Source organism: Streptomyces cyaneofuscatus (genome assembly GCF_033109485.1).
GTDB lineage: Bacteria > Actinomycetota > Actinomycetes > Streptomycetales > Streptomycetaceae > Streptomyces > Streptomyces cyaneofuscatus.
Map to the genome: position 1 here is coordinate 5,073,179 of NZ_CP137002.1, position 56,722 is coordinate 5,129,900.

At 71.4% G+C, this 56,722-nt stretch carries 52 protein-coding genes (2 of these 52 cut by a window edge); 33 read left to right on the top strand and 19 right to left on the bottom strand.

The window, feature by feature from the left end:
- On the top strand, positions 1–467 hold the final stretch of the coding sequence (hutI, locus tag R2B67_RS22410; RefSeq protein ID WP_317820554.1) for an imidazolonepropionase. 706 nt of this gene lie to the left of the window's left edge; only the last 467 of its 1,173 coding nucleotides appear in the window; its start codon lies off the left edge, out of view; it ends in the stop codon at positions 465–467.
- Positions 468–627: 160 nt separating this feature from the next.
- Here the strand turns inward: hutI and R2B67_RS22415 are convergent, their stop codons facing one another.
- A complete protein-coding gene (locus tag R2B67_RS22415; protein ID WP_018515585.1) occupies positions 628–1,590 on the bottom strand; it encodes an RNA polymerase sigma factor SigF in 963 nt (320 codons plus the stop codon).
- A 287-nt stretch (positions 1,591–1,877) separates the two neighbouring features.
- Between R2B67_RS22415 and R2B67_RS22420 the strand changes: the two genes are divergently transcribed.
- From R2B67_RS22420 to R2B67_RS22445, 6 genes are all read left to right on the top strand, one after another.
- On the top strand, positions 1,878–2,246 hold the full coding sequence (locus tag R2B67_RS22420) for an STAS domain-containing protein (protein ID WP_030568729.1): 369 nt from the start codon (positions 1,878–1,880) through the stop codon (positions 2,244–2,246).
- Between the two features lie 205 nt (positions 2,247–2,451).
- A complete protein-coding gene (locus tag R2B67_RS22425; RefSeq protein ID WP_317820557.1) occupies positions 2,452–2,943 on the top strand; it encodes an ATP-binding protein in 492 nt (163 codons plus the stop codon).
- 168 nt (positions 2,944–3,111) lie between these two features.
- Positions 3,112–3,858, top strand: a complete 747-nt coding sequence (locus R2B67_RS22430) for a peptidase (protein WP_317820558.1) — start codon at positions 3,112–3,114, stop codon at positions 3,856–3,858.
- A gap of 32 nt (positions 3,859–3,890) precedes the next feature.
- Complete coding sequence (locus R2B67_RS22435; protein ID WP_317820559.1) at positions 3,891–4,787, top strand: hypothetical protein; 897 nt, start codon at positions 3,891–3,893, stop codon at positions 4,785–4,787.
- Entirely contained in the window at positions 4,784–5,857 is a 1,074-nt protein-coding gene (locus tag R2B67_RS22440) for a hypothetical protein (RefSeq protein WP_381075229.1), read from the top strand. Before R2B67_RS22435 ends, R2B67_RS22440 begins: the two co-directional genes overlap by 4 nt.
- Positions 5,854–7,269 carry a hypothetical protein gene (locus tag R2B67_RS22445; protein ID WP_317824934.1) on the top strand — a complete coding sequence of 472 codons (1,416 nt, stop codon included), beginning with the start codon at positions 5,854–5,856 and terminating at the stop codon, positions 7,267–7,269. Before R2B67_RS22440 ends, R2B67_RS22445 begins: the two co-directional genes overlap by 4 nt.
- A gap of 109 nt (positions 7,270–7,378) precedes the next feature.
- On the opposite strand, the gene R2B67_RS22450 is transcribed toward R2B67_RS22445, so the two are convergent.
- Complete coding sequence (locus R2B67_RS22450) at positions 7,379–8,863, bottom strand: oligopeptide:H+ symporter (RefSeq protein ID WP_018515578.1); 1,485 nt, start codon at positions 8,861–8,863, stop codon at positions 7,379–7,381.
- A gap of 491 nt (positions 8,864–9,354) precedes the next feature.
- Between R2B67_RS22450 and R2B67_RS22455 the strand changes: the two genes are divergently transcribed.
- Both R2B67_RS22455 and R2B67_RS22460 read left to right on the top strand, forming a co-directional pair.
- Positions 9,355–10,032, top strand: coding sequence for a response regulator transcription factor (locus R2B67_RS22455; protein ID WP_018515577.1), 678 nt, complete (start codon positions 9,355–9,357; stop codon positions 10,030–10,032).
- Between the two features lie 49 nt (positions 10,033–10,081).
- Positions 10,082–11,347 carry a sensor histidine kinase gene (locus tag R2B67_RS22460; RefSeq protein WP_317820560.1) on the top strand — a complete coding sequence of 422 codons (1,266 nt, stop codon included), beginning with the start codon at positions 10,082–10,084 and terminating at the stop codon, positions 11,345–11,347.
- A 21-nt stretch (positions 11,348–11,368) separates the two neighbouring features.
- Here R2B67_RS22460 and R2B67_RS22465 read toward each other — a convergent pair whose 3' ends face one another.
- A complete protein-coding gene (locus R2B67_RS22465; protein ID WP_317820561.1) occupies positions 11,369–11,905 on the bottom strand; it encodes a GtrA family protein in 537 nt (178 codons plus the stop codon).
- Between the two features lie 162 nt (positions 11,906–12,067).
- Here R2B67_RS22465 and R2B67_RS22470 point away from each other — a divergent pair, with 162 nt between their 5' ends.
- From R2B67_RS22470 to R2B67_RS22480, 3 genes are read left to right on the top strand one after another with little or no spacing between them, the layout of a single operon-like run.
- Positions 12,068–13,207 carry a 5-(carboxyamino)imidazole ribonucleotide synthase gene (locus tag R2B67_RS22470; protein WP_237326236.1) on the top strand — a complete coding sequence of 380 codons (1,140 nt, stop codon included), beginning with the start codon at positions 12,068–12,070 and terminating at the stop codon, positions 13,205–13,207.
- Positions 13,204–13,737: a 5-(carboxyamino)imidazole ribonucleotide mutase gene (gene purE / locus R2B67_RS22475; RefSeq protein WP_317820562.1), complete on the top strand. Its 534-nt coding sequence runs from the start codon at positions 13,204–13,206 to the stop codon at positions 13,735–13,737. The genes R2B67_RS22470 and purE overlap by 4 nt, the downstream gene beginning before the upstream one ends.
- Positions 13,738–13,748: 11 nt before the next feature.
- Positions 13,749–14,945 carry a dipeptidase gene (locus tag R2B67_RS22480; protein WP_317820563.1) on the top strand — a complete coding sequence of 399 codons (1,197 nt, stop codon included), beginning with the start codon at positions 13,749–13,751 and terminating at the stop codon, positions 14,943–14,945.
- Between the two features lie 3 nt (positions 14,946–14,948).
- Here R2B67_RS22480 and R2B67_RS22485 read toward each other — a convergent pair whose 3' ends face one another.
- The 3 genes from R2B67_RS22485 to R2B67_RS22495 form a co-directional block, all read right to left on the bottom strand.
- Complete coding sequence (locus R2B67_RS22485; RefSeq protein WP_317820564.1) at positions 14,949–16,124, bottom strand: GDSL-type esterase/lipase family protein; 1,176 nt, start codon at positions 16,122–16,124, stop codon at positions 14,949–14,951.
- A 30-nt stretch (positions 16,125–16,154) separates the two neighbouring features.
- Positions 16,155–16,520, bottom strand: coding sequence for a VOC family protein (locus R2B67_RS22490; protein WP_317820565.1), 366 nt, complete (start codon positions 16,518–16,520; stop codon positions 16,155–16,157).
- A 134-nt stretch (positions 16,521–16,654) separates the two neighbouring features.
- Positions 16,655–17,998: a UDP-glucose dehydrogenase family protein gene (locus tag R2B67_RS22495; protein ID WP_317820567.1), complete on the bottom strand. Its 1,344-nt coding sequence runs from the start codon at positions 17,996–17,998 to the stop codon at positions 16,655–16,657.
- Between the two features lie 207 nt (positions 17,999–18,205).
- Between R2B67_RS22495 and R2B67_RS22500 the strand changes: the two genes are divergently transcribed.
- Both R2B67_RS22500 and R2B67_RS22505 read left to right on the top strand, forming a co-directional pair.
- Positions 18,206–19,363: an acyl-CoA dehydrogenase gene (locus R2B67_RS22500; RefSeq protein ID WP_030568754.1), complete on the top strand. Its 1,158-nt coding sequence runs from the start codon at positions 18,206–18,208 to the stop codon at positions 19,361–19,363.
- 82 nt (positions 19,364–19,445) lie between these two features.
- A complete protein-coding gene (locus R2B67_RS22505) occupies positions 19,446–20,003 on the top strand; it encodes an SMI1/KNR4 family protein (protein ID WP_317820569.1) in 558 nt (185 codons plus the stop codon).
- Positions 20,004–20,027: 24 nt separating this feature from the next.
- Here the strand turns inward: R2B67_RS22505 and R2B67_RS22510 are convergent, their stop codons facing one another.
- On the bottom strand, positions 20,028–20,600 hold the full coding sequence (locus R2B67_RS22510) for a dihydrofolate reductase family protein (protein WP_317820571.1): 573 nt from the start codon (positions 20,598–20,600) through the stop codon (positions 20,028–20,030).
- 143 nt (positions 20,601–20,743) lie between these two features.
- On the opposite strand from R2B67_RS22510, the gene R2B67_RS22515 reads away from it, so the two are divergent.
- The 3 genes from R2B67_RS22515 to R2B67_RS22525 all read left to right on the top strand — a co-directional run bounded on the left by R2B67_RS22515 (position 20,744) and on the right by R2B67_RS22525 (position 22,525).
- A complete protein-coding gene (locus R2B67_RS22515) occupies positions 20,744–21,214 on the top strand; it encodes a hypothetical protein (protein WP_317820573.1) in 471 nt (156 codons plus the stop codon).
- A 173-nt stretch (positions 21,215–21,387) separates the two neighbouring features.
- Complete coding sequence (locus tag R2B67_RS22520; RefSeq protein ID WP_317820577.1) at positions 21,388–21,819, top strand: hypothetical protein; 432 nt, start codon at positions 21,388–21,390, stop codon at positions 21,817–21,819.
- An 82-nt stretch (positions 21,820–21,901) separates the two neighbouring features.
- Entirely contained in the window at positions 21,902–22,525 is a 624-nt protein-coding gene (locus R2B67_RS22525; protein ID WP_317820579.1) for a hypothetical protein, read from the top strand.
- A gap of 133 nt (positions 22,526–22,658) precedes the next feature.
- Here the strand turns inward: R2B67_RS22525 and R2B67_RS22530 are convergent, their stop codons facing one another.
- Complete coding sequence (locus tag R2B67_RS22530; protein WP_317820581.1) at positions 22,659–23,246, bottom strand: Uma2 family endonuclease; 588 nt, start codon at positions 23,244–23,246, stop codon at positions 22,659–22,661.
- A gap of 52 nt (positions 23,247–23,298) precedes the next feature.
- Positions 23,299–24,276 (bottom strand): hypothetical protein, encoded by a 978-nt coding sequence (locus tag R2B67_RS22535; protein ID WP_317820582.1) that lies wholly within the window; start codon positions 24,274–24,276, stop codon positions 23,299–23,301.
- Between the two features lie 384 nt (positions 24,277–24,660).
- Between R2B67_RS22535 and R2B67_RS22540 the strand changes: the two genes are divergently transcribed.
- The 3 genes from R2B67_RS22540 (at position 24,661) to R2B67_RS22550 (ending at position 26,917) form a co-directional block, all read left to right on the top strand.
- A complete protein-coding gene (locus R2B67_RS22540) occupies positions 24,661–25,515 on the top strand; it encodes a helix-turn-helix domain-containing protein (protein ID WP_317820584.1) in 855 nt (284 codons plus the stop codon).
- A complete protein-coding gene (locus R2B67_RS22545; protein ID WP_161264131.1) occupies positions 25,512–25,718 on the top strand; it encodes a DUF397 domain-containing protein in 207 nt (68 codons plus the stop codon). The genes R2B67_RS22540 and R2B67_RS22545 overlap by 4 nt, the downstream gene beginning before the upstream one ends.
- Before the next feature lie 152 nt (positions 25,719–25,870).
- Entirely contained in the window at positions 25,871–26,917 is a 1,047-nt protein-coding gene (locus R2B67_RS22550; protein ID WP_317820587.1) for a DUF5954 family protein, read from the top strand.
- Positions 26,918–27,005: 88 nt separating this feature from the next.
- Here the strand turns inward: R2B67_RS22550 and R2B67_RS22555 are convergent, their stop codons facing one another.
- Entirely contained in the window at positions 27,006–28,310 is a 1,305-nt protein-coding gene (locus tag R2B67_RS22555) for an LCP family protein (RefSeq protein WP_317820589.1), read from the bottom strand.
- Positions 28,311–28,447: 137 nt separating this feature from the next.
- Between R2B67_RS22555 and R2B67_RS22560 the strand changes: the two genes are divergently transcribed.
- Positions 28,448–29,005, top strand: coding sequence for an acyl-CoA thioesterase (locus tag R2B67_RS22560; protein ID WP_031124313.1), 558 nt, complete (start codon positions 28,448–28,450; stop codon positions 29,003–29,005).
- 34 nt (positions 29,006–29,039) lie between these two features.
- Here the strand turns inward: R2B67_RS22560 and R2B67_RS22565 are convergent, their stop codons facing one another.
- Complete coding sequence (locus R2B67_RS22565; protein ID WP_455679978.1) at positions 29,040–30,578, bottom strand: LCP family protein; 1,539 nt, start codon at positions 30,576–30,578, stop codon at positions 29,040–29,042.
- A 226-nt stretch (positions 30,579–30,804) separates the two neighbouring features.
- Between R2B67_RS22565 and R2B67_RS22570 the strand changes: the two genes are divergently transcribed.
- Positions 30,805–31,854: a glycosyltransferase family 2 protein gene (locus R2B67_RS22570; protein WP_317820592.1), complete on the top strand. Its 1,050-nt coding sequence runs from the start codon at positions 30,805–30,807 to the stop codon at positions 31,852–31,854.
- 92 nt (positions 31,855–31,946) lie between these two features.
- On the opposite strand, the gene R2B67_RS22575 is transcribed toward R2B67_RS22570, so the two are convergent.
- The 4 genes from R2B67_RS22575 to R2B67_RS22590 all read right to left on the bottom strand — a co-directional run bounded on the left by R2B67_RS22575 (position 31,947) and on the right by R2B67_RS22590 (position 38,026).
- On the bottom strand, positions 31,947–33,632 hold the full coding sequence (locus R2B67_RS22575; RefSeq protein WP_317820594.1) for an LCP family protein: 1,686 nt from the start codon (positions 33,630–33,632) through the stop codon (positions 31,947–31,949).
- A 37-nt stretch (positions 33,633–33,669) separates the two neighbouring features.
- On the bottom strand, positions 33,670–35,397 hold the full coding sequence (locus R2B67_RS22580; protein WP_317820596.1) for an LCP family protein: 1,728 nt from the start codon (positions 35,395–35,397) through the stop codon (positions 33,670–33,672).
- A 224-nt stretch (positions 35,398–35,621) separates the two neighbouring features.
- The gene (locus R2B67_RS22585) at positions 35,622–37,079 is read right to left on the bottom strand and encodes an LCP family protein (protein WP_317820598.1); all 1,458 of its coding nucleotides are present in this window, start codon (positions 37,077–37,079) and stop codon (positions 35,622–35,624) included.
- A 194-nt stretch (positions 37,080–37,273) separates the two neighbouring features.
- Entirely contained in the window at positions 37,274–38,026 is a 753-nt protein-coding gene (locus tag R2B67_RS22590) for a TIGR03089 family protein (RefSeq protein ID WP_317820600.1), read from the bottom strand.
- 137 nt (positions 38,027–38,163) lie between these two features.
- Between R2B67_RS22590 and R2B67_RS22595 the strand changes: the two genes are divergently transcribed.
- The 3 genes from R2B67_RS22595 to R2B67_RS22605 all read left to right on the top strand — a co-directional run bounded on the left by R2B67_RS22595 (position 38,164) and on the right by R2B67_RS22605 (position 42,018).
- Positions 38,164–39,714 carry an N-acetylmuramoyl-L-alanine amidase gene (locus tag R2B67_RS22595; protein WP_317820602.1) on the top strand — a complete coding sequence of 517 codons (1,551 nt, stop codon included), beginning with the start codon at positions 38,164–38,166 and terminating at the stop codon, positions 39,712–39,714.
- 80 nt (positions 39,715–39,794) lie between these two features.
- A complete protein-coding gene (gene manB / locus R2B67_RS22600; protein ID WP_317820604.1) occupies positions 39,795–40,886 on the top strand; it encodes a mannose-1-phosphate guanylyltransferase in 1,092 nt (363 codons plus the stop codon).
- An 82-nt stretch (positions 40,887–40,968) separates the two neighbouring features.
- Positions 40,969–42,018 (top strand): DNA-3-methyladenine glycosylase family protein, encoded by a 1,050-nt coding sequence (locus tag R2B67_RS22605; protein WP_317820605.1) that lies wholly within the window; start codon positions 40,969–40,971, stop codon positions 42,016–42,018.
- Between the two features lie 287 nt (positions 42,019–42,305).
- On the opposite strand, the gene R2B67_RS22610 is transcribed toward R2B67_RS22605, so the two are convergent.
- The 3 genes from R2B67_RS22610 to R2B67_RS22620 are packed head-to-tail and all read right to left on the bottom strand — an operon-like array spanning position 42,306 to position 45,107.
- Positions 42,306–43,640 (bottom strand): coenzyme F420-0:L-glutamate ligase, encoded by a 1,335-nt coding sequence (locus tag R2B67_RS22610; RefSeq protein WP_317820606.1) that lies wholly within the window; start codon positions 43,638–43,640, stop codon positions 42,306–42,308.
- A complete protein-coding gene (gene cofD, locus R2B67_RS22615) occupies positions 43,637–44,593 on the bottom strand; it encodes a 2-phospho-L-lactate transferase (RefSeq protein WP_317820607.1) in 957 nt (318 codons plus the stop codon). Before cofD ends, R2B67_RS22610 begins: the two co-directional genes overlap by 4 nt.
- A 13-nt stretch (positions 44,594–44,606) precedes the next feature.
- On the bottom strand, positions 44,607–45,107 hold the full coding sequence (locus R2B67_RS22620) for a cysteine dioxygenase (RefSeq protein ID WP_018515543.1): 501 nt from the start codon (positions 45,105–45,107) through the stop codon (positions 44,607–44,609).
- A gap of 692 nt (positions 45,108–45,799) precedes the next feature.
- On the opposite strand from R2B67_RS22620, the gene R2B67_RS22625 reads away from it, so the two are divergent.
- The 3 genes from R2B67_RS22625 (at position 45,800) to R2B67_RS22635 (ending at position 51,953) form a co-directional block, all read left to right on the top strand.
- Positions 45,800–46,063, top strand: coding sequence for a WhiB family transcriptional regulator (locus tag R2B67_RS22625; protein ID WP_014046372.1), 264 nt, complete (start codon positions 45,800–45,802; stop codon positions 46,061–46,063).
- Between the two features lie 431 nt (positions 46,064–46,494).
- Entirely contained in the window at positions 46,495–50,409 is a 3,915-nt protein-coding gene (locus tag R2B67_RS22630) for a glycosyltransferase family 2 protein (protein WP_317820615.1), read from the top strand.
- Entirely contained in the window at positions 50,406–51,953 is a 1,548-nt protein-coding gene (locus tag R2B67_RS22635; protein WP_317820616.1) for a DUF5719 family protein, read from the top strand. The genes R2B67_RS22630 and R2B67_RS22635 overlap by 4 nt, the downstream gene beginning before the upstream one ends.
- Before the next feature lie 40 nt (positions 51,954–51,993).
- Here the strand turns inward: R2B67_RS22635 and R2B67_RS22640 are convergent, their stop codons facing one another.
- A complete protein-coding gene (locus tag R2B67_RS22640; protein ID WP_026242119.1) occupies positions 51,994–52,353 on the bottom strand; it encodes a metallopeptidase family protein in 360 nt (119 codons plus the stop codon).
- A gap of 477 nt (positions 52,354–52,830) precedes the next feature.
- Between R2B67_RS22640 and R2B67_RS22645 the strand changes: the two genes are divergently transcribed.
- The 5 genes from R2B67_RS22645 to manA form a co-directional block, all read left to right on the top strand.
- Positions 52,831–53,208: a DUF3499 domain-containing protein gene (locus R2B67_RS22645; RefSeq protein WP_018515539.1), complete on the top strand. Its 378-nt coding sequence runs from the start codon at positions 52,831–52,833 to the stop codon at positions 53,206–53,208.
- Between the two features lie 67 nt (positions 53,209–53,275).
- Entirely contained in the window at positions 53,276–54,643 is a 1,368-nt protein-coding gene (locus R2B67_RS22650) for a phosphomannomutase/phosphoglucomutase (protein WP_317820618.1), read from the top strand.
- 300 nt (positions 54,644–54,943) lie between these two features.
- Positions 54,944–55,126, top strand: coding sequence for a Trm112 family protein (locus R2B67_RS22655; protein WP_015608932.1), 183 nt, complete (start codon positions 54,944–54,946; stop codon positions 55,124–55,126).
- Between the two features lie 163 nt (positions 55,127–55,289).
- Complete coding sequence (locus R2B67_RS22660) at positions 55,290–56,423, top strand: SIS domain-containing protein (protein ID WP_317820620.1); 1,134 nt, start codon at positions 55,290–55,292, stop codon at positions 56,421–56,423.
- Between the two features lie 107 nt (positions 56,424–56,530).
- Positions 56,531–56,722, top strand: partial view of a mannose-6-phosphate isomerase, class I gene (gene manA, locus R2B67_RS22665; RefSeq protein WP_317824936.1) — the 5' end (the start) only. Its footprint extends 1,020 nt past the window's final position; only the first 192 of its 1,212 coding nucleotides appear in the window; the start codon lies at positions 56,531–56,533; its stop codon lies off the right edge, out of view.

A 56,722-nucleotide genomic window follows, 5' to 3' on the forward strand; every position in this document is an offset into this window, starting at 1 on the left:
CCGGCGTCCAGCTCGCCGTCGAGCTCGGCGCCGCCTCCGCCGACCACTGCACCCACCTCACCGACGCGGACGTGGACGCGCTGGGCCAGGGCGACACGGTCGCCACGCTGCTCCCCGGCGCCGAGTTCTCCACCCGCGCCACCTGGCCCGACGCCCGCCGCCTGCTGGACGCCGGGGCCACCGTCGCGCTCTCCACGGACTGCAACCCCGGCTCGTCGTTCACCTCGTCCATGCCGTTCTGCATCGCCCTGGCCGTACGCGACATGGGGATGACCCCCGACGAGGCCCTCTGGTCCGCCACCGCGGGCGGCGCAGCGGCCCTGCGCCGTACGGACATCGGCCGGATCACCCCGGGCGCCCGCGCCGACCTGGTCCTCCTGGACGCCCCGAGCCACGTCCACCTCGCCTACCGCCCGGGCGTCCCGCTGGTCAGCGCGGTGTGGCGGGGCGGGGAGCGGGTGGAGTAGCCACCGGGAGCCCGGCACGCGGAAGGGCCCGGCACGCGGAAGGGCCCGGCACGCGGAAGGGCCCGGCACGCGGAAGGGCCCGGCACGCGGAAGGGCCCGCCCCGTACGTACGTCACGCGACGACGTACCGGGGCGGGCCCTTCCGCAAGCCCTCGGGCGGCTATTCCTCCAGGGTCAGCCCCTTGCGGAGCTTGACCAGCGTGCGGGAGAGCAGCCGGGAGACGTGCATCTGCGAGATGCCGAGCTCCTCCCCGATCTCCGACTGCGTCATGTTGCTGACGAAGCGGAGCGAGAGGATCATCCGGTCCCGCGAGGGCAGCGCGGCGATCAGCGGCTTCAGGGACTCCACGTACTCGATGCCTTCGAGCCCGTGGTCCTCGTAGCCGAGGCGGTCCGCGAGGGCGCCCTCGCTGTCGTCCTCCTCGGGCTTGGCGTCCAGCGAGCTCGCGGTGTACGCGTTGCTCGCGGACATGCCCTCGACGACCTCGTCCGGCGTGATGCCGAGGCGCTCGGACAGCTCCGCCACGGTGGGCGCGCGGTCCAGCTGCTGGGAGAGCTCGTCCCCCGCCTTGGCCAGGTCGAGCCGGAGCTCCTGGAGCCGGCGCGGGACGCGCACGGACCAGCTGGTGTCGCGGAAGAACCGCTTGATCTCGCCGACGATGGTCGGCATCGCGAACGTCGGGAACTCGACACCGCGGCTCAGCTCGAACCGGTCGATCGCCTTGATCAGGCCGATGGTGCCGACCTGGACGATGTCCTCCATCGGCTCACTGCGCGAGCGGAACCGGGAGGCGGCGAACTTGACGAGCGCGAGGTTGAGCTCGACGAGGGTGTTGCGGACGTACGCGTACTCGTGCGTGCCCTCTTCGAGGGATTCGAGGCGCTCGAAGAGCGTCTTCGACAGGGCCCTGGCGTCCAGAGCCCCTACTTCGGCGTAGGGCGGGATCTCGGGAAGTCCTTCGAGCCCCGTGAAGCCCTCAAGCCCCTCGCCGGAAGATTCGGGGGTGGTGCTGGTGCGCGGGCCGGGGACGGCGCTCGCGGCGGGGGAGTCGGAATTGGTCGGTCCCTGAGGACATGCCGACGACGCGTGGGGGGTACGCGCTTCGTCGAGCCGGGGTGACATGGTTCTCCTCCATCGTTCTCGGCATATGGCTGCCGATGCCCATACGTGTTCCTGCGGTGAAGCGGCGCCTCCAAAGCCGGTCGTGTTTCAGGTGTCCCTCTACCCTTACCCGGTTCCTGCCAGCAGTTACAACCTCCAATTAGCCGCATATGTCCGGTTTGTTGAGGTCTCCGACTACCGCGTGGCGTACGAAACGCGTACTGTTTCAGGCACGTCGGCGGCAGCTCTGCATTCAGCCGCACCAGCAGTGACGCGCACAGTGACGGACGGCGAAGAGGTACATGGGCATGGACCGCGGGACGGTCGGCAGTGCGAACCGGGGTCGGCTTCAGGTCGAGGCCCGGACCGAGGGACACAGCGAGGTCGTGACTCCGGTGGGTGAGCTCGATCACCACACCGCCGATCTGCTGCGGGAACCCCTGGAGAGCGCGGTCGAGCAAGGGCGCTCACGCCTGGTGGTCGACTGCTCACGTCTCGACTTCTGCGACTCCACCGGGCTGAACGTGCTGCTCGGCGCCCGCCTCAAGGCGGAGGCGGTCGGAGGAGGGGTTCATCTGGCCGGAATGCAACCGGTCGTGGCGAGAGTCTTCGAGATCACCGGCGCCGAGGCGGTCTTCACCGTCCACGCCACGCTCGAAGACGCTCTCCGGACCTAGATCCGGTACGGTGCGCTCGCGCGTCGTCCCTGATGGTGGCCGTGTTACGCGATCGGCAGCCCGAAGGGGGTGTCGTAAGGGTGCGGCCGGGCAGGAGACCCCCGTCGGCATCCCGCAAAGATCCGGCGGACTCGGCAACTGATCATTTCTGTTCGATCGCGACATGGTGACATGGCGAATCGGTAATCGGTGAGGTGAAGCGCTGATGAGCACCACCCGGCAGCATCCGCCGGGCGACCTCGGCCGCGAGCCGGAAGGAGCGGGCGTAGCCTCGCCCGTTCCGGCCGAGCGGCAGTGGCGCACGCTCTCGCTCGGGCAGGCCAGCGGCATCGTTCCGATGGCCCGTGATTTCGCCCGGCAGGCCCTGCACGACTGGGGGTGGCTCCCGGCGTCCAGTGCGGACCGCCGGGCCGCGGCCGAGGACGTCCTGCTGGTCGTCTCCGAGCTCGTGACCAATGCCTGCCTGCACGCCGAGGGCCCCGAAGAGCTCCGGATCGGCTGTACGCCCAAGGCGCTGCGCGTCGAGGTCGTCGACCGGGGGGCCGGCCAGCCCGCCCCCCGTACGCCGCACCGCGCCGGCCGCCCCGGCGGACACGGCATGTTCATCGTGCAGCGCCTCTGCCTGGACTGGGGCGTGCAGCGTACGCCGGATGCACCGGGCAAGACCGTCTGGGCGGAGCTCGCCGCTCCCGCGTGACAGCCGCAGTCATCCGCACACCGAAGAGCGCGCCGATCCGGCGCGCTCTTTGTCTTCCCTCCATCAGGCCCCGGGCGTACCTTGAGCGCCCAATCTGATGTGTCGTCAGTAACCTGCGCCCGTACGGATCGTGGCGCGCGGCGACGTCCGGCATGAGGGGAACACGAGGTGTCGAACCAGAAGCGGACAGCTCTCGCGCTGACGGCCGCGCTCACGGTCGCGATGGCGGGCTCGGTGGTCCTGATGGCCGCGCCCGCCGCCCACGCCGAGGTCGTGGACGTCAACTACGAGTGTGAGACGCCCATCGGGCCCAAGGGGGCCGTCTCGCCCATAGACATCAAGAGCGTCAAGAGCGGCAGCGGCTACAAGCTCACCATGTCCTTCCAGAAGGGCGTCTCCTCCAGCCCGGTCGAACTGGGCAAGGGGGCGATGAACCCGAGCGCCGTGATCGAGGTGGGCGGTGCGGAGACGGGGGAGGTCCGGGTCTCGGGACCGGCGAACGCCGAGGCGATTCCGGCCAACACCCCTATCAAGATCAGCGACTTGTCGGGGACGTACACCCCGAAGAAGAGCGGCAAGGTCACCTTCACCGCCGGGGTGCTCACCATCAAGGCGCTCGGTACGACCACGACCTGTACGCCGAAGAACAGCCCGGGCCCCTCGCTGCAACTGGACGTCCAAGGCTCCGGAGGCTCCACGGGCGGCGGTTCGACGGGCGGCGGTTCGACGGGCGGCGGTTCGACGGGAGGCGGCTCGACCGGCACCGGAGGCAGTGGCTCCGGCGGCGGCGAACTGCCGAAGACCGGCCCGCTCGACTCGGCTGCCGCGCTCGGCACCCTCGGCGGGACCGTGCTGCTGACCGGGGCGGCCGGAGTGCTCTGGCTGACCCGGCGAGGACAGCGCCCCACGGGCTGAACGCCTCGACCGTCAGCGTGAGGAAACCGCCCATGCCGTACGTACGTGTGCTCGTCGCCCTGGTTCTGGTGCTGCTCGTCGCCCCTCCGGCGGCGGCCGACGAAGGTGCGGGCTGGACGGCCCGGCCCGCGGGGGCCGGGAGCGGCGGCCGGGACGCCCGGCCGTACGTCTACTTGGAGGGCGCCCCCGAGACGGTGCTCCAGGACCGGCTCTCGGTGACCAACCCGGCCCGCGCCCCGCTGACCGTACGGCTGCGGGGCGACGGCCGGGCCGGGCCGTGGCTCCGGTTCGCGGCGGACACGGTCACCGTGCCGGCCCGGACCCGCGCCGACGTGCCGTTCGCGCTGGCCCTGCCGGACAACGCGACGCCGGGCGACCTCGCGGGGGAGATCGTGGCGTCGGCGGACGGGGGCGAGGAGAGGCGCGTACCGGTACGGGTGCGGGTCGGCGGCCCCACCCTGGCGGCGCTCACCGTGGAGGACGTCGAGGTGTCGGGCCGGACCATCCGGTACGCCCTGGTCAACCGGGGCAACACACCCCTGCGGCCGCGGCTGGCCGTGCGCGCGGACGGGGTGTTCGGCACGCTGCTGGACCGCCCGGCCCGGCCGCTGGACGTGGAGCTGGCCCCCGGCCGCCGGGTGGAGCGCACCGAACCCTGGCCGGACGCCCCGGTGTTGGACTCCGTCACCGTACGGCTGAGGGTCGCCGCGGAGGGCGGGGCGCGGGACGAGGCGGCGGCCTCGGCGGCGTACGTCCCGGTGGCACCGGTCGCCGGGGGCGGGCTGCTGGTCCTCGGCGTGCTGGCGGTGCTCGGCACCGGGGCGTACCGGCGCCGCACCCGCAGAGGAGCGCGAGAGGCCGAGGCGGACGACGAACTGCAACCGGCCGAAGAAGCACGGCCCTTGGCGAAGGCGGGAGCGGAATCGTGAGGCAACACCCGGGCAGTGCAAGCCGCGTACCGGCAGCTCTCCTGCTCCTTCTGGCCGTTCTCCTGGCGCTCGCAGTTCCGACCGCGCAGGCGGCCGAAGACGACACCCCCTCCGTCACGCTCTCCAAGAAGGAGGCGGGCAAGGGCGGTGAGATCGCCGTCAAGGGCGGCGGCTGGCGCTCCGAGGCGTTGCTGATGCTCCTGATCTGCGGCCGGTCCACCCCGGAGCGGGGCGTGATCGGCGGCACCAACTCCTGCGCCAACGCCGACGGCCGGGCCGTCACCACCGACAAGAAGGGCGCCTTCAGCAAGAGGCTGCCGGTGGCCGAGCCGCCCGAGCCCTGCCCCTGCGTGGTGCACGTCGCCACGGTGACCGGCGAACAGGCCCTGGTCGACGCGGTGTTCACGGTGGCGGGCCACCCCACGGCCCCGCTGCCGCCCCCGGCCGACGAGGGAAGGCTCGCGGTGCTCGCCACCACCCGGCTGGAGGGCGAGAGTTCGCTGCTCACCTGGTTCGGCGCCCCGCCCGCCCGGCAGTTGGTCTTCACCGTCGGCAATCTGGGGTCCGCGCCCGTGGAGGACCCCGTCTTCGAGATCGGCACGGCGCACGGCGTCTACGCCCCGCAGTGGGAGGAACGCCAGTGGCGCGGCACGGTCGCGCCCGGCTCCAAGGCGAGGATCAAGCTGCCGGTCGAACTCTCCGCCGGCGCGCACGGCGACTACCAGGTCTCCCTGCGGTACGGGACGAAGGTGCTGGCCGAACAGCCGTGGGGGGTGAGCCGCCCGTGGGGCGTCACGCTCTTCTGGGTGCTGCTCTGCCTGGTCGTCCCGGCCGCCGTCTTCCGTATCGGCATGGCCGTCGTGGACAAGGTCCGCCCCCGCCCCGCCGGCCTGGTGGCCCGCCACGCGCACCGCACGCGTAGGCCCGCCGCCCAGGTGCCCCCCGCCCCGGCCGCGCTGCCGTGGTTCACCCAGGACTCCGCACCGCCCGACATCCGGCGTTCCGCACCGCCGGAGAACCGACCCCCACCCACGACGAAGGGACAAGCGTGGACACGCAACGGAGGATGAGCGCGGCCGGGATCGCGCTGATGCTCGGCGGCGCGGGCATCGTGCTGGCCGCGAGCCCGGCCCAGGCCGCCGAGGTCAGTTACGCGACGGAGTGCGTTCCGCCGCCGATCTCGGGACTGCCCCCGGTCCAGGGCACCACGAAGGTGCTGCTGACCGCCCCGGCCGAGGCGAAGGTCGGCGACGAGATCGAGGTCGTCTGGAAGACGGTCGACGCCGCGTCCAAGAACCCGGACGTGCTGGACCTGGGCAAGGACACGGTGAAGCCGACCGGCACCATCACGCTCGGCGGTGCGGCGAGCGGCGAGCTGAAGCTGGAGGGCCCCCGGCAGAACCCGCCCATCCCCAAGAACAGCCCCATGCTGCTGCCCGACATGAAGGCCAAGCTGAAGCTGGAGAAGGCCGGGGAGATCACGCTCACCCCGGGCGCGTACACGATCAACGTCTCGAAGCCGATCTCGACGGACACCAAGTGCGCGCCCAAGGAGACGGTTCAGCCGGGCGCCACGATCAAGGTGACGGAGGGGGGCTCCAGCACGGGCGGCACCACATCCGGAGGTACGGACTCCGGCGGTACGACGACGGGGGGCACGACCACCGGAGGCACCACGACCACCGGGGGCACCACGACCGGAGGCACGACCACCGGAGGCACCACCTCCGCAGGCGGCACGACCTCCGGCGGCAGCACCACCGGCGGCGGAACCACCGGAAGCCCCACCTCCGGAGGCAGCACCGGCGGCAGCGGAGGCGAGACCGACTTCCCCGGCAAGGAGGTCTCCGTCGCCTACGCCTGCAAGACCCCCATCGGAGACAAGAACGCCACCTCCCCGGTCCGGATCAGCGCCAAGAAGAACGGCGGCGCCTACGACCTCACCGTGAAGTTCAGCAAGTCCGTGATGGACAGCCCCATCGACATCCCGGCCGACCAGGTCAAGCCCTCCATGGAGGTCAAGCTCGGCGGTGCGGACAAGGGCACGGTCAAGGTCGAGGGCCCACTGAACAAGGAGGTCATCAAGACCGGCGCCCCGATCGAGATCCCGGACCTCACCGGCACGTACAAGCCCGGCGCGAGCGGCACGTCCACGCTCAGCCCGGGCGTCCTGACGGTGATGGCCGCCGGTACGACGACGACCTGCACCCCGCCCGCCGATGTGGCGGTCTCCCTGGAGCTGGACACCTCCGCCCAGCCGGGCGGCGCGTCCGGAGGCACGGGCTCCAGCGGCGGCGGCACGGCCGGCGCGGGCGGAGCGGCGGCGTCCGGCGGCACGGACTCGGGCGGCGGCCTGGCGGCCACCGGCGCCGAGGGCGACGGCGCCCTGCGCGCGCTCGGCCTGGTCGCGGGTACGGCGATCCTGCTGGGCGGCGCGGTCTTCACGTTCACCCCGTGGCGGCGGCTGCGCTCCCCGCGCTGACCCACCGCCCAGGCCAAGGCGAAGGGCCGTCGTACCGGAACACTCCGGTACGACGGCCCTCCGTCGCGTACAGCGTGGGCAGCTATGGGCAGCTACAGGCGGTACGACGTCAGCGGACGTCGCCCATGAGCTGCTTGACCTTCCCGCGGTACATGAAGATCGCGATACCGGCCACCACGGCGAGCGTCGCCTCCAGGGCCACCACCCCGGTGCCGTTGAGCCCCACACCGGCCAGCGAGAGCAGGCCCGTGGTGCAGTCACCGGCGGTGACGGCGAGGAACCAGACACCCATCATCTGGCTCGCGTACTTCGCCGGAGCCATCTTCGTCGTGACCGACAGGCCGACCGGCGAGAGCGTCAGCTCGGCGACGGTCTGGATGAAGTAGATCGCGACCAGCCACATCGCGGCGGCCTTGTGACCGTCACCCGCGATGGTCAGCGGCATCAGGAAGACGAAGAACGAGGCGCCGACCAGGACGAGGCCGGAGCTGAACTTCACGATCGTGCTCGGCTCCTTGCCGCGGCGGTTCAGCGCCAGCCAGAAGGCGGCGAAGACCGGTGCGAGGGCCATGATCAGGACCGGGTTGACCGACTGGTACCAGGAGACCGGGAAGTCCCAGCCGAAGACGCTGTTGTCGGCCGAGGACTCGGCGAAGATCGCCAGCGTCGAGCCGCCCTGGTCGTAGATCATCCAGAAGATGGCGGCGGCCACGAAGAACCAGATGTAGCCGGACATCTTCGACTGCTCGGCGGCGCTGAGCTCCTTGTCGCGCTTGATGCGGACCAGGACCATCACCGGGATGACGAGACCGGCGATGGTGATCGGGACGAGCAGCCAGTTCAGCGTGTAGACGCCGGTGACGACCGTACCGATGTAGAAGACGGCCGCGATGCCGAGCCAGATCATCGACTTGCGCAGGGTCGAGGCGCGCTCGTCCTTGGAGAGCGGCTTCGGGACGATGAGGCTCTTCTCGTCCAGGTGCTTGGTGCCGAGCAGGAACTGGAGCACACCGAGGCCCATGCCGAGCGCGGCGAGGGCGAAGCCGAGGTGCCAGTTGACGTTCTCGCCGACGGTGCCGATCACCAGGGGCGCCGCGAAGGCACCCATGTTGATGCCCATGTAGAAGATCGTGAAGCCACCGTCGCGGCGCGGGTCCTCCGGGCCGTCGTAGAGGTGGCCGACCATCGTCGAGATGTTGGACTTCAGCAGGCCCGATCCGATGGCCACGAGGCCCAGACCGCCGAAGAACGTGCCTTCCCAGGGCAGGGCCAGGACCAGGTGCCCGGCCATGATGACCCCGCCGGCGATGGCGACGGTCTTGCGGGGGCCCCAGACCCGGTCGCCGAACCAGCCGCCGGGCATGGCGAGCAGGTACACCAGCGACAGGTAGACCGAGTAGATCGCGGTCGCCGTAGCGGGGTTCATGTCGAGCCCGCCGGGCGCGATCAGGTAGAGGGGGAGCAGTGCCCTCATGCCGTAGTAGCTGAAGCGCTCCCACATCTCCGTCATGAAGAGTGTGGCCAGGCCGCGGGGGTGGCCGAAGAAGGTCTTCTCGCCGGAACTGGCCGAGTCCTTCGTCAGGCTGGACGCCATGGTCGATCCTTGCTGGTCGGGACGCGCTCGCCTCGTGAGCGGTGCGCGCCCGGTGGGGGGTAGCCGGCACCGGCGCGGCCGCACCCCATCCCCACGCCTGAGGGGACTCGCCCCGGGGCCGGGCTCCGGTCGGAGCGTTCGGCGGCGGGGCGGGGGAAGTACCGCGTCGGGATCCACACCCGGATCGCGTTCACACGCTCCGGGCCCGGCTCACAGGTCATTCACTCAAAGCGGGCCGGCGCGAACCGGCCCAACACACACAAGAGACCCTTGGCGCTCATGGCGGCCCAAAGGTCCTTCAGTAGTGCAACAGGCGTCGGGACACCATACGACACGACACGGCGGCATATGGAAGGACTTGAGACATGGATCACAGGTAATAGTGGAACCAGGCTCCCATATTCAAAGGTCCATGTCTGGATTTCGACGCTGACCCGCAGGCGGCGTCGCGGGCCTCACCCCGGAGGTCCCCGCCGGACTACCATCAGTCCATGACCCGTGTACTGCTCGCCGAGGACGACGCATCCATCTCGGAGCCACTGGCCCGCGCACTGCGTCGGGAGGGTTACGAGGTCGAAGTCCGCCAGGACGGCCCGACGGCGCTCGACGCCGGACTCCAGGGCGGCATCGACCTCGTGGTGCTCGATCTGGGGCTGCCCGGGATGGACGGGCTCGAAGTCGCCCGCCGCCTCCGCGCCGACGGCCACACCGTGCCGATCCTGGTGCTGACGGCCCGCGCCGACGAGGTCGACACCGTGGTCGGCCTGGACGCCGGCGCCGACGACTACGTGACCAAGCCCTTCCGCCTCGCCGAGCTCCTCGCCCGGGTCCGCGCCCTGCTCCGCCGCGGTGCCTCCGAGCCCGTCGTGCAGCCCTCCACCCACGGCGTCCGGATCGACGTCGAGTCGCACCGGGCCTGGATGGGCGAGGAGGAACTCCAGCTCACCGCCAAGGAGTTCGACCTGCTCCGGGTCCTGGTCCGGGACGCCGGCCGGGTCGTCACCCGCGACCAGCTCATGCGCGAGGTCTGGGACACCACCTGGTGGTCCTCCACCAAGACGCTCGACATGCACATCTCCTGGCTCCGCAAGAAGCTCGGCGACGACGCGGCCAATCCCCGCTACATCGCCACGGTCCGGGGCGTCGGCTTCCGGTTCGAGAAGAGCTGACGTACGAAGCCCTTATGCGCTCTGAAGCAGGACACCGGAGCCGGCGGCCATGCGCCGCCGGCTGATCAACTCCACGCTCGCCGTGGTGCTCGTGGTCATCGCCGTCTTCGGCGTCTCCCTCGTCATCGTGGAGACGCGCACCATCAGCGCCAGCGCCCAGGAGAGCGTCGAATCCGAGGCGCTGCGGCTGATCAGCGTGGTCGACAGCCGGCTGCTGGGCGACGAGGTGATCAACTCCGGGGTGCTGTCCGAGCAGATCGACCCCAGCCGGTTCGCGCTGATCGAGATCCCGGGCCGGGCCCCCATCGCCGTCGGGGAGCGCCCCAGCGGCAACGTCCTGCGGGCCACCGAGACCGGTGAGCAGGGCGAGAAGGTCACTGTCGAGGAGTCCCGCTCGGCCGTCACCCGCGAGGTCGGGCGCACGCTCCTGATCATCGGCGCGGTGGCGCTGCTCGCGATCATCTCGGCGGTGCTCCTCGCCGTACGCCAGGCCAACCGGCTCGCCTCCCCGCTCACCGACCTCGCCGAGACCGCCGAACGCCTCGGCTCCGGCGACCCCCGTCCGCGCCACAAGCGGTACGGGGTGCCCGAGCTGGACCGGGTCGCCGACGTCCTGGACTCCTCCGCCGAGCGGATCGCCCGGATGCTCACCGCCGAACGCCGCCTCGCCGCCGACGCCTCGCACCAGCTGCGTACGCCGCTCACCGCGCTCTCCATGCGGATCGAGGAGATCTCGGTGACCGACGACCCGGAGACGGTGAAGGAGGAGGCGAACATCGCCCTCACCCAGGTCGAGCGCCTCACCGACGTCGTGGAGCGGCTGCTGACCAACTCCCGGGACCCGCGGACCGGCTCCGCCGTCGTCTTCGACCTGGACGAGGTCATCAAGCAGCAGATCGAGGAGTGGCGCCCCGCCTACCGCTCCACCGGCCGCGCCCTGGTCTGCTCGGGCAAGCACGGTCTGCGGGCGGTCGGCACTCCGGGCGCGGTCGCCCAGGTCCTGGCGGCACTGATCGAGAACTCCCTGATGCACGGCGGCGGCACGGTCGCCCTGCGCACCCGCGTCACCGGCAACCAGGTCGTCATCGAGGTCACCGACGAGGGCCCCGGCGTCCCGGCCGAGCTGGGCGCGCGGATCTTCGAGCGGACGATCAGCGGCCGCAACTCCACCGGCATCGGCCTCGCCGTCGCCCGGGACCTCGCGGAGGCGGACGGCGGGCGGCTGGAACTGCTCCAGCAGCACCCGGCGGTCTTCGCGCTCTTCCTCAGCCGCATCCCACTGGACCGCAAGGACCCGGAACGCCCGGTGCGCTGAGCCGGGACGTACCGGGGGGCGTCAGTTCCGTACGGGATCGGGCTCTACGGTCTCCGACGGCCGCCGCTGCTCCAGAAACCGCTCCGCGGGGCGCGCGGCCTCCTTGTCGGGCAGAGGCCGGGCGGCGGGAAGAGCCTTGAAGACCCACGTCCGGTAGGACCAGAAGCGGAACAGGGTCGCGATCCCGATGCCGAGGATCTTGAAGACGTTGCTCTGGACCGGGGTGTTCCAGTCGAAGCCGTACGTCGCGAGGTACAGCACGCCGTTCTCGATGACCGCGCCCGCCGCGCTGAACAGCAGGAAGAGGGTCAGCTCACGGGTCCGGCGGGTCTTGTCCCGGTCCCGGTAGGTCCAGTAGCGGAAGCCCACGTAGTTGCAGAGGATGGCGACGAAGGTCGCCAGCACGCTCGCCCGGACGACCTGGAGGTCGGTGGTGTGCCGGAGCAGGTTGAAGACGGCGATGTTGACCAGCAGTCCTACCGCACCCACCGCGCCGAACTTGGCGACCTCCCGGGCCAGCAGATCAAGCCGGGTCCGCAGTGCGCCCCGTTCGCTCATGGTGATCGCTCAGTCCGTCCGTTCGGGGGCGTCGACGGGTCCGTCAACTCCGCCATGCTAACCAGCCCTCCCGTGTGGCGCCCCGGTGATGGCCGGGAGCCCGCCGGGGGCGGCACCCGGACGGCGTCCCGGGCGCTCCGGCGCGCCCGATACCCTGGGGGTGTGACGTTCCCGGTAGTCGGCATGGTCGGCGGCGGTCAGCTCGCCCGTATGACCCACGAGGCGGGTATCCCCCTCGGCCTGAAATTCAAGCTCCTCAGTGACACGCCCCAGGACTCGGCGGCCCAGGTGGTCAGCGAGGTCGTCATCGGCGACTATCGCGACCTGGACACGCTGCGCGCCTTCGCGCAGGGCTGCGACGTGATCACCTTCGACCACGAGCACGTGCCCACGGAGCACCTGCGGGCCCTGGAGGCGGACGGTATCCCCGTGCGCCCCGGCCCCGATGCCCTGGTGCACGCGCAGGACAAGGGGGTGATGCGCGCCAAGCTCACGGAGATCGGCGCGCCCTGCCCCCGTAACCGCATCGTGAGCGACCCGGCCGACGCCGCCGCGTTCGCCGAGGAGGTCGGGGGCTTCCCCGTCATCCTCAAGACCGTGCGCGGCGGGTACGACGGCAAGGGCGTGTGGGTGGTCCGCTCCGAGGCGGACGCGGCCGATCCGTTCCGCGCCGGGGTCCCGGTCCTCGCGGAGGAGAAGGTCGACTTCGTACGGGAGCTGGCGGCCAACATCGTCCGCTCGCCGCACGGCCAGGCCGTGGCCTACCCGGTGGTCGAGTCGATCCAGGTCGACGGGGTCTGCGACACGGTGATCGCCCCCGCCCCCGACCTGTCCGAGCAGCTGGCCGGCGAGGCCCAGCAGCTCGCGCTCCGCATCGCCGCCGAGCTGGACGTCGTCGGCCACCTGGCCGTCGAGCTGTTCGAGACCCGTGACGGCCGGATTCTGGTCAACGAGCTGGCGATGCGCCCGCACAACTCGGGCCACTGGACCCAGGACGGCGCGATCACCTCCCAGTTCGCCAACCACGTACGGGCGGTCCTCGACCTCCCCCTCGGCGACCCGCGCCCGCGCGCCCCCTGGACGGTCATGTGCAACGTCCTGGGCGGCGACTACCCGGACATGTACCAGGCGTACCTGCACTGCATGGCCCGCGACCCGCAGCTCAAGATCCACATGTACGGAAAGGACGTGAAGCCCGGCCGCAAGGTCGGCCACGTCAACACCTACGGCGATGACTTGGCGGACGTGCGGGAGCGCGCCCGGCACGCGGCCGACTACCTGCGAGGAACGATCACCGAATGACTTCCCCCTCCGCACCCGTGATCGGCATCGTGATGGGCTCCGACTCCGACTGGCCCGTCATGGAGGCGGCCGCCAAGGCGCTCGACGAGTTCGAGATCCCGTACGAGGTCGACGTCGTCTCCGCCCACCGCATGCCGCGCGAGATGATCGCGTACGGCGAGGACGCGGCGGGCCGCGGCCTGAAGGCGATCATCGCGGGCGCGGGCGGGGCCGCCCACCTGCCCGGGATGCTGGCCTCGGTCACCCCGCTGCCGGTCATCGGGGTTCCGGTGCCGCTGAAGTACCTGGACGGCATGGACAGCCTGCTCTCCATCGTCCAGATGCCCGCCGGGGTCCCCGTCGCCACCGTCTCGGTCGGCGGCGCGCGCAACGCGGGCCTGCTGGCCGCCCGGATCCTGGCCGCGCACGACCCGGCGCTCCAGGAGCGGATGCAGGAGTTCCTGTCCGAGCTGAACGCCCAGGCCTCCGAGAAGGGCAAGCGCCTGCGCTCCAAGGTCCAGGGCTCGGACTCCTTCGGCTTCGGAAAGTAGGGGCGGCTTTCATGGACCATCTCGCTCGCGCCCACGAGCTCCTCGCCGCCCACCCCGTCGTCGACGGCCACAACGACCTCCCGTGGGCCCTGCGCGAGCAGGTCGGCTACGACCTGGACGCCCGGGACATCGCCGCCGACCAGCGCGGCCTGCTCCACACCGACCTGGCCCGGCTGCGGGCCGGCGGGGTCGGCGGCCAGTTCTGGTCCGTGTACGTGCGCACCGACCTGACCGGTGACGCGGCGGTCAGCGCCACGCTGGAACAGATCGACATCGTCGCCGAGCTGATCGCCCGCTACCCGACCCACCTGCGGCGCGCGCTCACCGCCGACGACCTGGAGAAGGCCCGCGCCGAGGGCCGTATCGCCTCTTTGATGGGCGCCGAGGGCGGCCACTCCATCAACAACTCGCTGGGCACCCTGCGCGCCCTGTACGAGCTGGGCGTCCGCTACATGACGCTCACCCACAACGACAACATCGACTGGGCCGACAGCGCCACCGACCTGCGCCGCCTCGGGGGCCTCTCCGCCTTCGGCCACGAGGTCGTCCGCGAGATGAACCGCATCGGCATGCTGGTCGACCTCAGCCATGTGGCGGACGGCGTCATGCGCGACGCGATCGCCACCAGCACCGCGCCGGTGATCTTCTCGCACTCCTCGGCCCGGGCCGTCTGCGACCACCCGCGCAACATCCCCGACGATGTGCTGGCGGCGCTCCCGGCCAACGGCGGGATCGCGATGGCGACCTTCGTCCCGAAGTTCGTGCTGCCCGCCGCCGTCGCCTGGACCCAGGCCGCCGACCGCAACATGCGTGAACACGGCCTGCACCACCTGGACACCACCCCGCAGGCGATGCGCATCCACGAGGACTTCGAGGCGGCCAACCCCCGCCCGCAGGCCACCGTGGCGACCATCGCCGACCACCTCGACCACATGCGCGCGATCGCGGGCGTCGACCACATCGGCATCGGCGGCGACTACGACGGCACGGCGTTCACGCCGTACGGCCTGGAGGACGTCTCCGGCTACCCGAACCTGATCGCCGAGCTGCTCCGCCGTAACTGGTCCGAGGGCGAGCTCGCCAAGCTGACCTGGCAGAACGCCGTACGGGTGCTGCGCGACGCGGAAGCCGTGGCCCGCGACGAGCAGGCCACGCGCGGCCCGTCCCACGCGACGATCACGGAGCTGGACGGACGGCGCCTGCGCTAGGCGCTAGGAGGCCGCGAACGGTCCCCCCGGGCCGAAGGCGTACGCCCCGAAGCGCTCGCCCATGCGGCGGTGGGCGGCGGGGCCCGGGTGGAGCCGGTCGGGCAGCGGCAGCTCGGCGGAGTCGGCCTCGCCGTACAGGGTGAGGCCGTCCAGGTAGGACAGCGCCGGGTCCTCGCCCGCCCGCTCCTCGACGATCCGGGCGAGCTCCTCCCGTACGACGCGCAGGTTCAGCTTCCCGAGGGCCGCCTCCGAGGGGTCGCCCAACGCCACGAACTCCACCTGCCCGTCCTCGATGTCCGGCGCGGCGGGTCCGGGGGTGTCCTCCTGGGCCGGGCAGAGGATGGGCGAGACGACCAGGAGCGGCGTGGTCGGGTGCCCCTCGCGGATGGTGTCGAGGAACCCGTGCACGGCCGGCCCGAAGGCGCGCAGCCGCATCAGGTCGCGGTTCACGACGTTGATGCCGATCTTGACGCTGATCAGGTCGGCCGGGGTGTCCCGCAGGGCGCGCGCGGTGAACGGATCGAGGAGCGCGCTGCCGCCCAGGCTCAGGTTGACCAGTTCCACGCCTCCTGCCGCCGCGGCCAGGGCGGGCCAGGCGGTGGCGGAGCTGTCGGCGGCGGAGCCCTGGCTGATCGAACTCCCGTGGTGCAGCCACACCCGCCGCCCACCGGGCTCCACAGGCGCGACGGGAGCGTCGGTGCGCAGCTGGATCAGCTCGGTGGTCTCGGTGTACGGCAGCCAGATCTCGACGGTCTTCTCCCGCCCGGGCAGACCGTCGAACCGGACGGTGCCGACCTGCCCCGGGAACGTCTCCTGAGAGCCGTCACGCAGATCCACCATCAGCACATCGCCGCCGCTCGCCGTGGCCCGCCCGGCCGGCTCCCCGTCGATGTGCAGGTCGTACGCGCCGTCCGGGCGGGGGGAGACACCCCGGTAGGCCACGATCGTGCGCAGGACGTCCAGCTCGACGGCGGTGGCCCGGGTGCGGAACACCAGCCGTACGCCGGAGGGCTGGGCCTCCGCCTGGGCCACCTGCTCGTCACCGCCGAACTGCGCCCGGGCACGGGCCGGCAGCCGGTGGGGGAGGAGGCCGCCGCGCGCGGTGCGCTCCAGGTCGAGCGCGCCGCGCACGAGGGCGTCGGTGAGGGGGGTGGTGACCCGGCCAGGGAAGTCGTCCATGGTTTCCAGCCTGTCCACCAAAGGCACGATCTAGCAGGCGCAGAGACAGAACGGATGCCCGGCCGGATCGGCGTACACCCGGAAGGACCGCTTCCGGTCCTCCGTGTCCAGCGGCCGGGCCCCCAGCGCCAGCACCTCCCGCTCCGCCGCGTCCAGATCCTCCACGGTCAGGTCCAGGTGGAACTGCATGGAGCTGTCGGGCCGGGGCCACTGCGGCGGTACGAAACCGGGCGCGGCCTGGAACGCGAGCGGCGTGCCCGGGGCGTCCACGAGGTCGACCCAGCGACTGTCGCTGTCGCCCTTGACGGTGCCGCCGATGACGGCGGCGTAGAAGCGGGCGAGCGCGAGGGGGTCGGGGCATTCCAGTACGACGGCGCCGAGTGTGGCGATGGGCATGACGCATACCTCCCGGTGGATACCGCCCTGTTGCGGTACGGGGAGACGCTTACCCCGTACCGCCGCCGGGAGTGCGGCCATTCAGGCGGCCGGGCTCAGGCGGCCGGCGCAGGCGCCCGGCTCAGGCGCCCGGCTCAGGCCTTCGGCCGCCCCATCGCCCGGTACGTCCACCCGGCCTCGCGCCACACCGCACTGTCCAGGGCGTTCCGCCCGTCCAGGATGATCCGCCGGGACACCGCCTCGCCCAGCTCCGCCGGGTCCAGCTCGCGGAACTCGCGCCACTCCGTCAGGTGCAGCACCACGTCCGCGCCGCGCACGGCCTCCAGCGCGGAGTCGGCGTAACCGAGCGTGGGGAAGAGCCGCCGGGCGTTCTCCATCCCCTTCGGGTCGAAGACGGTCACCTGGCCGCCCTGGAGGTGGATCTGCCCGGCGACGTTGAGCGCGGGGGAGTCGCGTACGTCGTCGGAGTCCGGCTTGAACGCGGCGCCGAGGACGCCCACCCGCGTACCGAGGAACGAACCGCCGCCCACGGCCTCCCGGGCCAGCTCCACCATGTGGCCGCGGCGGCGCATGTTGATGGAGTCGACCTCGCGGAGGAAGGTGAGGGCCTGGTCGGCGCCCAGCTCACCGGCGCGCGCCATGAAGGCCCGGATGTCCTTGGGCAGGCAGCCGCCGCCGAAGCCGATCCCGGCCCGGAGGAACTTCTTCCCGATGCGCTCGTCGTGCCCGATGGCCTCGGCGAGCTTCACGACGTCCCCGTCGGCGGCCTCGCAGACCTCGGCCATGGCGTTGATGAAGGAGATCTTGGTGGCGAGGAAGGAGTTGGCGGAGGTTTTCACCAGCTCGGCGGTCGGGAAGTCCGTCACCACGAACGGGGACCCCTCCGCGACCGGCCCGGCGTACACCTCGCGGAGCAGCTTCTCGGCCCGCTCGCTCTCCACGCCGACGACGATCCGGTCGGGGTGCAGGGTGTCGTTGACGGCGAAGCCCTCGCGCAGGAACTCCGGGTTCCAGGCCAGCTCGGCGTCGGCGCCGGCCGGGGCCAGCTCCGCGAGGCGGGCGGCGAGGCGGGCGGCGGAGCCGACGGGGACGGTGGACTTGCCGACGACCAGGGCGGGCCGGGTGAGATGCGGGGCGAGCGCGTCGAACGCGCTGTCGACGTAGCTCATGTCACAGGCGTACTCGCCGTGCTTCTGCGGAGTGTTCACACAGACGAAGTGGACGTCGCCGAACTCCCCGACCTCCTCCCAGGAGGTGGTGAAGCGCAACCGCCCGGTCGACCCTTCGATACCGGCGACATGCCGCTGAAGCATCTCCTCCAGCCCCGGCTCGTACATCGGCACCCGCCCGGTGGAGAGCAGCTCGATCTTCTCCGGTACGACGTCGAGCCCGAGGACCTCGAATCCCAGCTCGGCCATGGCGGCGGCATGGGTGGCGCCGAGATAGCCGGTGCCGATCACAGTGATCCTGAGGGCCATGGGTGCTCCTGGGAGGTACGGACGGACGTGCGAACCGAGCATAGTCGCGGCGGGCGACCCCACCTTTCCCCACCCGATCCGCCGCATACCTCCCGTTTTGCCCGACCCCTGTCACGAAGCTCACGTGACACTCACGTATGCCGCGCCGGGGCTTCCGCACTAAAATTGAGTTACTTAACGGTAGTTAGCATCTGGGGAGTGAGCGTCTTGGCGGGTTCGACCGATTTCGACCTGTACCGTCCGGCCGAGGAGCACGACATGCTCCGCGAGACCATCCGCGCGCTCGCCGAGACGAAGATCGCCCCCTTCGCCGCCGCGGTCGACGAGGAGAGCCGCTTCCCGCAGGAGGCGCTGGACGCCCTGGTCGCCTCGGACCTGCACGCCGTCCACGTCCCGGAGGAGTACGGCGGCGCCGGCGCCGACGCGCTCGCCACGGTCATCGTGATCGAGGAGGTGGCCCGCGCCTGCGCCTCCTCCTCCCTGATCCCGGCCGTGAACAAGCTCGGCTCGCTCCCGGTGATCCTCTCCGGCTCCGAGGAGCTGAAGGCCAAATACCTGGGCCCGCTCGCCAAGGGCGACGCGATGTTCTCGTACGCGCTCTCCGAGCCGGACGCGGGCTCGGACGCGGCGGGCATGAAGACCAAGGCCGTACGCGACGGGGACTTCTGGGTCCTCAACGGAGTGAAGCGCTGGATCACCAACGCGGGCGTCTCCGAGTACTACACGGTCATGGCGGTCACCGACCCCACCAAGCGCTCCAAGGGCATCTCCGCCTTCGTCGTGGAGAAGTCCGACGAGGGTGTCTCCTTCGGCGCCCCGGAGAAGAAGCTCGGCATCAAGGGCTCCCCGACCCGCGAGGTCTACCTCGACAACGTCCGTATCCCCGCCGACCGCATGATCGGCGAGGAGGGTACGGGCTTCGCCACCGCGATGAAGACCCTGGACCACACCCGCATCACGATCGCGGCCCAGGCCCTCGGTATCGCCCAGGGCGCGCTGGACTACGCCAAGGGGTACGTCCAGGAGCGCAAGCAGTTCGGCAAGCCGATCGCGGACTTCCAGGGCATCCAGTTCATGCTCGCCGACATGGCGATGAAGCTGGAGGCGGCCCGCCAGCTCACGTACTCGGCCGCCGCCAAGTCCGAGCGCGTCGACGGCGACCTGACCTTCTTCGGCGCGGCGGCGAAGTGCTTCGCCTCCGACGTCGCCATGGAGGTCACCACGGACGCGGTCCAGCTCCTCGGCGGCTACGGCTACACGCGCGACTACCCGGTCGAGCGCATGATGCGCGACGCCAAGATCACCCAGATCTACGAGGGCACGAACCAGGTCCAGCGCATCGTGATGGCGCGCAACCTGCCGTAAGGCCTGCTGACGCAACGACGGCCCCCGGCGCACGATGCCGGGGGCCGTCCGTGTGTCAGTGGGCTCTGACAGCATCGCGGGCATGACCGACATCGATGACCTCGTACAACGCGTCGCCACCCGGGCCGCATCGGACGGAGACGGCCTCCCCGCGCCTGCCGACGACGCCCGGATCGCGGAGGCCGAGGGTCAACTCGGCTTCCCGCTGCATCCCCTCCTGGCGCGCCTGTACGGCGAGGTCGCCGACGGCGGCTTCGGCCCTGACTACCAGCTGCTGCCTCTGCTCGGTCCGGGCTCCAGCGTCGTCGGCGAGTACCTGGAGCGACGTCAGGCATCCGTCGGAGTGGAGCACCCCGAGTGGCCCGAGGGTGTCGTCCCGATCCTGACCTGGGGTTGTGCCATGTACGCCGCCGTCGACTGTTTCAGCGAGGACGGTCAGGTCCTGCTCTTCGAACCGAACCCGTACAGCGGCGGGTCGTGGGAGGAGTGCTGGTTCCTCGACGCCGCCGGTCTGGCGGCGTGGCTGGAGACCTGGCTCGCGGGGACGGGCTGGTTCGAGGAGGACGCCTTCGAGAATGAGGACGTGGCCGAGCCTCAGCCGTGGGCACAGGCCGCGGACCGGCTGTCCTCGGGCGCCTAGCGCGTACCGGTGCCCGGTGGCGCGTCAGCGCACGACGTCGAACACGTTCTTCTGGATGCCGTTCGGGTATGCCTCGTACTCGACCAGCTTCAGCTTCTGGGTGTCCTTGTCGCTCGTGCTGAACAGGCGCTTGCCCGCGCCCAGCAGGAGCGGGAAGACGAGCAGGTGGTAGCGGTCGATCAGGCCGGCGTCCGACAGGCTGTGGTTCAGGCCGATGCTGCCGTGGATGATGACTGGTCCGCCCTCGGTCTCCTTGAGGGCGGCCACCTCGTCGAGCGAGCGCAGGATCGTGGTGTCGCCCCAGTCGGAGACCAGGTCGTCCTCCTTGAGCGTGGTGGAGACGACGTACTTCGGCATCACCTTGTACTGGCCGAACTCCTCCATCGCCGGCCACACCGGGCTGAACGCCTCGTAGCTGGCCCGGCCCATCATCAGCGCGCCGGCCTCCTCCTGCTCCCGGCCCTTGATCTCGTACGCCTCCGGGAGGAACTCCATGTCCTTGAAGGTCCACCCGGAGTTCCGGTAGCCGGGCTCGCCGCCCGGGGCTTCCATGACGCCGTCGAGGGAGACGAAGGCGGTGCTGATCAGAGTGCGCATCGGGGGCTCCTGGATCTATTTCTCGTACGGGTGCTTCGTGTGAGCATCGGCTCTTACGGACGTACTGACCGCGCGCCCCGCCGAAACTCATCGGTCCGGCCAGGCCCATCCATCCGGACCCACCGCCGGTACCCTGCCACCTCATGACCGAACTCGACAGGCTCACCGCCCTCTTCCGCGCCCTGGGAGCGGACGACGACGCGCCGGACTGGGCGGAGTCCGAGGCCGAGGAGGGGCTGCCGCAGCTCGCCCGCTACCGGTTCCTGCGAACGGTGTGGCAGGACGTCGACGCCTGGACCACGGAGGCGCCCCGCTGGGTCGCCGCCTACCGCAGCGACGGCGTGGCCGCCGGAGCCGTCGACCGCGCCCTCGCGGCCGGGCTCACGCCTGAGGACCTCGGCGAGCTGGCCCGCGAGGTGGCCCGGGAGACCGCGTTCGGGGTGCTGTGTGCCCTGGCCGACCCGGTGGACGGGTCGCTGCCCGCCGAGGTGGAGGAGCAGTTGCCGGGTTGGCGCCTGGCGGAGCTGGACCCGGCGGGAGGGCCGACGGGCCGTCACCTGGACGCTCTGCATGAGGACTTCGCCGACCTCGAACCGAAGGGGATCGTGCCGTAGCCGGGGGTGTGCATGGCTGCGGTAGGCGATCACGGACGGCGGATGCGGTCATCGCCCATCGTGCGCCTGCGAGTTGCGCCCACGCGCCGCCGCGTGCGACTGCATCGGCGCCCTGGCGGACGGCCAGCCTGGGGTGCCCGTCGTCCGTACCCGGCTGACCACAGGGAGCCGCCATGTTCCGGTACGCGTCCGCATCCCGTTTTCGCACGGCCGCCGTCGCCGCCTGTCTCACCGCGACCCTGGCGGTGACCGCGCCCGCCGCAGGCGCCGTACCTGTCGCCGTACAGGGCACCAAGTCCGTCCAGTTGCAGTGGGCTTCGGCCTGGCCGGCCGATCCGCCGTTCCACAGTGGCGTCCTCACCGTCGGGGGCGTGTACACGTGCACCGAACCGTCCGGCACCAGCGTGGCCGTCTCCTTCAACGCCCTCCAGATCATGCCCCTGGCCATGCCCTCCGGCTCCGGCACCCTGCCCTGCGGGCCGGGGGTGATCGACGCGCCCTGGGAGCTGGCCAGCTTCCCCCATGCGGACGTGCACAGCGGCTGGACCAATGTCCTGCTCACCTTCGACGGGCAGGGCCTGCCTCCGCAGGAGTTCACCGCCTGAGACGTGGGTCCCGGCCATGGGGAACCGCAGTGGGGAACCGCCGTCGGGGAACCGGTGGATCGGGGCCGTACGTCCCCCGTACATGCTGATCTTCCTGGGGATACTCTTCGCCGTCGCGCCCGCCGTCATCTGGATGACGCTCGCCCGCACCCGCCCCATCGGCTTGGCGATCGGCGGGACACTGCTCGCCGGAGCCGGTCTGCTGATCAGCGTCCAGCGGGGCTGGATCGAAGCCCCCGGGCCCGACACCCATCTCCTGTTCGCGGCTCTCGCGCCCCTGCTCATCGCCTGCGGCGTACGACGGGAAGGGCGGCACGGGAACCCCCCACCCCCGCGATGGACCTTCCGCCGCAACGGAGCGATCGGCTTCCTGGCGACCCAGTTCGCCCTCACCCTCTTGGTCGGCCTCGGGTACGCGCTGCTGCTCAGCGAAGGCTCGGACGCCCCGCCGTCCAGGGCCCTCCCCGCCTTGCCGTCCGGCATCAGCATCGCCGACGAAGGCATCGGCTGCGGTTCCGGCGGCTGCTACCGCGAGGCGACGGTCACCGGCGAGGACGGCATGTCCCGCCCGGAGATCATCCGCGAACTGGGCCTCCAGCAGGAGAACTGCCGCGCCAGCGGCTGGCTGCTCGACTGGCGAGACGTGTGCGTCGGAGCCAGGGACAACGGCAAGAACGTCATCGTCTACGCCGCCTGGGGGTACTGAGAGGCTGGGCGGCAGAAGGCGCCGGGCAGCAGAAGCAGCACTCCGAGGCAGAGCACCAGCGCGGCCACTCCGTGGACGTCACCGCAGAATCTCCGGGCAGCGTGGGCCCGGGCGGGGGGAGAGGGGATCGGCCTCAGACGTAACGCGGGAGGCCGTCCGTCGAGATCGTCCACTCGGCGATCGTGACGTCCTCGCCGTACAGGAAGTCCTTCCGGGTCGCATAGCGCGGCCCGCCCGGCGTCCGGTGGATGTCGGAGAGAACGGCCCCGGAGCCGGTGCGCGGGTCGAAGATCGCGTATACCGGAATGCCCAGGAGTGGGTAGTCCCGCATCTTGCTCACCCAGTCGTTCTCCGGGTTGGACCGGGAGACGACCTCGATCACGGCGATGAGGGTGCGGGGGTCGAAGGCACCCTCACCCTCCATGTCTGCCACCGCGATGACCATGACGTCGGGGTGGCGCATGATCCCTTCGGCTTCCACCTCTACATCCGGGGTCCCGGTATGCGCGAGGACGTCGTCCGGCATTTCCTTCTCCAGGCGGCGACTCACCTGGGCTGCGGTGAGTTCGTGGGGGCGTCCCGGGGACATCATGTCGTGCACGATCCCTTCCTGGGTGATCTCGAATTTGCCAGGAAGCGTGTCGTCCGCGCTCGCGACGAACTCCCGCATGGCCTGGTAGAGGTGGGCGTTACGCCGTGCGTCGTCCGGGGCGATGGTCATCGTGCCCACTCCTCGTCGTCGGTGCCCAGGGGCAAGAGTCGTCCCCCTCATGCTAGGCCGCCGCCTCCATCAGGTCGCTGCGGCAGCCCCGGCAGTGGCCCGGCTCCCTGGAGCGGAACGCACGGTCGCAGCCGTCGCAGTTCTGGAGGGGGATCACCAGCGGGCGACGGACGGCCGGGGCCAGCTCCTCGGCGCCGGGGAGCGGCGGGGGCAGGAGCACGGTGAGGCGGTGCCTGACGATCTTCGCCGGGTACTTGGGCGGCTTCGGCAGGTCGGTCGTCAGGGCGTGGCGGATGGCGCCGGGGTGCACCTCCCGCTCCAGCCAGGCGGCCACACCCGGGACCAGCTCCTCGACATCGGCCTCGGAGAGCACCAGCGCCTCCGCGTGATTCCGCAGGTCGGCGAGGATCGCGGAGGCGGTCTGCCGCAGCTCCGGGGTGAGTTCGCGCGGCTGGGGGAGCGGCCGGCGAGGCGGCTTGGGCGCCGTGCGCGGCGGTACGCGGACCGGGGGGTGGGATTCCGGTACGGGATCGGGTTCGGGCGCAGGGGGCGGCGCGGGCGGCTCTTCCGGCACTGTGGGCGGCTTTTCCGGCACTGCGGGAGCTTCTTCCGGCACGGCGGGCGGCACCTTCGGCGCCACCACCACCCTCCCGGCCCGTTCCAGCGCCCCCGGCTGATTGCAGAAGACGGTGCGGGTGGCCATCCGGCCGTTCGCCAGCCGCACGTGCGCCCGGCGCAGGTAGCCGTGGGCCTCCAGCTCGCGCAGAGCGGCGGCGATCCTCATCTCGCCCTCGGCGAAGCGGGCGGTGAGCGCCTTGATGCCGACCAGGGAGCCGGTGGGCAGCGACTGGATGTGGACGCCGATGCCGATCGCGACGAGGGAGAGCTCGGCGTGCTGCGCGAGGTGGTTGCCGACGATCGTGAACCGGCTGGTGTGCGGGATCGCGATGTGGATCACGCCGAAGGCCGGAAGGGGCCCGGGAAGCTCGGCCAGAGCGCGGGTGAGGGCGTTAGGGTGCTGGGTAGCCATGGGGAAGTGGTGCTGCTTCCTTGGTGGTCAGGTCCTCGTTCGGGATTGCCGTCCCGGCGGGGGCCGTCTCATGTCTGGGGTGCTCGGTCAGCGTGAGCATATGCCTGCCAACCCGTGCGAAATCCAGCTCAGTTGGCGAATCTCACCCGTGTGGGTGACCAGCCCCTCCCGCAGATGACCACCGGGATCGGGTGGGGTGGGGTTGGGTTATTTCTCTTGGTTCTTTACGTAGTTGATGTCGTGGTGGGCCAGGTCGCGGTCGGCCACGATCCGGTGGCCCCTCACCGGATCGTGACGCGCAACGACCCGGCCTGAGCTGCGATTTCGGGTGGATTTCCGGGTATCCGCCCCACACTGGGTCCTGCCGTCCTTACGCTGCGCACCATGGCTGACGAAGACGTATCCGAGCCCGATCTCGACCTGGACATCGATCCGGCGGACGATTCGAGCGCGGTGATGGCCGCCGTGGGGCGGCAGATCAAACTCTGGCGGGAGGCGGCCGGGCTGCGCGCCGCCGAGCTGGGTACGGCGATCGGCTACAGCGAGGATCTCGTCTACAAGGTCGAGGGTGGGCGACGTATCCCCAAGCCGGAGTTCCTGGACGGGACGGACAGGGCGGTGGGCGCGGGCGGGAAGATCTCCGCGATGAAGCAGGACGTGGCGGAGGCCCGGTACCCGAAGAAGGTGAAGGATCTCGCCAAGCTCGAACGGGAAGCGGTAGAGCTCGGCGCGTACGAGAACCACAACGTGCATGGGCTGCTCCAAACCGCCGAATATGCCCGTGCGCTCTACGAGATGCGGCGGCCGGCGTTCGGGCCCGACGAGGTCGAGCGGTACGTCGGGGCACGGATGGCACGTCAGGAGATCTTCCGGCGGCAGCCGTTGCCGATGCTCACCTTCGTCCAGGAGGAAGTGACGATCCGGCGGCCGCTCGGCGGCCGTGCGGTGCTGCGGCGTCAGCTCGAACACCTCCTGGAAATCAGCCAGTTACGGAACGTCGAGATCCAGGTGATGCCGACCGACCGGGAGGACCATGCCGGGATGGGCGGCCAGCTTCAGCTCCTCAAGTTCAAGGACGGAACTGCGGTGGGACAATGGGAGAGCCAGTTGTTCAGCCGCCTGACCTTCGACCCCAAGGAGATCCGGATCCTGGAGCAGCGGCTCGGTCTCGTCCGGGCCCAGGGCCTCACTCCACGGGAATCGCGGACCTTCATCGAGAAAGTGCTGGGAGAGACATGACGCGCAAGACCTCGGGTGGAGACGGCTCCGCCCTGGAGTGGTTCAAGAGCAGCTACAGCAGCAACGACGGGCCCGCGTGCGTCGAGATCGCCGCCGCCTCCAGCACCGTGCATGTCCGTGACTCCAAGGACCTCGCCGGGCCCCAGCTCGGCTTCGCCCCCGCCGCCTGGGCGGACTTCGTCCCGTACGCCTCCGGTAGCTGAGGGACCCGCACCACCCACCACCCCGCACGCTTCGAGCGCGCCCGGCCCCTCCACTGGTGGCCGGGCGCGCTCGCGTGCGTCAACTCCGCGCTCCGGAGGGCCTTTGTGGCGGAAACCCTGACACCGGCAGCCCTCTTCGGCACACTGAGTGCATGAACGATCACCCGGGGAAGTCGCCGGACCATCTCACGATCAACGTCACGCACCGGGACGACCCGGTCTTCGAGGTCACCCAGGCGGACGCGTTCGCCTCGGTGCGCAAGTATCCGAACATCGTGGTCCGGGGGCCGTTGTTCGGGCTCGCCGCGCAGGGGCGTGGGGAGCGGCCGCGCTGGCGGCTGCTGGGTGAACTCGACACCGGGTTCCCGCAGATGGCCCGGGACGAGCTGAACTCGCACCTGTGGTTCAAGGCGAAGGACCACACCGAGGACCGGGACGTGCGGCGGTCGCTGCTGAAGGCCGTGGCCCGGCTGGAGAAGGATCCGGTCAACGAGGTGACGGCGGACGGGGTCCGCTACCGGGTCGTGCGGGCCGACGAGTTCGCCCGGATCGGTGACTCGCGCCTGGAGCCGCCCCGGGCCACCGACCCCGACGAGGACAGCTGGGACCTGGACGCGGCCGACCCCTCCCGCACCAAGGGCTTCGTGGTCGACCATGCGGCCGCCGTCGGGCTGGCCGAGGGGATCGACCGGGCCGGGCTGCTCCAGCTCTCCTATACCGCCGACCGCTTCCCCGACGACGTACGGGCCGACTCCCAGCGGGCGTTGACCACCCACCCGGGCGTCGTGCTCCTCCCGACGACGTTCCGGGTGGTGGAGCGGAAGGAGCTGTCCTGGTCGATGGTGACCGGGCAGTACGCGACCCCGCAGGGCGCCCGGCGCGCCCTCGTCCACCACCTCACCCGGCCCGTGCCGCAGCTCCCGGATATGCCGGACATGCCGGAGCTGCCCGCGTGGATGAAGGTGGACGAGAAGGAGCAGGCGATCCACGACCGGGCCGCGAAGAAGTTCATGGCGCGCCGGAGGCCCAACGAACTCATGGTGCGGGGACGCCGGTACGAGGTGGTGCGGGTGGAGCGCGTGATGCGCATCGGGCCCGACGGGCCGGAGAAGCCGCGCCCGTCCGACACGGACGACTACGGCCCCTCCCAGATCCATCCCCTCATGGACGAGGAAGGGAACATCACCTACAGCTCGTAGGCCCATAGGCCCAAAGGCCCGTAGGTGATGTTCCCCGGCTCCCCTCGCAATAGCCTTGCCAACAACCTTGCGGAGGGCCTCCGTTGCCTCAGTTGCCCTTGACCGTGACCTTCTCGTCGTTCTTCAGCTGCTGCACGAGCTGCTTCACCTTCGCCTTGTCCCAGACCAGGTTGCCGCCGGAGCTGCCGGAGATCGGCATGTTCATCGACGTACCGTCGCCGCCCGTGACGCCCTTCATCGCGAAGAACATGTTGGCCAGCGACCAGAGCGACATGTCCTTGTCCACGATCAGGGTGTCCAGGCCCGCGCCCATCGTCGGGTAGAGCTTGAACGGGTTGAGGATGGTGGACGGGGTCGCCGTCTGGCTGGCCAGCGCCGCGAGGAACTTCTGCTGGTTCTTCGTACGGTCCAGGTCGCTGCCCGCGAACGCGTACCGGGTGCGGACGAAGGCCAGGGACTGCTCGCCGTTCAGGGTCTGCTTGCCGGCCTGGAAGTCGGCGCCGGACTTCTTGTCCTTGAAGGCCTTTGGGATCTCCATCTCGACCCCGCCGATCGCGTCCACGATCTGCGCGAAGCCGCCGAAGCCGATCTCGACGTAGTGGTCGATGCGCAGCCCGGTGTTGAACTCGACCGTACGCACGAGGAGTTCGGGGCCGTCCTCGGCGTACGCGGCGTTCAGCTTCACCTGGCGGCCGGTGCCCGGGAACATCTTGCCGGACTCGGACCCCTTGAAGGAGGGGATCTCCACCTGGGAGTCGCGCGGCAGGGAGATCAGCGTCGGGCCGTTGGAGCCGTCGTGCAGGATCATCATCGAGTCGGTGCGCTTGCCCTCGGCTGAACCGGTGCGCAGCCGCTTCTTGTCCTCGGCCGACATGCCCTCACGGCTGTCGGAGCCGACGATCAGGTAGTTCGTCCCGTCGCCCGCTTCCGGCCGCTCGATGACCTTGGCGAGGTCGACCTCGCGCTTCAGCTTGCCGTCGGCCCAGAAGTACGTCGAGACGGAGACCACGAGAAGCACGACGACCAGGGTCAGCGCGCCGAGCTTGATCCGGCGGCGCCAGTCGACCGGCGGGCGGCCCTGGACGTAACCCGCGTCACCACCGCCACCGCCACGGCCGCCCCCGCGACCGCCGCCCGCGCCACCGCCGTAGACCTGGCCGGTGTTGTAGCCGCTGTCGTAACCGGGCTCGGGGCTGTTGCCGTAACCGGGCTGTCCGCCCTGGTAGCGGTCGTCGTACCCCTGGCTCTGCGGGGGCACCGTCGGCCTCTGCGGCGGGGCCGGGCGGCGCTGGATGTGGGGCATCGCGCGGGCGCTCTCGGGCTGGGGGCTGGCACTGCCCCGCCCGTAGCGCTCGCTGCGGTCGCCGGTCCGTCGATCGGGCCAATCGTTCATCCGAACAGTGTGCCGCGCCGACCCACAGCTATTACAGGGTGTAAGGGAAATCGCACCAGGGCTGTTGCGAAGCTGATGCATTCCGCCGGATCCGGGCGTGCGCACAAGGTGGACGGCCCGCGCATAAGGTGGACTGTATGACAGATCAGGCCACCCGCTCGGAGCGCTCGGAAGAAGAGATTCCGGGCAAGCCCACCGCCGCGTCCCGCACCACCCTCAGCCACATCATGACCGGCAGCGACACCAACCTCCTGGGTACGGTGCACGGTGGCGTGATCATGAAACTGGTCGACGACGCGGCGGGCGCCGTGGCCGGACGGCACTCCGGCGGGCCCGCGGTGACCGCGTCGATGGACGAGATGGTGTTCCTGGAGCCGGTCAGGGTGGGTGACCTCGTTCACGTACGCGCCCAGGTGAACTGGACCGGCCGTTCCTCCATGGAGGTCGGCGTCCGTGTGATGGCCGAGCGCTGGAACGAATCCACCCCCGCCCAGCAGGTCGGCAGCGCCTACCTCGTCTTCGCCGCCGTCGACGGGGACGGCAAGCCGCGCCGCGTACCGCCGGTGATTCCCGAGACCGAGCGCGACAAGCGGCGCTACCAGGAGGCGCAGATCCGGCGCACCCACCGCCTCGCGCGCCGCCGGGCGATCAAGGAGCTGCGGGAGAAGCGCGTGGCCGACGGCATCGACGACTGAGGTCCCCGTACTGCCGTGTACTGCCGTATCGGCCCTACGGGCAGACCACCTCGTCGCCCGTCACCGTCGCGAAATCGCCCGTCTGCTTGTTCTCCGCCCGCACCGGCCGCACCTTCGTGAAGTCCGAGCCGGCCGTCACCTCCATCGTGGCGCCCTGCCCCTTCACCGCCTTCAGCTCGCTCCCGGGCAACGCGGCGGCCAGCGACTTCGCCGACCGGTCCCAGCGCGGGTCGTACGTCACGAGCGTCCGCGCCAGGTCGCGCAGCTTGCCGTTGAGCGGGGCGTCGGTGGTGTTGAAGCCGGTCGCGCGCAGGCCGGCGTCCACGTCCTTGCCGAGGCCGTCCTTCGGGGTGCCGTTGTAGACCTGCACCCGGATCTCCTCCGGCGCCACGTCCACCAACGTCGCCTGGGCCTTCTTCGCGGCGCCCGCCGCCGGCTTCGGCTTCGCCGGGGCCAGCGGCTTGTCCTCGCGCAGCGCCTGGAACAGCTTCTTCGACTTCGCCGCGTCCCACTGGACCGTGGAGCCGATGCCCTTGACCGGGAAGCTCGGATTCCCGATCGGTACGGAGGTGAACTCGGACGACGCAGGGCTGAAGTCCTTCATCGCCTTGCCGAGCTCCAGCATCTGCTCCGTACCGAACCCCTCGTCCGCCCGGACCGAGCCCAGCACCGACGCGGAGACCTGCTGGAACCGCACCGGGTTCAGCAGCACCCCGTTGCTCGTCGCCTCCTTGATCAGCGCCGCCATGAACTTCTGCTGGCGCTGCATCCGGCCCAGGTCGGAGCCCACGTCGACATGGCGGGAGCGGACGTACTGGAGCGCCCGGCCGCCGTCGAGCCGGTGCGTGCCCGCGGGCAGGTCGAGACCGGTGTACGAGTCCTTCATCGGCCGGGCCGTGCAGATCTGCACCCCGCCCACCGCGTCGACCGTCTTCATGAAGCTGGTGAAGTCGACCTCCAGATAGTGGTCGACCTTGACGCCGGTCATGTGCTCGACCGTCCGCACGGTCAGCGTCGGCCCGCCCTCCGCGTAGGCGGCGTTCAGCTTCACCGGGTGGCTGTTGTGCTTCTTGCCGGTGGTGCGGTCGGTGTGGGCGGGGATCTCCGCGTAACTGTCCCGGGGGAGGCTCACGACGCTCGCCCGCTGCTTGTCGGCCGAGAGGTGGACCAGCATGATCGTGTCGGTGCAGTGGCAGGGCGCGCCGCCCAGCTTGTACTTCTGCTTCTCCGCCTTGGTGATGGTGTCCCGGCCGTCGGTGCCCACGAGCAGCAGATTGGTCCCGTGCCCGGACTGGGGACGGTTCTTCATGTCCTTGAACGGGTCGACCCGGCCGATCCCGCCCTCCAGACTGCTCACCACGGCGTGACCGATGCCACCCGCGCCCAGCACCAGCACCGAGAGCCCGGTGGCGACCCGCATGCCCCAGCGCGGCCGCTCGTCCTGCTTCCGGGAGCGGACCGGCCGGCCGTCCTGCTTCCGGGAGCGGACCGGCCGTCCGCCCTGCGGAGGGCGGCGGCGGGGGGGAGTGGTGCGGGGGCGGGGCGGGCGCTGCGGGGGGCGGGGGGCGGTCACGGGCGGAGACACCTCCGGGTGGTCACGGCGGGGAGACACCTCCGTGGTGCGAGGGGACCATCGCACGGTAGGCCCATACGATCTCCGACCCGGCCCGCCACCGGGCGGCGCGCGCACCGGTGTCCCCCATTCGCGGTAACGTGGCGGCCGAATAACGCCCCCTCCCGGGGTGCCCGCCTCCTGGGCGCGGAACCCCTGGCGCCCCCGAGGACCCCCTGAGGACCACATGTCTGCCGCGCAGTACCCCGCCGTCTCCGTGATCATGCCGGTGCTCAACGAGGAACGCCATCTCAGGAACTCGGTCCGGCACATCCTGGAGCAGGAGTACGCCGGTGAGATGGAGGTCGTCATCGCGCTCGGCCCCTCCGCCGACCGCACGGACGAGATCGCCGCCCAACTGGTCGCCGAGGACCCCCGGGTCCACACGGTCCCCAACCCCACCGGCCGCACCCCCGCCGCCCTCAACGCGGCGATCAAGGCCTCCCGCCACCCCGTCGTCGTCCGCGTCGACGGCCACGGCATGCTCTCGCCGAACTACATCGCGACCGCCGTCCGCCTCCTGGAGGAGACCGGCGCGCAGAACGTCGGCGGCATCATGCACGCCGAGGGCGAGAACGCCTGGGAGGACGCCGTCGCCGCCGCGATGACCTCGAAGATCGGCGTCGGCAACGCGGCCTTCCACACCGGCGGCCAGGCGGGCCCGGCCGAGACGGTGTACCTGGGCGTCTTCCGGCGCGAGGCGCTGGAGCGGGCCGAGGGCTACAACGTGGAGTTCATCCGCGCCCAGGACTGGGAGCTGAACTTCCGGATCCGCGAGGCGGGCGGGCTGATCTGGTTCTCGCCCGAGCTGAAGGTCCAGTACCGCCCGCGCCCCTCGGTGAAGGCGCTCGCCAAGCAGTACAAGGACTACGGCCGCTGGCGCCACGTCGTCGCCCGGTACCACTCCGGCTCGATCAACCTGCGCTACCTCGCCCCGCCGACCGCCGTCGTCGCCATCGCGGCGGGCCTGGTGCTCGGCGCGACCGTCACCCCGTGGGCGCTCCTCGTCCCCGGCGGGTATCTGGCCGCGATCGTCGCCGGGTCGCTGCCCGCCGGCAAGGGGCTCTCGCTGAAGGCCCGCGCGCAGATCCCGGTGGCGCTGGCGACCATGCACATGTGCTGGGGCTTCGGCTTCCTCACCAGCCCGCGCTCCCTGGCGAAGCGGGTCATCGCGAGCCGCCGCCCGTCGCTCGCGGACAGCACCAGCACCAGCAGTAGCAGCAGCGAGACGGTCTGATCCGCCCGGTTCCGTACGCGAAGGAGGGCCCCGCCGGTCACCGACCGGCGGGGCCCTTCCCGTATGCGCGTTCCGCTACAGCGTCACCATGGTCACCACGTGTACTTCGGGTCGACCTTCATGCAGCCTTCCTCCTCGCCGTTCTGCGCGCCCGCCGACTCCGGGGTCTTCTCCGTGCCCTTGGAGACGGGGTAGGCCCCGTCCTCGCGCCAGTCGGCGCCCACGGCGAGCGAGATGCCCGAGACGTCGGTCGACCGCTTCACCTGCGAGACCGGGACGCCGAGCGCCTTGGCGACCGCCTGGGCGTCGCCCTCCAGGTCCGCGCTCGGATACAGGATGGAGGTCCGCGCCGATCCCGCCACGTTGTCCGGGTCGATGGTGGCCTTCGCGAAGCCCGACTCCTTGAGCAGCTTCTCCACGTCACCCGCCCGCCCGGAGACCGGTCCCAGGGCGTCGGTGGCGGTCCCGTTCCGTACGGCCACGGCGATCTCGCCGACCGGCGCCGACGGGTCCTTCGGCTCCACCTTCTTCCGCTTGGACGCCTTGCCGTCCAGCGGCATGTCCTCGCGGACCATCCGGAACAGCTGCTCCGCGTCGCCCGCCTTCGGGTACACGCGGCCCGCGTTGACGCCGGTGCCGTACACGTTCGGCATGGTCGACATCGTGATGCGCTTGGTCGGGACCTTCTTCAGCTCCTCGGCCAGGTCGTAGAGCTTCTTGACCGTGTCCAGCCCCTTGTCGACCGTCAGCGCGGTGGTCGCGGCCTCGGCCAGGTTCATCAGCTTCGCCGGGTCGGTGAGCTTGGTGCCCTTGCGCAGCTGGCGCACCATCGAGTTCATGTACTGGTGCTGGGCCTTGGCCCGGGCCAGGTCGCTGCCGTCCTCGAAGCCGTACCGGGTGCGCAGCCACTGGAGGGCCTGCTCGCCCTGGACGGAGTGGGTGCCCTTCTCCAGCTTCAGCCCGGAACCACCGCGGCCGTTGGCGCCGCGTGAGTGGATGTTGGCGTCCACACAGACCGGGACGCCGCCGATCGCGTCGGCCATCGAGACCACACCGGCGAAGTCGATCATCATGAAGTGGTCGATCCGGATGCCGGTCAGCTCGTACCAGGCGGCCACCGTGCACCCCGGACCACCGCGGCGCAGGCTCTGGTTGGTCTGCACGTCCACCGTGCTGGCCGGGAAGACCTCCCCGTCCGGGGCGGTGCACTTGGGCATCTTCAGCATGGTGTCGCGCGGCATGCTGACCACGGAGAGGTTGGAGCGGTCCGCGGAGAGGTGGAGCAGCATCTGCACATCGGCGAGCGGAGGGGAGCCGAAGGTCTCCTTCGCGCCGCCCAGCTTCTGGTTCTCCGCGGAGTCCCGGGCGTCGGAGCCGATGAGCAGGATGTTGAGCGGGGTCTGCCCGGCGGCGTTGGCCTTGTGGTCGGCCATCTGCCGGTCGCCGAGGGTCAGGTCCCCTTTCTTGATGTTGCCGTTGAGGTGCTCGTAGTAGAGATAGCCGGCCCCACCGGCGCCGAGTATCAGCAGGGCGAGTACGGAGGAGCCCCAGCGCAGGGCGCGCCGTTTGCCGCTCTTGGGGGCGCGGCGGCTGCTGCGGGCGCTGCGGCCCCGCCCTCGTGACGCGGACCGCCGGTCCGGGGGAGCCTCGCCGCTCGCCCGGCCTCCGCCGTCCCCGCCCTCGTTCGGGTCCCCAGCCTCACCGGCCCGGTCTGTGTGGCGGACACGCGACCGTGTCCTCTCCCCAGACGTACTGCTCCGTCCCACCGGACCCCCCATGCTGTTCAGATTTCCACTGTGGCGCGGACGCCGGTCGTCACTTGGAGCAGACCGCCTTGTCGGCGCTGGCCCGCTCGACGTCGTCCGAGATCTTCGCGGGACCGGTGATCGGAATGCCCGCGCCCTTGAAGTCCGCCCCCAGCGTCAGCACCATCGCCTCCAGCCCCTCGGCGTCGGCGGTGCCCTGCTTCATGGCCGCGGCGGGCAGGCCCATCATCTCGGCGAGCGCGCGGGCCTGGTCGGCCTGGTTGGGCGCGTACTCCAGCGTCGTCTTCTTGATCTTCTCGGGGGCGTTGGCCTTGTTCGTGGACTTCAGCACGCCCTGCTGGTTCTGGAGCCAGGTGACGGTCGCACCGGCCGCACCCGCGATCTCGCCGCCGTTGAGGACATCCACGCGTACGTCGGCGGGAGCGGCCTTCGGGCCCTTGAGGAGGGCCGCCTGCTTGCTCTTGGCGGCCTTCTCCTTCTGCTTCACCTCGGTCAGCGAGGTGTCGGAGCGCATCATCGCGAAGAGCTGCTCCGCCTGCGTCGGATGCGGGACGACGGTCGCCTTGACGGTCTCGGCCGGGTTGTCGATCACCGGCAGGGTCACGAAGGTGATGTTCTTGGTGTCGACCTTGCCGATCTCCTGCGCCAGGGTCATCAGCTTCTTGGCGCTGCCGATGCCCTGGTCGACGGTGAGGGCGTTGGTCGCCGCGTCGGCCAGCTTGAAGAGCTTGGTCGGGTTGGTGAGCGTGTCGCTCGACTTCATCTCGCGGATCATCGAGCCCAGGAACTGCTGCTGCACCTTGATCCGGTCGAGGTCGCTCTCGTTGCCGAAGCTGTGCCGGGTACGCAGCAGGGCCAGCGCGTCCTCGCCCGCCACGGTGGACTCGCCCTGCGGGAGCTCCAGGTGGGACTTCGGGTCGTTGATCGGCTTGGCCATACAGACCTTGACGCCGCCGACCGCCGTGGTCAGCTCCTTGACCGCGTTGAAGTCGACCATCATGAAGTGGTCGGGCTTTATGCCGGTGATGGCCTCGACCGTCTGCATGGTGCAGCCCGGATTACGGCCCTCCTGGCCGAGGCTCACGTTGAAGCGGACGCGCGGGGTGCCGGGGATCGTCTTCGTCGACCCGTCCGGCTGGACCGTCTCGCAGTCGGGGATGTCGGTCATCAGGTCGCGGGGGATGCTCAGTGCCGTCGCGTTGGTGCGGTCCTCGGAGACGTGGAAGAGGATGTTGGTGTCGGCGTGGCCCTCGCTGCCCTTGTCGCCGTACCCCTCGTTGCCCTTGCCGGTGCGCTTGTCGGTTCCGATGATCAGGATGTTCATCGGACCGTCGCTGAGGACGTCGTTGTTGCCGGCATCGCCGATGTCGATGGTGCTGATGTTGCCGTTGAACCGCTCGTACAGGACGTACGCGCCGACCCCGGCGGCGACCACGACGAACGCCGTCACCCCGCCCGTCCACATCAGCGCCTTCTTGCGGCGCGCCTTCGGAGCCTTGCGCTTACGGCGTCCCGCGCCACCGGCCGCCGAGGCCTCCGGGCCGCGCCCGTCCTTCTGGGCGGACCGGCGGCTGCGCTGCGCGGGCACCTCGCGGCGCGGGCCGTCGGGGGATTCGGCGCGACGGCCGGAATCCTCGGCAGTGGTGGTACGCGCGGCGGCCGGCGACTCCCCTGCGGATTGGTCCAGTCGCAGTTCGTAATTGCCGGTGTGCGGGTTGAGTACCCACTGGTCTGCGGGGTCGATATCGTCCGCCCGCCCACGGCTTTGCGCATCCACGGTTGCCTGAGTCCTCCGTCGGTGCCACGCGAGGCGCCTTCCCCCGGCAAGGCGCTCGTTCCTTCGCTCCGGCAGTGCACGACCTGATGGCCGGAAGCACCGGATCGCGTCACACTATCCGCCCCGTTCGTAAAGGAGCGACGTGCGTGACCCACACCACGCTCCTTACAACCGGGCATTCTTCCCATTGCGCGTCGATTGTCTTCTATGTCTTGGCAATTGCTTTACTGCTCACACAGGTCGTCCGCAGCGCTCGAACCCGAATAGGTGGGTGTGGGCGTCGGACTTTCGGAGTCGGAGCCGGCGTCGTCAGGCTTCTCGTCCTGAGCCTTTCCCTTCTCCTTCTCCTCCCCCTTCTCCTTGAGTTCGTCCGCCGGAACCACCGCTACGGGCTTGTCCTCGCGCAGTTGCTTGAAGAGTTCGCTCGCGTCCGGTTCGACCAGTTCGTCCCGATTCGGATTCTGGCGGTACGGCTGCCGGGGCACGGTCAGGAACTGCACCTGGTCGGTCGGTACGTCGCGCATGCTCCGCACCAGGTCGTACAGGTCCCGCAGCGAGTCCAGACCCGGGTCGGTCGTCAGCGACTTGGTCGCCGCGTCCAGGACCGGGTAGAGCCGCGTCGGGTTGAGGAGGACGCCGTTGCTCTGCATCTTGTTGACCAGGGCGCCGAGGAACTTCTGCTGGCGCTCCATCCGTTCGGTGTCGCTGCCGTCGCCGAGGGTCTTGCGCGCCCGTACGTAGCCGAGCGCCTCCTCGCCGTTCAGCGTCTGCCGCCCGGCCGGGAGCTCCAGGCGCGCGTCCTTGTCGTCGATCGGCTCCTTGAGGCAGATCTCGACCCCGTCCACGGCGTCGACCATGTCCTTGAACCCGTTGAAGTCGACGACCATGTGGTGGTCGATACGGATGCCGGTCAGCCGCTCCACCGTACGGATCGTGCAGGCGGTGCCGCCGAGCTCGAACGCCGAGTTGAACTGGGTGAACTGCTCCCGGGTCTCCTTGTCGTCCCCGGTGCGGCACTTGGAGACCTCCACCATCAGGTCGCGGGGGAGGGACACCGCGGTCGCGCTCTTCCGGTCCGCCGCGAGGTGCAGCAGGATCGTGGTGTCGGAGCGCTGGCTGCCGCCGTCGTCACGGCCGTACTCACGGTTGTCGCCGGACCGGCTGTCCGACCCGATCAGCAGGATGTTCTGGGCATCCATGACGACCGGGGTGGGCCGCTCCTTCTCGTAGACCTTCAGCTCGGCGGCGGCGCTGGTGTCGGTGGTGATGTTGCCGTCGAGCTTCTTGTACAGCCACCAGCCCGCCCCCGCGGAGATCATCACGAGGAACGAGGCGCCGAGGGCGGCCCAGCGCAGCCAGGGCCGCTTCCGGCGGGACGCGCTGCCGTCCTTGGGGTGGTCGGCCCAGGTCTGTGCGCCGACGGCGCTTTTCCCGTCGCTGCCGTGCTGGCCGCCGTCCCCGCCGCCGCCCTCGCTGTCCTCGCCGGTGCCGGCCTCGCCCTCGTCACCGGAGTCCTGAGGCGCGTCGTTCTCGGGTACGGCCCCGGGCTCGGGCTCTTCCTTCGGGTCCGTGGCCCCCGGCTCCTCCTGCGACCTGCCCTGCGACCTGCCCTGCGGCGTGTCCCCGGCCGGGAGGTCCGGGTCGGCCGGCGTGCCAGCACTGTCGGTCACGTCTGCGTCCATCCTTCACGTTCGGCGGCGCGATGGGCCGCCGGTCGCAGGAGTAGACGGCTGAACCTCACGCTTGGTTGTGCACTGACCGGAGAGTGGTCTGTACCGCCGATCATCTACCCCCGTCGTCGATCGTTATCGGGGGCTCGGCCCGCTGTGGGCCGGACGAGTGCACCTCAGGGCGCTTGTCATACCGCCGCGTTGGGTCATTCCGCCGTGTTGGTGACCCGCTCGCTCTCGACCCGCTTCGCCAGCCCCTCCGCATCGAGCTGCCCGAGGTGCCGGCAGAGGACCACGGACCCCCCGGAGGCCAGTGGCGCGAAGAGACCGGTGCTCAGCCCCTCCCAGGTGTCGTACGTGTGCCCGGTCAGCAGCCGCGATCCCCTTACGAGCCCGAGGGCCTCGGCGTCCTCGCGGGCCTTCGCGACGAGTTGCGCACCGGTCAGCTCGACCCCGCCCACGGCCAGCGCCGGAGCCTCGGGGTCCACCGGGGCGAAGGGGACGAAGCGGTCGCCCTGGCTCGGCACCTCCACCGCGTAGTCGGCGAAGCCCGCGGGCGGCTGCGGGAACCGGCCGCCCAGCGGACGCAGCGCCAGCGCGACCCGCTCACCGCGGCAGGCCCGGGCCCGCTCCAGCGTGTCCGGCCCGCTCACCACGAGGTCGGCGGCGGCCGGGTCGCCCTGGACATCGGCGACGACCCCGGCCGAGGAGCAGGCGAGCAGCCAGACCGCGGACTGCCAGTGCGCGGGGAGGAGCAGGGCGAGCCGGTCGCCTGGCTCGGCGGCGAGGTCGCTCTGGATCAGGTTGGCGGTCTTGGCCACCCAATTGGCGAAGGTGGCCACCGACAGTTCGACGCGTTCTCCGGTGGCGTCGTCGTAGAAGGTGACCAGGGGGCGGGCCGGGTCCGCGGCGAGGGCGGATCGCAGCAGGTCGGCGGCGGTACGGTCGCTGGAGTTCATCCGCGCAAGAGTACGCGGGGAGGCGGTGCGGGGCGGGCTGAACGGGTGTCACGTACACCGGTTCGGCAGACAGGCCATCAGATGCGGCTCTCCGTCCGGGTAGCCGGACTTGTCTGGTTGTGGCCAGGATCGTGCGTATGCGTGCACTACTTGTCACCTCAGTCGGCGTCACGTGTGCAGCGGCCCTCACTCTGCCGCTCGCCACCCCCGCGGCCTCCGCCCCCGCTCCCCACTCCGCCTCGGCCCTGCCTCCCTCGACGTCCCCGGCGTCACCGGGTGCGGGGCCGCCTTCGGTTCAGGCCGAAGCGACGACAGCCGAAGCGACGACAAGGGAGGCCCTCGCCCCCTCCGACGTACGATCCGCCGCCGAACCGTCCGGCTCGACGCAGTCGCTGCCCCTCGCCCCCCTGGACGCCCCCTCGAACCGGGTCGCGGGAGCACCGGCGGCCCAAGGCCTGCCCCAGCGCGACGCCCGCCCCTTCTCCCTGGTCGGCGTGGTCTGGGACGACGCCGAGGCCGAACTGCACGGCACGGTCCAGGTCCGGACCCGGGCCACCGGCACCACACGCTGGTCCGACTGGCAGGACGTCGAGACCCACAACGCCGAGCACGCCGCCGACCTCGGCAGCGCCGAGCGCGAAGGGCGTACGGTGCGGGGCGCGACGGCTCCGCTCTGGGTCGGCGACTCGGACGGCGTGGAGGTACGCGTACGTCCGGAGGCCCGGGACTCCCAGGACCGCGCGGCCACCGCCGTACCGCTCCCCGAGGGCATGCGTCTGGAACTCGTCGACCCCGGCGAAGGCCCAGGCGAGGACCTCGGCGAGAGCCCCGGTGAGAACCCCGGTGAGGCCTCCGCGCCGGAGCCCGCCCGCGGCGCCCCCGTCGGCCGTGCGGCGGCCGTCCCCGCCCGCTTCGCGGACACCCCGGCGACCGCCGCCGCCCTGCCGGAGGTCCTGACGGCCGAGGTCGCCGCGGCCTCGGCGGTCAACGCGGAACTGGCCGAGATCGGCGCCACCGTCATCCCCGCCCTCACCCAGGCGGAGACGCTGGAATCGATGGAGCTGGCACCGGGCGCGAAGCCGTACATCGGTCCGCGGCCGGGCATCGTCACCCGCAAGGGCTGGGGCGCCGACGAGAAGCTGCGCGAGAAGAACTTCGGGTACACGAAGACGGTCAAGGCGGCCTTCGTGCACCACAGCGCGACCGGCAACAACTACACCTGCAAGCAGGCCCCCTCGGTGCTGCGCAGCATCTACCGCTACCACGTCAAGAGCAGCGGCTGGCGCGACTTCGGCTACAACTTCGCCGTCGACAAGTGCGGAAACATCTACGAGGGCCGGGCCGGCGGCGTCACGAAGGCGGTCCTCGGAGCGCACACCCTGGGCTTCAACACCAACACCATGGGCATCGCGGTGCTCGGCTCCTACGGGTCCACCAACCCGCCCGCCGCCGCGGTGACGGCGATCTCCAAGCTCACGGCCTGGAAACTCGGACTGTTCGGCCGCAACCCCAAGGGCAAGATCACCCTCGTCTCCGGCGGGAGCAACAAGTACAAGGCGGGCGTGAAGGTCAAGATGAACGTCATCTCGGGCCATCGGGACGGATTCGCAACCGAATGCCCCGGAGCGCGTCTTTACAAGAAGCTCGGCAAGGCCAGGACCAGCTCCGCCAAACTGCAGGGCCGCTGACCGGTGCATGTCGGACCGGTCTGCTTAGACTGGCCAGCCATATCCAGGCCAGGCCACCAGCAGGAAGCAGAGACGGTGCTGTGACAGAGGCAAAAGAAGCGATCCTCCTGGTCGGTGGCAAAGGCACCCGGCTGCGCCCGCTCACGGTGCACACCCCGAAGCCGATGGTCCCGGCGGCGGGGGTGCCCTTCCTGACCCACCAGCTGGCGCGGGCCAGGGCGGCCGGGGTGGAGCACATCGTGCTCGCCACGTCCTACCTGGCCGAGGTCTTCGAGCCGTACTTCGGCGACGGTTCCTCGCTCGGGCTGCACATCGAGTACGTCACCGAGGAGGAACCGCTCGGTACCGGCGGCGCGATACGCAACGTCGCGGCCAAGCTCTCCTCCGGCCCCGAGGAACCGGTCCTGATCCTCAACGGCGACATCCTCACCGGCCTCGACATCCGGGCCCTGGTCGCCACGCACAACGATTCCGGGGCGGACGTCTCGCTCCATCTGACCCGGGTGGAGGACCCGCGCGCCTTCGGTCTCGTACCGACGGACGCGACGGGCCGGGTCACGGCCTTCCTGGAGAAGCCGCAGACGCCCGAGGAGATCGTCACCGACCAGATCAACGCCGGGGCATACGTCTTCCGGCGTTCGGTCATCGACACCATCCCCGAGGGCCGCCCGGTCTCCGTCGAGCGCGAGACCTTCCCCGGCCTGCTCGACTCCGGCGCCCACCTCCAGGGCATGGTCGACTCCACCTACTGGCTGGACCTCGGCACCCCGCAGGCCTTCGTACGCGGCTCCGCCGACCTGGTCCTGGGCCGCGCCCCCTCCCCGGCCGTCCCGGGCCGCTGCGGCGACCGCCTGGTCCTGGAGACGGCCACGGTGGCCGCCGACGCCAAGCTCACCGGCGGCACGGTGATCGGCGACGGCGCGGTGATCGGCGCGGGCGCGCGGATCGACGGCTCGGCGGTCCTGGCCGGAGCGGTGGTCGAGGCGGGCGCGGTCGTCACGGACTCGCTCATCGGGGCGGGCGCGCGGATCGGCAGCCGTACGGTGCTGAGCGGCGCGGTCATCGGGGACGGTGCCCGGGTGGGCGCGGACAACGAACTGCGTGACGGGGTGCGGATCTGGTGCGGGGCGGTCCTCCCGGACGCCGCGATCCGCTTCTCGTCGGACCAGTAGGCCGGCTCGGCCCCGTACCCTCAAGAGACTACTTTCAGCCAAGAGACCACTTTCAGCACCAGGAACCCCCGAGGCCCCACCCGTGGCAGGACGATTCGCCCCGCGCACCGCACGCCCGCCGCTGCCGCACCAGGCAGCACCGACGGCGCGGGGCACGGGCCTTTCTGCGGCGACGCGGGGCACGGGCACGGGCCTCCCCCCGGCGGGGCGCTGCGACGACACGCCCCTGACCCGGGAATGGACCCCGCCGGGCCCGCTGGACCTGCGCCTGGTGCTGAGCCCGCTGCGCAGGGGCCCGGCCGACCCGACGTTCCGGATGGCGGCGGACGGCACGTTCTGGCGGGCCACCCGCACGCCGGTGGGCCCGGGCACCTTGCGGGTGGCGGCGCGCGGCGACCGGATCGGGGCGGAGGCCTGGGGCCCGGGAGCGGAGTGGCTGCTCGCCGGCCTCCCCGCGCTCCTGGGCGCCGATGACGACCCGGACGCCTTCACCCCGCACCACCGCCTGCTCGCAGCGACCCGGCACCGCCGCCCCGGCCTGCGGCTGCTGCGCACGGGCCTGGTGATGGAGTCGCTGATCCCGTCGATCCTGGAACAGAAGGTCACCACGGACGAGGCGTACCGCGCCTGGCGCCTCCTGGTCCGCCGCTACGGAACCCCGGCCCCCGGCCCGACGGCCACGCTCGGCCTCCACGTCATGCCGGACGCCCGCACCTGGGCGATGATCCCGTCCTGGGAGTGGCACAAGGCAGGGGTCGACGCGAAGCGCTCCTCCACGATCATGCGAGCGGTACGGGTGGCCCGCAGGCTGGAGGAGGCGTCGACGATGTCCCTCCCCGAGGCCACGGCCCGCCTGGAACTGATCCCCGGTATCGGCCCCTGGACCTCGGCCGAAACCCTCCAGCGCTCCAACGGCGCCCCGGACGCGGTGACGGTGGGCGACTACCACCTCCCGGGCATCGTGGGCCACGCCCTGGCGGACAACCGCCACGCGACCGACGAGGAGATGCTGGCGCTCCTGACCCCGTACGAGGGCCAACGCCACCGGGCAACGCGCCTGATCCTGCTGTCGGGCCGCATCCCGGAGCGCAGGGGCCCGAGGATGACCCCGGGAAACATCGCAGCGCTGTAGCCGAATCCAGCCTTGCTTCCCCTCCCCCTCCCCCTTCCCTTCCCCTGCCCTTCCCCTTCCCCTTCCCTTCGCCTCCCCCTTCCCCCTTCGTCCTTCCCCCTTGCTTCCCCTAGCCCCTCCGCCCCTTCCAGCCCCTCCGGCGCTTGAGGAGCGGGGTCCGGGGCGGAGCCCCGAACTCCCAGCCCGTCCGGCGCTTGAGGACGAAGGGGGGCCCGGGGCAGAGCCCCGGTTTCGGGAAGGGGCGGGGAGGGGAGAGGCCCGCCGCAGGCGCACCCCCCCGGCCCCCCTCACCGCACGGTGAGAAAGTCCTCCGCCTCACGAACAGCCCGCTCCCGAGCCACCCCCACCGCATGCCCCACAGCCACCGCCCCCAACGGATCCCACGACGCGGGCAGCGACAGCACCTCCCGAACCACCGGCCGACAGAACATCGTCGAGGACACCCACGCCGACCCCAACCGCTCACCGGCCAGCGCCACCAGGAAGTTCTGCACCCCCGCCCCCGCCGCGACCACGAACATCTCGCGCTCCGCCGTGTCCCGCCGCTCGTCCCCGTACGTATGGGAGCCGTCCATCACCAGGCACGGCACCACCAGATACGGCGCGTTGCGCAGCACATCCCCGCGCCGCACCCGCTTCGCGATCGACTCCTCGCTCTTGCCGTCGCGCCGCAGATCCGCGATCCAGGCGTCCCGCATCACGTCGAGCAACCGCGTCCGTGACTCGGCGGACTCCAGCAGCACGAACCGCCACGGCGTCGTGTGATGCGGCGCGGGCGCGGTCACCGCCGCCGCCACCGCCCGCCGGACGGCCCCCGGATCCACCGGCTCGTCGCTGAACTCGCGCACCGTACGCCGCAGGGTCACCGCTTCCCGTACGGCCTCGGACGTCCCCAGCCGGAACATGTCATCGGCGGCACCCCGTACGAGCGCACGAGCACCGGGCTCGTCGTCCACGCCGGGCGCGACCACATGCGGCAACCCCCGCACCACCGCCACCGGCAGCCCCGCCGCCTTGCCCTTGACCAGGTCCCCGGCGGCGGCCAGCTCGTCCGCCGTCGCGACGACCGTGGCGCTGAGCGGATTGCCGTGCGCGTCCGTCCCGCCGCGCAGATCGTCCAGCACCCGCACCCCCGCCGCCCCGATCGCGACATCGGTCAGTCCGTTGCGCCAGGGCCGCCCGAAGGTGTCCGTCACGACGACGCCGATCTCGACGCCGAGGGTGTCCCGCAGCCCGTCCCGGATGGCCCGGGCGGAGGCGTCGGGATCCTCGGGCAGCAGGAGCACGGTCCCGGCCGGAGTGTTGGAGGCGTCGACCCCGGCGGCGGCCATCACCAGACCCTGCCGGTTCTCCACGATCCGCAGGGCACCGCGCCGCGCCACGACCCGTACGGTCTCGGCGTCGATGGCGGCCTCACGGTCCACGGCCTGCACGATCCGGCCCTCGGCCTTGGAGACGATCTTCGAGGTGACGAGCAGGACGTCACCGTCGACGAGCCCCGGCTCGGCCCCGGCGATCAGCTTGGCGAGATCGTCACCGGCACGCACCTCGGGAATCCCGCCGAGGGCCCACACACGAAAAGAGGGCGCTGAGCCCCCACCACCGTCGGTCGAAGCGCTCACACCCCCACCTCCCCGGCCAGCTCCAGCGCCCGCCGGGCCATCTCCGCCGTCGCGTCCACGTCCGTCATCATCAGCGGCACCGCCCGGCACCGGATGCCCGCCGCCTCGACCTCGCCGACCGCACCCGTGTCCACCGTGTCGACCAGCCACCCGTCCAGCAGCCCCGAACCGTAGTGCTGGGCCACGGCGGCCGCCGTCGACTCGACGCCCACGGCCGCGAGCACCTTGTCCGCCATCCCGCGCACCGGCGCGTCCCCGACGATGGGGGAGAGGCCGACGACCGGCACCCCGGCCTCGGCGATCGCCTCCCGGATCCCGGGCACGGCGAGGATGGTCCCGATCGACACCACCGGGTTCGACGGCGGGAAGAGGATGACATCGGCGGCGGCGATCGCCTCCAGCACGCCCGGCGCCGGCTTCGCCTGCTCCGCCCCGACCGGCACGATGGCCTGCGCCTCGACGGAGGCGCGCAGCTTCACCCAGTACTCCTGGAAGTGGATGGCCTTGCTCTCGCCGTCCGTCTCGACGGCGACATGCGTCTCGACCCGGTCGTCCGACATGGGCAGCAGCCGCACCCCCGGCTGCCAGCGGGCGCACAGCGCCTCGGTGACCGCGCTGAGCGGATAGCCCGCGCCGAGCATCTGCGTACGGACGATGTGGGTCGCGAAGTCGCGGTCACCGAGACCGAACCATCCGGGCCCCACCCCGTACGCCGCGAGCTCCTCCTTGACCTGGAAGGTCTCGTCGGTCCGCCCCCAGCCCTGCTCCTCGTTGATGCCACCGCCGAGGGTGTACATCACGGTGTCGAGGTCGGGGCAGACCTTCAGCCCGAACAGATGGATGTCATCACCCGTGTTGCCGATGACCGTGATGTCCGCGTCGGGCGCGGCCTGCTTGAGGCCACGCAGAAAACGAGCACCACCGATACCACCGGCCAGAACAACAATGCGCATGCACAGCAGTTTGTCAGGCGGGTACGACATCCACGGCCGTCGGGGCGCATTGCGCGGCATGCATCGGCATCTCGGTCAGACCCGGGTAGTAGATGTGCAGGCTGACGGCCGGTTCGAGCGAGTCGTTGACCACTTCGTGGACGTATCCGGGGGCGAAGGCGCGCTGCGCTCCGGCGCCGAGCGCCTGATGGCCACGCTCGGTGTGCTCGGTCAACTCGCCTTCGAGGACCGTGAGTACACCGGCGGAGCGGCCGTGGTCGTGGCGCCCGCTGCCCTGTCCGGGCACCCAGCTGAGCAGCCAGACCTCGTAGCCGGGGCCGGTCTGGAGGCGGTGGTACCAGCGGGTGGTGGTGTCGTACCGGACGAGTCCGGCCCAGCGCGTGCGGTCGGCCGCGATGGAGCGGGCGAGGCCGACGAACTCGGAGACGGTGGAGGGGTGCTCGCGGGCGGGCTGGAGGAGGTGCTGGACCTCGAGGATGTCGCCGGCGATCTGAAGGTCGCTGTCGCTGTTCATGGGGTGCGGTGGTTCCTCGGCATGGGGGGTGCGCGTGCGGGGAGTCGCGTGGGGTGTCGGCGGCCGCGGAGATGAAGAGAGCCACGGGGAAGCCGGAAAAGCTGGGGGAGGGCTGGATCAGAGCTGGAGCACTACGGCATCAACAGCTGTGACAGCTGGAACAGCAACAGCGAGCCTGGACAGCGCTACGGAACCCACGGACGTGGGTGACGTGCATCGCTGCGATCGCTGACATGAGATCAAGGAGACCGGCTCAATCGCTCTCTGTCAACCCGCCGCCCGATATGGGGGCAATGTTTCACCCCTTCCGGTTGTCGCGCGAGCAGAAAGGTTTGCTCACCGCCAAGCGCGGAGACATGGCGCATCACCCGTGCCTCTAAACGTGGCTGAGGGGCTGTGACCTGACTGTGATCTTGATCGCTACAGTGATCGAATCGCAACGTAAGGGCACCCTTGATCGTCTTGACCGTGGGAAGGCGTGATGGAGTGACGCCTGTGGCATATGTCAGGTTTTTGGTGATTTGAACACTTTGCGCATACGCTTGGTTCCGCAGAGTGAATCCCTGGGCCAATAGCAGATCCTCGCTTGACTGCCTCGGAGATACACACTTGTAATTTCACTCGTGTCGTTCGGCCGTGACCAGTCAGTAACGGCCGCATCACGGGACGCAAGAGACAGACGAGGGGCGCACATGACCGAGCTGTTCCAGCAACTGCTGGTCGAGGACGCGGACGAGGAACTCGGCTGGCAGGAGCGCGCACTGTGCGCCCAGACCGATCCCGAGTCCTTCTTTCCCGAAAAGGGCGGATCCACCCGCGAGGCCAAGAAGGTCTGTCTCGCCTGTGAGGTGCGGTCGGAGTGCCTTGAGTACGCGCTGGCCAACGACGAACGCTTCGGCATCTGGGGCGGGCTTTCCGAACGTGAACGACGGCGCCTCAAGAAGGCAGCGATCTAAGCGCCCCGAGCAGGCAGCGATCCGGACGCCTTAAGAAGGCAGCGATTCCAGGCGCCTCAGCAGGCAGCGATCCAGACGCCTGAAGAAGGCAGCGATCCCAGCGCCCCTCCCGGCCCCGGCCCCGGCAGCCCTTTCCCGAGCAGGGCTCCTCAAGGACCACGCCCCGACGGCCCGCCGCCCACCACTCCCTCCCCGGGGAGCGGGCGACGGGCCGTCGGCATGTCCGCACCCCTCGCACACCAGAGGCGTTCATCAGCCCCGGCACCAGCCCAGCGCCGGCCCCAGCACCCGCTCCGGGCCACCCCCGCGGATCCGTACCGTTAGTGTGGGGCCCCGTCCGAGATGCGCCAACGCCCCGCCGGGGCGCGCGTGTACACCGATGCAGCCCCCGGGGATACGCCCCCGGACCCGGCCGGAGGGCCCGTACCTCGATGTCCGTGCACAGCCACTCGGCGGCGCCGAACGCGGCCGCCGCCGCCCCAGAGTTCCCCCGGCACGTCGTCACCGCCGTGCTCGTCTCCCACGACGGCGCCCGCTGGCTGCCCGACGTGCTGGCCGGGCTGCTCGGGCAGGAACGCCCCGTACAGAACGTCGTCGCCGCCGACACCGGCAGCGCCGACGACTCCGCCCGGCTGGTCACGGAGGCGCTCGGCGGCGACCGCGTCCTGCACCTCGCCCGCCGTACGAGCTTCGGCACCGCCGTCGACGAGGCGGTCCGCACCGCCGGGGCGCTGACCCCCGACGACCTGCCCTACCTCAAGCGCCCCGGCGGCTGGGACCCGGTCACCCGGTCCTGGACCGACGAGAACTACGACCTGCCGGAGCTGCCGCACGGCGAACCCGTCCAGTGGCTCTGGCTGCTCCACGACGACTGCGCCCCCGAGCCCGACGCGCTCGCCGAGATGCTGCGCGTCGTCGACACCGACAAGTACGCCACCATCGTCGGGCCCAAGCTGCGCGGCTGGTACGACCGCAAGCAGCTCCTCGAAGTCGGCGTCTCCATCGCCAACAGCGGCCGCCGCTGGACCGGCCTGGACCGCCGCGAGCAGGACCAGGGCCAGCACGACCAGGTCCGCACCGTCCTCTCCGTATCCTCCGCCGGCATGCTCATCCGCCGCGACGTCTACGAGGAGCTCGGCGGCTTCGACCGCAACCTCCCGCTGATGCGCGACGACGTCGACCTGTGCTGGCGCGCCCACCTCGCCGGCCACCGGGTCCTGGTCGCCCCGGACGCCGTCCTGCGCCACGCCGAGGCCTCCGCCCGCGAGCGCCGCCCCATCGACTGCGCCGGCCGTTCGGTCGTCGGCCCGCACCGCGTCGACAAGGCGGGCGCGGCCTACACGATGCTCGTCAACGCGCGCGGCAAGGCCCTCCCCTGGGTCCTGCTCCGGCTCGTCGTCGGCACCCTCCTGCGTACCCTCGCCTACCTCGTCGGCAAGGTCCCGGGGCAGGCACTCGACGAGGTCACCGGCCTCCTCGGCACCCTCCTGCGGCCCGGCCGCATCCTCGCCGCCCGCCGCGACCGAGGAAAGGGCGTGGTCGACGCGGCCGAACTGCGCGCGCTCTTCCCGCCGCCCGGCGCCACCGTCCGCGCCACCGTCGAACAGGTCGCGGGCAACTTCGGCAACAAGGGCGAGGCCGAGTCGAGCGGTTCGCGCCACGGAGCCGTCGAGTCCGGCCCCGGCGGCGACGACGCGGACTTCCTGGAGGTCGACCAGTTCGCGCGGCTCAAGAGAATCGGCCGCAAGCCCGGCCCGGTCCTCTTCGCCCTCCTCCTCGTGGTCTCCCTCATCGCCTGCCGCAACCTCCTCACCGGCGGCTCCCTCGCGGGCGGCGCCCTGCTGCCCGCCCCCGCGGAGGCCGGCGAGCTCTGGGGACGGTACGCGGACGCCTGGCACACCATCTCCACCGGCTCCACCGAGACCGCCCCGCCCTACCTCGCGCTCCTCGCCGCCCTGTCGGCCCTCTTCCTCGGCTCCACCGGCTTCGCCGTCGCCGCGATCCTGGTCTGCTCGGTCCCGCTGGCCGGGCTCACCGCGTACTTCGCCTCCCGGCCGCTGCTCCCCTCGCGGCTGCTGCGGGCCTGGGCGAGCGTCGCGTACGCTTTCCTGCCCGCCGCGACCGGCGCCCTGGCCACCGGCCGCCTCGGCACCGCCGTCCTGCTCGTGCTGCTCCCGCTGATCGCCCGCGCGGCCGTCGCCGCCCACGGGTTCCGCGACGGCACCGACCCGGACGCGCCGCGCGGCAGCTGGCGCGCGACCTGGGCGTACGCCCTGCTCCTCACGGTCACGACCGCGTTCACCCCGGTCGTCTGGCCGCTCGCCGTGGTCCTCGGCCTCGGCGTGCTGGCGCTGCGCCGCCGTGACATCACGGCGTACGGGCTCCGCTTCCTCGCCGCCGTCGGCACCCCGATCCTGGCGCTGGCCCCCTGGTCGCTCACGCTCCTCACCGACCCGTCCGCGTTCCTGCGCGAAGCGGGCCTGGACATCGGTACGGGGACGGCTTCGGCGCTCGACCTGCTCGGGGTCAGCCCCGGCGGCCCCAAGGCGGCCGGCGGCATCCTGCTGCTCGGCATCGTGCTGGCGGCGCTCGCCGCCCTGCTCCGCGGCGAGCGGCAGTTCGCCGTCCGGGCGGCCTGGGCCACCGCCCTCACCGGCCTGCTCTTCGCGGCGCTCGCCAACGGCTCCACCTGGGCCGGACCCGCCACCCTCGTCTACGGCGCCGCCCTGATCGCCGCCGCACTCGTCGGCGCGGACGGCGCCCGGGTCCGGGTCGCCGAGCAGAGCTTCGGCTGGCGCCAGCCCGTCGCCGCCCTGATCGCCCTGGCCGCCGGGCTCGCCCCGGCGCTCGCCGCCTTCGGCTGGATGATCGGCGGCGCCGACGGCCCGCTGGAGCGCCGCGACCCCGTCCAGGTGCCCGCGTTCGTGGCCGAGGAGAGCTCGACCCAGGACCAGGCGCGCACCCTGGTCCTCGGTGGCACCTCGCCCGGGTCCGTCTCGTACAGCCTGGTCCGCGGCTCCGGCGCGCGCCTCGGCGACGGCGAGCTGACCGAGGCGGCGGGCTCCAACAGCCACCTCGACAAGGTCGTCGCCAACCTGGTCGCGGGGTCCGGCGCCGACCAGGGCGGCCAGCTCGGCAACTTCGCCGTCCGTTACGTCCTCGTACGCGACGGAGCACCGCGCCAGATGAGCCGCGTCCTCGACACGACCCCCGGCCTCAGCCGCCTCAGCCAGCTCGACGGCAGCGCCCTGTGGCGGGTGGACCGGCAGGTCGCCCGGGTGATGGTGGTCCCGGCCGGCGGTGAGGGCGAGCGCCTTCCGGTCGGCTCCGGGCCCGTCGAGGCGCACTCCGAGATCCCGGCGGGCGACGAGGGCCGCATCCTGCGGATCGCCGACGAGGCCGCACCCGGCTGGCAGGCCACGGTCGACGGCAAGCCGCTGACCCGGGTGACCGTCGACGGCTGGGCCCAGGGCTTCGAACTGCCCGCGGGCGGCGGCCGCCTGGACCTCACGTACGACGCCCCGTTCACGCACACCGTCTGGCTCTGGGCGCAGGGCGCGCTCGCCGTGGTCCTGGTGGTCATGGCCTTGCCGGGCCGCCGCCGGGAGATCGACGACGACCTGCCCGAGGAGGCGCTCGCGGTCGCCGCGGCCGACGCGGACGGCGACGGCCGCCGGGCCCGCAGGCTCCGCGCGGCGGCGGAGGCGGAAGCCGCCGCGGCCGAGGCGGCAGGGACGGCCGGTGCGGCCGGGGACGGCTATCCGGCGGACGGCTCGGGCGAGATCCCGCTCCCGCAGCCCTCGGCACCCGTGGAGGCAGCCGGTGCGGGGGAGTACATCCCCGACCAGCAGAGCGGTGGCTACGACCAGCAGGACACCACCAGCGGCTACGCGGTGCTCCCGCAGCAGAGTTACGGGGAGTGGGACGGCGGTCAGTACCAGGGCGCCGACCAGCAGGCCGCCACCTCCTACCAGCAGGGCGACTACGTCGCGTACCAGCAGGACCCGTACACCCAGCAGGACACCGGCTACCCCGCCGGCTCCGGCTACCAGGACCCGTACGGACAGCAGCAACAGCAACAGCAACAACAGCCGCAGCAGCAGTACGGCGGCGACCAGGACGACGGCAGCGGCCAGTACGGCAGCTCCGATCAGCAGGGCGGCGCCCCTCAGTACGACGGGTACGCCCCGTACGACCAGTACGGGCAGTACACCGGGGAGCAGCCCCCGTACGCCGATCCCACCGCCCAGCACCCCGCCGAGAACGCCCAGCACGGCGAGAACCCCGACACCCCGGGCCAGGCCCCCTGGCAGACCCGTAACGCATCGCGAGGCGAGTCCGAGTGAAGTCCACCCACCTGTCCCTCATCGCGGGCACCGTCGCCCTGGCCGCCATCACCGGCTTCGCCTCGCTCAACGCGTCCGAGGCCCCGGCCGCCGAGGAGACCGCGACCGCCTCCTCGCTGCCGGTCGAACGCTCCAGCCTGGTCTGCCCGGCGCCCAGCACCTCCGACCTGGCGGAGACGAGCTACACCTCGTTCACCCCGCCCGGCAAGGGCGACGGAGGCGGCACGAAGGACGACACCGCCGAGCTGAAGCCGGCCCTGCCGGTCCTCGACGACGAGGCCGAGACCGACCCCAAGAAGGTCAAGAAGGCCGAGGAGGCGGCGAAGAAGGCACGGGCGAAGGCCGACAAGCCGGTCCTCGCCGTGAAGGAACCCGGAAAGCCGGTCCTCGCCGAGGCGAACGGCTCCGACGCCCCGGCCCTCGTCGGCACGGCCACCGGCACGCTCGCCCCCGGCTGGGCCGCCCAGCAGACCACCACGGTCACCGCGGGCGGCGCCCGGGGCGTCCTCGGGGTCAGCTGCACCGCCCCGGACACCGACTTCTGGTTCCCCGGCGCGAGCACCGCGCGCTCCCGCCAGGACTACCTTCACCTCACGAACCCCGACGCCGGCGCGGCCGTGGCCGACATCCAGCTCTTCGGCGCCAAGGGCGCGGTCACCTCCGAGGTCGGCGACGGCATCACCGTGCCCGGCCGCTCCAGCGTCGCGCTCCTGCTCTCCACCCTCACCGACGAGTCCGTCAACGACATGACGGCCCACGTCACCACCCGCTCCGGCCGGGTCGGAGCGGTCCTCCTGACCGCCGACGACGGCTCGGGCACCGACTGGCTCACGGCGGCGGCGGACCCCTCCGGCACGCTGGTGATGCCCGGCATCCCGGCCGACGCCACCTCCGTACAGCTGGTGGCCTTCGCGCCCGGCGAGAGCGACGCGGATGTGAAGGTCCAGCTGATGGGGAAGAACACGACGTTCGCCCCGGCGGGGAACGACACCCTCCACATCAAGTCCGGGATGACCGCGACGGTCGACCTGAAGGACATCACCCGCGGCGAACCGGGCTCCCTGCGCCTCACCCCCGTGGAGAAGAACCGGGCGACCCCGATCGTCGCCGCCCTCCAAGTGGTCCGGGGCACCGGCGCCAAGCAGGAGTACGCCTACATCCCGGCCACCCGGCCGGTGGGTGACCGGGCGAGCGTCACCGACAACCGGGCCAAGGGCTCCACGCTCTCCCTCGCCGCACCGGGCGCGGACGCCAAGGTGAAGGTCACCACGTCGGCGGGGAGCGGGGGAGGCGAAGCGGCGGTCGAGACGTACACGGTCAAGGCCGGTACGACGATGGCCGTCACCCCGAAGCCCCCGGCCGGGTTCAAGGGCACGTACGCGCTGACCGTCGAGACGGTGTCGGGCGGCCCGGTCCACGCGTCACGGGCACTGGTCGTCCCGGAGGGCGGCGTCCAGATGTTCACGGTGCAGACGCTGCCGGACGACGGCGGCACGGTGGTGGTGCCGTCGGCACGGCAGGACCTGTCGGTCCTGGACGACTGAGGGGTACGGTTCCGCGGCGCGGGCGCGGGCAGGGACGGGCTCAGTCCTGCCCGTACCGCGGATCGACCGACTCCGGGGCCAGCCCCAGCAGCTCGGCGACCTGCTCGACGACGACCTCGTGGACCAGCAGGGAGCGCTCGTCGCGGCTCTTGGTGCGGATCTCGATGGGCCGCCGGTAGACGACGATCTGCGCGGGCCGTCCCTTGGCCGCCGATACGGCGCTGCCGAGCGGAACGCTGTCCTCCAGATCGCTGGGCACGTCCAGGACGACGAAGTCGACCTCGGCCAGCTGGGGCCAGCGCCGCTCCAGCCGCTCCACCGAGTCCTGGACCAGATCCCGGAAGACCTCGCCCCGGCTGGCCGACAGCGGCACCTGGGGCGGCGCGACCGGCCCCCGCATACCGCGGCCATGACGGTCGCGGCGCCGGGGCCGCGGCTCGAACGAGTGGGGGGAAGGTACGGAGCTGTCCATCACCGACGCAGCGTAACGCTCCCCAGGACGGCCCGAACGTGCCGAGGACACGGCGCCGCGACCGTTTCCCCGGCCGCCCCGCTGACCGTCTCCCCTCGGCCGCCGGCTGGCCGGAACATCCCGGCCGGGGGCCCCGATGTGGACCTTCTGTCCACAGTTGAACATTCAGGCCAAGGTTGAGCCTTTTTCAGGCCCCAGATCCGATCATCGACGGCGAGCGGAACGCTGCCATCCGCCCCGGCGCGCACCCTCCGCACCACCCGTCCCGCACCACGCCCCCGCCGCGACGCAGGTCAGGAGGGCCGCGGGAGGCGGGGGTGTGTCGAGGACCACAGGGCGACACGGTGGGGTGAGCCGGGGGAGAGTCGTCGCAGCCCGCTCAAGAGTGCGGTACCGTCCAACATCGTGAGCCCTGTACGTCGCTGTTCGCGCACCGCGTGCGGCCGCCCTGCCGTCGCGACACTGACGTACGTCTATGCCGACTCGACTGCGGTCCTCGGCCCGCTCGCCACCTACGCCGAGCCCCACTGCTATGACCTCTGTGCCGAGCACAGTGAGCGGCTGACCGCGCCACGCGGCTGGGAGGTGGTGCGCCTCTCCGACGGCTCCGCCCCCGCGCACCCCAGCGGTGACGACCTCGAAGCCCTGGCCAACGCGGTACGGGAAGCGGCCCGGCCGCACGACCGCGGGCCGGACGGCGGGGCCCGGGGCCCGCGCTCCGCGGACCCGGTGGAAGTGGCCCGCCGAGGCCACCTGAGGGTGCTGCGCTCGCCCGACTCCTGAGGCCACCTCCTGAGGCATGACCCGGCCGGGTAGTTTGGGCTCTCCGTAAACACCAGGAGGACCGGCCGTGGTCGCTGATCTGTCGCAGCTCGTCAAGGCGTACGACGTACGTGGAGTGGTGCCCGACCAGTGGGACGAGTCGCTGGCCGAACTGTTCGGAGCGGCGTTCGTCCAGGTCACGGAAGCCGACGCGATCGTGATCGGCCACGACATGCGCCCCACCTCCCCGGCCCTGTCCGGCGCCTTCGCCCGGGGCGCGGCGGCCCGGGGAGCGGACGTCACGCTCATCGGCCTCTGCTCGACGGACCAGCTGTACTACGCGTCGGGGGCGCTGGACCTCCCGGGCGCGATGTTCACGGCCTCGCACAACCCCGCGCAGTACAACGGCATCAAGATGTGCCGGGCGGGAGCCGCCCCGGTGGGCCAGGACACGGGCCTGAGGGAGATCCGCACCCTCGTGGAACAGTGGTCGGAAGGCGCCCCACAGCCCCCCGCGTCCCCCACCCCCGGCACGATCAGGGAACGCGACACCCTCACCGACTACGCGGCCCACCTCCTGGCCCTGGTCGACCTCAAGGCGATCCGCCCCCTGAAGGTCGTGGTCGACGCGGGCAACGGCATGGGAGGCCACACGGTCCCCACGGTCTTCGCGGGCCTGCCGCTCAACCTCGTCCCCCTCTACTTCGACCTGGACGGCACGTTCCCGAACCACGAGGCCAACCCCCTCGACCCGAAGAACATCGTCGACCTCCAGGCCCGCGTCCTCGCCGAGGGCGCCGACCTCGGCCTCGCCTTCGACGGCGACGCGGACCGCTGCTTCGTCGTCGACGAGCGGGGCGCCGGAGTCTCCCCCTCCGCGATCACGGCCCTGGTCGCCGCCCGCGAACTGGCCCGCAACGGCGGCAAGGGCACGGTCATCCACAACCTGATCACCTCCTGGTCGGTCCCCGAGGTGGTCCGCGAGAACGGCGGCACCCCGGTCCGCACCCGGGTGGGCCACTCCTTCATCAAGACGGAGATGGCCGAGCACGGCGCGATCTTCGGCGGCGAACACTCGGCGCACTACTACTTCCGCGACTTCTGGAACGCCGACACGGGCATGCTGGCGGCCCTCCACGTCCTGGCCGCCCTGGGAGGCCAGCCCGGCCCCCTCTCGGAACTCGTCGCCGCCTACGACCGCTACGCAGGCTCCGGCGAGATCAACTCCACAGTCGCCGACCAGGTGGCCAGCCTGACCGCGATCAGGTCCGCCTACAGCACGCGCGACGACATCACGTTCGACGACCTGGACGGCCTGACGGTCACATCCACGGACTGGTGGTTCAACCTCCGAGCCTCGAACACGGAACCCCTGCTGCGCCTGAACGTGGAGGCGAGGGACGAGCGGACGATGACGGCGGTACGGGACGAGGTCCTGGCCTTGATCCGCACCTGAGACCCGAGCATTTCAGCCTCTCCGGCGTTCCCTCCCAGCCCCTCCGGCGTTTGAGGAGCGGGGTCCGGGGCGGAGCCCCGAAACCCAGCCCGTCCGGCGCTTGAGGACAAAGGGGGGCCCGGGGCGGAGCCCCGGTTTCGGGAAGGGGCGGGTAGGGGAACAGCCCGCCGCAGGCGCCCCACCGCCCCATCCCCCGCCCCCCCACCCCCGGCCGAACCGCGCCCCCGTCCCCCCAGCGGTAGGCTGACGACGCCTGATCCACGTGAATCAGAAATCGCACCGCTCGAAGGGACCCACCCCATGCCGCTCGAAGCCGGCCTCCTGGAGATCCTGGCCTGCCCGGCCTGCCACTCCCCGCTCGACGACCGCACCGCGGCCGACAGCCCGGAGCTGGTCTGCACCGGCGCCGACTGCGGCCTGGCCTACCCGGTCCGGGACGGCATCCCGGTCCTGCTCGTCGACGAGGCGCGCCGCCCCGCCTGACCAGCGAGCGAAGCGCGTACGGGAACCCGCGCGGCACGCCGGCCCGGACGGCCAGGGGCGCACCCCGAACAGGACCCCGCCCCCACCCCCGTACCCCCGGCACCCCGCCACCGCCCCCGCACCCGCATCCCGCACCCCACCCGGTGATCGGAGGCCCACCGCCATGCTCGACGAGTCCTTGCTCGACTCCCCGGAAGCCCTGGCCAGGGCCGACCGCCGCGACCTGCTCCGCGGCGCCGCCGAGGCAGGCGCCCGGGTCCGCACCGCCGCCCGGCACGCCGCCGAGGCCGGCATCGGCGGCCTGAACCCCGAGGGCCGCCCCCGCGCCGTCCTCGTCGCCGGCCCCGGCACCGCCGCATCCGGCGTCGCCGACCTGATCGGCTCACTGGCGGGCGCGGCCGCCCCCGTGACCCGGATCCACCCCACGGGCGTCGCCCCCGCCCCCGGCGCCCTGCGCTGGGCCCTGCCCGGCTGGGCCGGCTCCGTGGACATCCTCCTCATCGCGACCGCCGACGGCTCGGAGCCCGGCCTCGCCCTCCTCGCCGAGCAGGCGTACCGCCGCGGCTGCACCGTGGTCGCCGTCGCCCCCACCCGCTCCCCGCTGCGGGAAGCGGTGGACGGCGTGCACGGTCTGGTCGTCCCGATGGCGGCCGCCCCGCACGGCGAGTACGACGCGGAGACCTCGGCCGCCGGCCCCGGCACCCTGTGGGCGCTGCTCACCCCACTGCTCGCGCTCCTCGACCGGGTCGGTCTGGTCACCGCGACCCCCGAGGACCTGCAGAAGGTGGCCGACCGCCTGGACCGCACCGCGGAACGCTGCGGCCCGGCCATCGCCACGTACAGCAACCCGGCCAAGACGCTCGCCGCCGAGCTGGCCGACAGCCTGCCGCTGCTGTGGACGGAGGGCGAGGCGGCGGGCCCGGTAGGCCGCCGCTTCGCCGCCGTACTGTCCGAGCTCGCGGGCCGCCCCGCCCTCGCCGCACAACTCCCGGAGGCGCTGCCCTCGCACGGCACCCTGCTCGCGGGGGACTTCGCGGCCGGCGCGGACCCGGACGACTTCTTCCGGGACCGGGTGGAGGAGGGAGAGACCCTCAGAGCCAGGGTCGTCCTGCTGCGGGACCGCCCGACGGGCGGCCTGAGCGCCTACCCGGCGGCAAGGGAACTGGCCCTCGGCCACGACACCCCGATCAGCGAACTGGAACCGGACGAGGGCAGCGAACTGGAGACCCTGGCCGAACTGCTCGCGATCACGGACTTCGCAGCGGTGTACCTCTCGCTGGCCTCAACCCCCACCTGACAAAGGCGCACCCCTGCATGGCGCGCCCCACCACCGCACGACGACGCCCCAAGCCACACCCGCCGCTCACCGCTCACCGCGCACCGCACGACCCCGAGGACGACTCCATGGACCGGCTGTCCAACACCGTGCGCCCCTACGCCTGGGGCTCGACCACGGCCATCCCCGCCCTGCTCGGCACCGCCCCCACCGGCGAACCGCAGGCCGAGATGTGGATGGGCGCCCACCCAGGAGCCCCCTCCCGCATAGCCCGCCCCAACAGCACCGCGCCCACCACAGCCACCATCGCGGCGGAACGC

Coding starts and splice junctions, on each gene's coding strand:
- R2B67_RS22425 (WP_317820557.1), top strand. CDS start 2,452: ATGAGCACCACCCGGCAGCATCCGCCGGGCGACCTCGGCCGCGAGCCG.
- R2B67_RS22525 (WP_317820579.1), top strand. CDS start 21,902: ATGCTGATCTTCCTGGGGATACTCTTCGCCGTCGCGCCCGCCGTCATC.
- R2B67_RS22660 (WP_317820620.1), top strand. CDS start 55,290: ATGCTCGACGAGTCCTTGCTCGACTCCCCGGAAGCCCTGGCCAGGGCC.
- R2B67_RS22510 (WP_317820571.1), bottom strand. CDS start 20,600: ATGCGCACTCTGATCAGCACCGCCTTCGTCTCCCTCGACGGCGTCATG.
- R2B67_RS22495 (WP_317820567.1), bottom strand. CDS start 17,998: ATGGCCCTCAGGATCACTGTGATCGGCACCGGCTATCTCGGCGCCACC.
- R2B67_RS22515 (WP_317820573.1), top strand. CDS start 20,744: ATGACCGAACTCGACAGGCTCACCGCCCTCTTCCGCGCCCTGGGAGCG.
- R2B67_RS22590 (WP_317820600.1), bottom strand. CDS start 38,026: ATGAACTCCAGCGACCGTACCGCCGCCGACCTGCTGCGATCCGCCCTC.
- cofD (WP_317820607.1), bottom strand. CDS start 44,593: ATGCGCATTGTTGTTCTGGCCGGTGGTATCGGTGGTGCTCGTTTTCTG.
- R2B67_RS22490 (WP_317820565.1), bottom strand. CDS start 16,520: ATGCCCATCGCCACACTCGGCGCCGTCGTACTGGAATGCCCCGACCCC.
- R2B67_RS22450 (WP_018515578.1), bottom strand. CDS start 8,863: ATGGCGTCCAGCCTGACGAAGGACTCGGCCAGTTCCGGCGAGAAGACC.
- R2B67_RS22640 (WP_026242119.1), bottom strand. CDS start 52,353: ATGCGGGGGCCGGTCGCGCCGCCCCAGGTGCCGCTGTCGGCCAGCCGG.
- R2B67_RS22550 (WP_317820587.1), top strand. CDS start 25,871: ATGAACGATCACCCGGGGAAGTCGCCGGACCATCTCACGATCAACGTC.
- R2B67_RS22545 (WP_161264131.1), top strand. CDS start 25,512: ATGACGCGCAAGACCTCGGGTGGAGACGGCTCCGCCCTGGAGTGGTTC.
- R2B67_RS22655 (WP_015608932.1), top strand. CDS start 54,944: ATGCCGCTCGAAGCCGGCCTCCTGGAGATCCTGGCCTGCCCGGCCTGC.
- R2B67_RS22460 (WP_317820560.1), top strand. CDS start 10,082: ATGCGCCGCCGGCTGATCAACTCCACGCTCGCCGTGGTGCTCGTGGTC.
- R2B67_RS22485 (WP_317820564.1), bottom strand. CDS start 16,124: ATGGACGACTTCCCTGGCCGGGTCACCACCCCCCTCACCGACGCCCTC.
- R2B67_RS22595 (WP_317820602.1), top strand. CDS start 38,164: ATGCGTGCACTACTTGTCACCTCAGTCGGCGTCACGTGTGCAGCGGCC.
- R2B67_RS22585 (WP_317820598.1), bottom strand. CDS start 37,079: ATGGACGCAGACGTGACCGACAGTGCTGGCACGCCGGCCGACCCGGAC.
- R2B67_RS22420 (WP_030568729.1), top strand. CDS start 1,878: ATGGACCGCGGGACGGTCGGCAGTGCGAACCGGGGTCGGCTTCAGGTC.
- R2B67_RS22445 (WP_317824934.1), top strand. CDS start 5,854: ATGAGCGCGGCCGGGATCGCGCTGATGCTCGGCGGCGCGGGCATCGTG.
- R2B67_RS22555 (WP_317820589.1), bottom strand. CDS start 28,310: ATGAACGATTGGCCCGATCGACGGACCGGCGACCGCAGCGAGCGCTAC.
- R2B67_RS22520 (WP_317820577.1), top strand. CDS start 21,388: ATGTTCCGGTACGCGTCCGCATCCCGTTTTCGCACGGCCGCCGTCGCC.
- purE (WP_317820562.1), top strand. CDS start 13,204: ATGACTTCCCCCTCCGCACCCGTGATCGGCATCGTGATGGGCTCCGAC.
- R2B67_RS22620 (WP_018515543.1), bottom strand. CDS start 45,107: ATGAACAGCGACAGCGACCTTCAGATCGCCGGCGACATCCTCGAGGTC.
- R2B67_RS22415 (WP_018515585.1), bottom strand. CDS start 1,590: ATGTCACCCCGGCTCGACGAAGCGCGTACCCCCCACGCGTCGTCGGCA.
- R2B67_RS22570 (WP_317820592.1), top strand. CDS start 30,805: ATGTCTGCCGCGCAGTACCCCGCCGTCTCCGTGATCATGCCGGTGCTC.
- R2B67_RS22455 (WP_018515577.1), top strand. CDS start 9,355: ATGACCCGTGTACTGCTCGCCGAGGACGACGCATCCATCTCGGAGCCA.
- R2B67_RS22540 (WP_317820584.1), top strand. CDS start 24,661: ATGGCTGACGAAGACGTATCCGAGCCCGATCTCGACCTGGACATCGAT.
- R2B67_RS22535 (WP_317820582.1), bottom strand. CDS start 24,276: ATGGCTACCCAGCACCCTAACGCCCTCACCCGCGCTCTGGCCGAGCTT.
- R2B67_RS22630 (WP_317820615.1), top strand. CDS start 46,495: ATGTCCGTGCACAGCCACTCGGCGGCGCCGAACGCGGCCGCCGCCGCC.
- R2B67_RS22435 (WP_317820559.1), top strand. CDS start 3,891: ATGCCGTACGTACGTGTGCTCGTCGCCCTGGTTCTGGTGCTGCTCGTC.
- R2B67_RS22530 (WP_317820581.1), bottom strand. CDS start 23,246: ATGACCATCGCCCCGGACGACGCACGGCGTAACGCCCACCTCTACCAG.
- R2B67_RS22465 (WP_317820561.1), bottom strand. CDS start 11,905: ATGAGCGAACGGGGCGCACTGCGGACCCGGCTTGATCTGCTGGCCCGG.
- R2B67_RS22625 (WP_014046372.1), top strand. CDS start 45,800: ATGACCGAGCTGTTCCAGCAACTGCTGGTCGAGGACGCGGACGAGGAA.
- R2B67_RS22505 (WP_317820569.1), top strand. CDS start 19,446: ATGACCGACATCGATGACCTCGTACAACGCGTCGCCACCCGGGCCGCA.
- R2B67_RS22575 (WP_317820594.1), bottom strand. CDS start 33,632: ATGGGGGGTCCGGTGGGACGGAGCAGTACGTCTGGGGAGAGGACACGG.
- R2B67_RS22480 (WP_317820563.1), top strand. CDS start 13,749: ATGGACCATCTCGCTCGCGCCCACGAGCTCCTCGCCGCCCACCCCGTC.
- R2B67_RS22560 (WP_031124313.1), top strand. CDS start 28,448: ATGACAGATCAGGCCACCCGCTCGGAGCGCTCGGAAGAAGAGATTCCG.